51 protein-coding genes and 3 pseudogenes (2 of these 54 cut by a window edge) are annotated in these 57,671 nt (G+C 60.3%); 21 read left to right on the forward strand and 33 right to left on the reverse strand.

Annotated elements, in window-relative coordinates; all coding sequences use genetic code 11:
• Window positions 1–676, reverse strand: partial view of a fumarylacetoacetate hydrolase family protein gene (locus DIE15_RS02815; RefSeq protein ID WP_124832308.1) — the 5' portion only. 128 nt of this gene lie to the left of the window's left edge; the window shows 676 of its 804 coding nt (coding positions 1–676); it begins with the start codon at window positions 674–676; its stop codon lies beyond the left edge, outside the window.
• A 142-nt stretch (window positions 677–818) separates the two neighbouring features.
• Between DIE15_RS02815 and DIE15_RS02820 the strand changes: the two genes are divergently transcribed.
• The 6 genes from DIE15_RS02820 to DIE15_RS02845 all read left to right on the forward strand — a co-directional run bounded on the left by DIE15_RS02820 (window position 819) and on the right by DIE15_RS02845 (window position 6,331).
• Window positions 819–1,520, forward strand: a complete 702-nt coding sequence (locus DIE15_RS02820) for a cupin domain-containing protein (RefSeq protein ID WP_260428166.1) — start codon at window positions 819–821, stop codon at window positions 1,518–1,520.
• Window positions 1,521–1,572: 52 nt separating this feature from the next.
• Window positions 1,573–2,871 (forward strand): phosphopyruvate hydratase, encoded by a 1,299-nt coding sequence (gene eno / locus DIE15_RS02825; protein WP_124832309.1) that lies wholly within the window; start codon window positions 1,573–1,575, stop codon window positions 2,869–2,871.
• 9 nt (window positions 2,872–2,880) lie between these two features.
• A complete protein-coding gene (locus DIE15_RS02830) occupies window positions 2,881–3,948 on the forward strand; it encodes a VOC family protein (RefSeq protein ID WP_260428167.1) in 1,068 nt (355 codons plus the stop codon).
• Window positions 3,949–3,965: 17 nt separating this feature from the next.
• On the forward strand, window positions 3,966–4,499 hold the full coding sequence (locus DIE15_RS02835; protein ID WP_124832310.1) for a carboxymuconolactone decarboxylase family protein: 534 nt from the start codon (window positions 3,966–3,968) through the stop codon (window positions 4,497–4,499).
• Window positions 4,500–4,645: 146 nt separating this feature from the next.
• The gene (locus tag DIE15_RS02840; RefSeq protein WP_260428168.1) at window positions 4,646–5,770 is read left to right on the forward strand and encodes an alcohol dehydrogenase catalytic domain-containing protein; all 1,125 of its coding nucleotides are present in this window, start codon (window positions 4,646–4,648) and stop codon (window positions 5,768–5,770) included.
• A gap of 288 nt (window positions 5,771–6,058) precedes the next feature.
• Complete coding sequence (locus tag DIE15_RS02845) at window positions 6,059–6,331, forward strand: DUF4148 domain-containing protein (protein ID WP_057929645.1); 273 nt, start codon at window positions 6,059–6,061, stop codon at window positions 6,329–6,331.
• A 105-nt stretch (window positions 6,332–6,436) separates the two neighbouring features.
• Here DIE15_RS02845 and DIE15_RS02850 read toward each other — a convergent pair whose 3' ends face one another.
• Window positions 6,437–7,375, reverse strand: a complete 939-nt coding sequence (locus DIE15_RS02850) for a LysR family transcriptional regulator (RefSeq protein ID WP_124832311.1) — start codon at window positions 7,373–7,375, stop codon at window positions 6,437–6,439.
• A gap of 111 nt (window positions 7,376–7,486) precedes the next feature.
• Here DIE15_RS02850 and DIE15_RS38105 point away from each other — a divergent pair, with 111 nt between their 5' ends.
• The 3 genes from DIE15_RS38105 (at window position 7,487) to DIE15_RS02860 (ending at window position 9,602) form a co-directional block, all read left to right on the forward strand.
• Window positions 7,487–7,765 (forward strand): hypothetical protein, encoded by a 279-nt coding sequence (locus DIE15_RS38105; protein WP_409364286.1) that lies wholly within the window; start codon window positions 7,487–7,489, stop codon window positions 7,763–7,765.
• Complete coding sequence (locus DIE15_RS38110) at window positions 7,758–7,961, forward strand: hypothetical protein (RefSeq protein ID WP_409364287.1); 204 nt, start codon at window positions 7,758–7,760, stop codon at window positions 7,959–7,961. The genes DIE15_RS38105 and DIE15_RS38110 overlap by 8 nt, the downstream gene beginning before the upstream one ends.
• 699 nt (window positions 7,962–8,660) lie before the next feature.
• Complete coding sequence (locus DIE15_RS02860) at window positions 8,661–9,602, forward strand: LysR family transcriptional regulator (RefSeq protein ID WP_124832312.1); 942 nt, start codon at window positions 8,661–8,663, stop codon at window positions 9,600–9,602.
• A 218-nt stretch (window positions 9,603–9,820) separates the two neighbouring features.
• On the opposite strand, the gene istB is transcribed toward DIE15_RS02860, so the two are convergent.
• The 10 genes from istB to DIE15_RS02915 all read right to left on the reverse strand — a co-directional run bounded on the left by istB (window position 9,821) and on the right by DIE15_RS02915 (window position 22,038).
• A complete protein-coding gene (gene istB, locus DIE15_RS02865) occupies window positions 9,821–10,612 on the reverse strand; it encodes an IS21-like element helper ATPase IstB (protein WP_124832313.1) in 792 nt (263 codons plus the stop codon).
• Between the two features lie 9 nt (window positions 10,613–10,621).
• A complete protein-coding gene (istA, locus tag DIE15_RS02870; protein WP_221624154.1) occupies window positions 10,622–12,145 on the reverse strand; it encodes an IS21 family transposase in 1,524 nt (507 codons plus the stop codon).
• Between the two features lie 1,053 nt (window positions 12,146–13,198).
• A complete protein-coding gene (locus DIE15_RS02880) occupies window positions 13,199–13,738 on the reverse strand; it encodes an SRPBCC domain-containing protein (protein ID WP_221624155.1) in 540 nt (179 codons plus the stop codon).
• A 391-nt stretch (window positions 13,739–14,129) separates the two neighbouring features.
• On the reverse strand, window positions 14,130–14,996 hold the full coding sequence (locus tag DIE15_RS02885) for an alpha/beta fold hydrolase (RefSeq protein ID WP_221624157.1): 867 nt from the start codon (window positions 14,994–14,996) through the stop codon (window positions 14,130–14,132).
• Window positions 14,997–15,128: 132 nt separating this feature from the next.
• Entirely contained in the window at window positions 15,129–16,349 is a 1,221-nt protein-coding gene (gene mhpT, locus DIE15_RS02890) for a 3-(3-hydroxy-phenyl)propionate transporter MhpT (protein WP_124832315.1), read from the reverse strand.
• A 108-nt stretch (window positions 16,350–16,457) separates the two neighbouring features.
• Window positions 16,458–17,471 carry a 4-hydroxy-2-oxovalerate aldolase gene (gene dmpG / locus DIE15_RS02895; RefSeq protein WP_124832316.1) on the reverse strand — a complete coding sequence of 338 codons (1,014 nt, stop codon included), beginning with the start codon at window positions 17,469–17,471 and terminating at the stop codon, window positions 16,458–16,460.
• Between the two features lie 12 nt (window positions 17,472–17,483).
• Window positions 17,484–18,431 carry an acetaldehyde dehydrogenase (acetylating) gene (locus DIE15_RS02900; RefSeq protein WP_124832317.1) on the reverse strand — a complete coding sequence of 316 codons (948 nt, stop codon included), beginning with the start codon at window positions 18,429–18,431 and terminating at the stop codon, window positions 17,484–17,486.
• A gap of 8 nt (window positions 18,432–18,439) precedes the next feature.
• A complete protein-coding gene (locus DIE15_RS02905; RefSeq protein ID WP_124501126.1) occupies window positions 18,440–19,219 on the reverse strand; it encodes a fumarylacetoacetate hydrolase family protein in 780 nt (259 codons plus the stop codon).
• A 4-nt stretch (window positions 19,220–19,223) separates the two neighbouring features.
• Window positions 19,224–20,195 (reverse strand): 3-carboxyethylcatechol 2,3-dioxygenase, encoded by a 972-nt coding sequence (locus DIE15_RS02910; protein WP_124832318.1) that lies wholly within the window; start codon window positions 20,193–20,195, stop codon window positions 19,224–19,226.
• A 1-nt stretch (window position 20,196) separates the two neighbouring features.
• Window positions 20,197–22,038 (reverse strand): bifunctional 3-(3-hydroxy-phenyl)propionate/3-hydroxycinnamic acid hydroxylase, encoded by a 1,842-nt coding sequence (locus DIE15_RS02915; protein WP_124501124.1) that lies wholly within the window; start codon window positions 22,036–22,038, stop codon window positions 20,197–20,199.
• Window positions 22,039–22,284: 246 nt separating this feature from the next.
• Between DIE15_RS02915 and DIE15_RS02920 the strand changes: the two genes are divergently transcribed.
• From DIE15_RS02920 to DIE15_RS02950, 7 genes are all read left to right on the forward strand, one after another.
• Entirely contained in the window at window positions 22,285–23,079 is a 795-nt protein-coding gene (locus tag DIE15_RS02920) for a DNA-binding transcriptional regulator (RefSeq protein WP_124501123.1), read from the forward strand.
• 545 nt (window positions 23,080–23,624) lie between these two features.
• The gene (locus DIE15_RS02925; protein ID WP_260426747.1) at window positions 23,625–24,638 is read left to right on the forward strand and encodes an ABC transporter substrate-binding protein; all 1,014 of its coding nucleotides are present in this window, start codon (window positions 23,625–23,627) and stop codon (window positions 24,636–24,638) included.
• Window positions 24,639–25,352: 714 nt separating this feature from the next.
• On the forward strand, window positions 25,353–25,772 hold the full coding sequence (locus DIE15_RS02930) for a cupin domain-containing protein (protein ID WP_124501121.1): 420 nt from the start codon (window positions 25,353–25,355) through the stop codon (window positions 25,770–25,772).
• A gap of 206 nt (window positions 25,773–25,978) precedes the next feature.
• Window positions 25,979–27,034 (forward strand): Ldh family oxidoreductase, encoded by a 1,056-nt coding sequence (locus tag DIE15_RS02935; protein WP_124501120.1) that lies wholly within the window; start codon window positions 25,979–25,981, stop codon window positions 27,032–27,034.
• 16 nt (window positions 27,035–27,050) lie between these two features.
• Entirely contained in the window at window positions 27,051–27,353 is a 303-nt protein-coding gene (locus tag DIE15_RS02940; protein ID WP_124832320.1) for a putative quinol monooxygenase, read from the forward strand.
• A gap of 57 nt (window positions 27,354–27,410) precedes the next feature.
• The gene (locus DIE15_RS02945; protein WP_124832321.1) at window positions 27,411–28,802 is read left to right on the forward strand and encodes an aldehyde dehydrogenase family protein; all 1,392 of its coding nucleotides are present in this window, start codon (window positions 27,411–27,413) and stop codon (window positions 28,800–28,802) included.
• 300 nt (window positions 28,803–29,102) lie between these two features.
• The gene (locus DIE15_RS02950; RefSeq protein ID WP_221624156.1) at window positions 29,103–29,345 is read left to right on the forward strand and encodes a transposase; all 243 of its coding nucleotides are present in this window, start codon (window positions 29,103–29,105) and stop codon (window positions 29,343–29,345) included.
• A 49-nt stretch (window positions 29,346–29,394) separates the two neighbouring features.
• Here DIE15_RS02950 and DIE15_RS02955 read toward each other — a convergent pair.
• Window positions 29,395–29,637: pseudogene (locus tag DIE15_RS02955) on the reverse strand (transposase domain-containing protein); the annotation flags it as partial.
• 309 nt (window positions 29,638–29,946) lie between these two features.
• Between DIE15_RS02955 and DIE15_RS02960 the strand changes: the two are divergent.
• Complete coding sequence (locus DIE15_RS02960) at window positions 29,947–30,147, forward strand: hypothetical protein (protein ID WP_116117435.1); 201 nt, start codon at window positions 29,947–29,949, stop codon at window positions 30,145–30,147.
• Window positions 30,134–32,212, forward strand: a complete 2,079-nt coding sequence (locus tag DIE15_RS02965) for a recombinase family protein (protein WP_124832322.1) — start codon at window positions 30,134–30,136, stop codon at window positions 32,210–32,212. Before DIE15_RS02960 ends, DIE15_RS02965 begins: the two co-directional genes overlap by 14 nt.
• 3 nt (window positions 32,213–32,215) lie before the next feature.
• Here the strand turns inward: DIE15_RS02965 and tnpC are convergent.
• The 5 genes and pseudogenes from tnpC to DIE15_RS02990 all read right to left on the reverse strand — a co-directional run.
• Window positions 32,216–33,541 (reverse strand): annotated as a pseudogene (gene tnpC / locus DIE15_RS02970) (IS66 family transposase); the annotation flags it as partial.
• A gap of 51 nt (window positions 33,542–33,592) precedes the next feature.
• Window positions 33,593–33,934, reverse strand: a complete 342-nt coding sequence (gene tnpB / locus DIE15_RS02975; protein ID WP_036047966.1) for an IS66 family insertion sequence element accessory protein TnpB — start codon at window positions 33,932–33,934, stop codon at window positions 33,593–33,595.
• Window positions 33,931–34,332: an IS66-like element accessory protein TnpA gene (tnpA, locus tag DIE15_RS02980; RefSeq protein ID WP_185734344.1), complete on the reverse strand. Its 402-nt coding sequence runs from the start codon at window positions 34,330–34,332 to the stop codon at window positions 33,931–33,933. Before tnpA ends, tnpB begins: the two co-directional genes overlap by 4 nt.
• Before the next feature lie 430 nt (window positions 34,333–34,762).
• A complete protein-coding gene (locus tag DIE15_RS02985; RefSeq protein WP_124614763.1) occupies window positions 34,763–36,064 on the reverse strand; it encodes an MFS transporter in 1,302 nt (433 codons plus the stop codon).
• A 132-nt stretch (window positions 36,065–36,196) separates the two neighbouring features.
• Window positions 36,197–37,198 (reverse strand): GntR family transcriptional regulator, encoded by a 1,002-nt coding sequence (locus tag DIE15_RS02990; RefSeq protein WP_260428169.1) that lies wholly within the window; start codon window positions 37,196–37,198, stop codon window positions 36,197–36,199.
• Between the two features lie 246 nt (window positions 37,199–37,444).
• On the opposite strand from DIE15_RS02990, the gene DIE15_RS02995 reads away from it, so the two are divergent.
• A complete protein-coding gene (locus DIE15_RS02995; protein WP_185734346.1) occupies window positions 37,445–38,518 on the forward strand; it encodes a lactonase family protein in 1,074 nt (357 codons plus the stop codon).
• Window positions 38,519–38,751: 233 nt separating this feature from the next.
• The gene (locus DIE15_RS03000; RefSeq protein ID WP_124832325.1) at window positions 38,752–40,098 is read left to right on the forward strand and encodes a 2-hydroxycarboxylate transporter family protein; all 1,347 of its coding nucleotides are present in this window, start codon (window positions 38,752–38,754) and stop codon (window positions 40,096–40,098) included.
• A gap of 253 nt (window positions 40,099–40,351) precedes the next feature.
• On the opposite strand, the gene DIE15_RS03005 is transcribed toward DIE15_RS03000, so the two are convergent.
• The 10 genes from DIE15_RS03005 to DIE15_RS03050 form a co-directional block, all read right to left on the reverse strand.
• Window positions 40,352–41,053, reverse strand: coding sequence for an SDR family oxidoreductase (locus DIE15_RS03005; RefSeq protein WP_124501113.1), 702 nt, complete (start codon window positions 41,051–41,053; stop codon window positions 40,352–40,354).
• A 47-nt stretch (window positions 41,054–41,100) separates the two neighbouring features.
• Complete coding sequence (locus tag DIE15_RS03010) at window positions 41,101–41,550, reverse strand: PaaI family thioesterase (RefSeq protein ID WP_311771956.1); 450 nt, start codon at window positions 41,548–41,550, stop codon at window positions 41,101–41,103.
• Between the two features lie 3 nt (window positions 41,551–41,553).
• Window positions 41,554–42,735, reverse strand: a complete 1,182-nt coding sequence (locus DIE15_RS03015) for an acetyl-CoA C-acyltransferase (protein ID WP_124832326.1) — start codon at window positions 42,733–42,735, stop codon at window positions 41,554–41,556.
• A gap of 75 nt (window positions 42,736–42,810) precedes the next feature.
• Window positions 42,811–44,079 carry an MFS transporter gene (locus DIE15_RS03020; RefSeq protein ID WP_124614769.1) on the reverse strand — a complete coding sequence of 423 codons (1,269 nt, stop codon included), beginning with the start codon at window positions 44,077–44,079 and terminating at the stop codon, window positions 42,811–42,813.
• Between the two features lie 37 nt (window positions 44,080–44,116).
• Complete coding sequence (locus DIE15_RS03025) at window positions 44,117–44,878, reverse strand: Asp/Glu racemase (RefSeq protein WP_124501110.1); 762 nt, start codon at window positions 44,876–44,878, stop codon at window positions 44,117–44,119.
• Entirely contained in the window at window positions 44,875–45,354 is a 480-nt protein-coding gene (locus tag DIE15_RS03030) for a thioesterase family protein (RefSeq protein WP_124832327.1), read from the reverse strand. The genes DIE15_RS03025 and DIE15_RS03030 overlap by 4 nt, the downstream gene beginning before the upstream one ends.
• The gene (locus DIE15_RS03035; protein ID WP_124832328.1) at window positions 45,351–46,508 is read right to left on the reverse strand and encodes an FAD-dependent monooxygenase; all 1,158 of its coding nucleotides are present in this window, start codon (window positions 46,506–46,508) and stop codon (window positions 45,351–45,353) included. Before DIE15_RS03035 ends, DIE15_RS03030 begins: the two co-directional genes overlap by 4 nt.
• Window positions 46,505–47,374, reverse strand: coding sequence for a VOC family protein (locus tag DIE15_RS03040; protein WP_124832329.1), 870 nt, complete (start codon window positions 47,372–47,374; stop codon window positions 46,505–46,507). Before DIE15_RS03040 ends, DIE15_RS03035 begins: the two co-directional genes overlap by 4 nt.
• A 3-nt stretch (window positions 47,375–47,377) precedes the next feature.
• Entirely contained in the window at window positions 47,378–49,072 is a 1,695-nt protein-coding gene (locus DIE15_RS03045; protein ID WP_260428170.1) for an AMP-binding protein, read from the reverse strand.
• Between the two features lie 36 nt (window positions 49,073–49,108).
• Window positions 49,109–50,299: an alpha/beta hydrolase gene (locus tag DIE15_RS03050; protein WP_124832371.1), complete on the reverse strand. Its 1,191-nt coding sequence runs from the start codon at window positions 50,297–50,299 to the stop codon at window positions 49,109–49,111.
• Window positions 50,300–50,501: 202 nt separating this feature from the next.
• Between DIE15_RS03050 and DIE15_RS03055 the strand changes: the two genes are divergently transcribed.
• Entirely contained in the window at window positions 50,502–51,323 is an 822-nt protein-coding gene (locus DIE15_RS03055; RefSeq protein WP_124501105.1) for a TetR/AcrR family transcriptional regulator, read from the forward strand.
• Between the two features lie 127 nt (window positions 51,324–51,450).
• Here DIE15_RS03055 and DIE15_RS03060 read toward each other — a convergent pair whose 3' ends face one another.
• From DIE15_RS03060 to DIE15_RS03080, 5 genes and pseudogenes are all read right to left on the reverse strand, one after another.
• Complete coding sequence (locus DIE15_RS03060; protein WP_124501104.1) at window positions 51,451–52,680, reverse strand: porin; 1,230 nt, start codon at window positions 52,678–52,680, stop codon at window positions 51,451–51,453.
• Window positions 52,681–53,146: 466 nt separating this feature from the next.
• Window positions 53,147–53,984: pseudogene (locus tag DIE15_RS03065) on the reverse strand (response regulator).
• A 143-nt stretch (window positions 53,985–54,127) separates the two neighbouring features.
• Window positions 54,128–56,098, reverse strand: coding sequence for an acyl-CoA synthetase (locus DIE15_RS03070; protein ID WP_124832331.1), 1,971 nt, complete (start codon window positions 56,096–56,098; stop codon window positions 54,128–54,130).
• On the reverse strand, window positions 56,095–57,051 hold the full coding sequence (locus tag DIE15_RS03075) for a fumarylacetoacetate hydrolase family protein (RefSeq protein WP_124832372.1): 957 nt from the start codon (window positions 57,049–57,051) through the stop codon (window positions 56,095–56,097). Before DIE15_RS03075 ends, DIE15_RS03070 begins: the two co-directional genes overlap by 4 nt.
• A 35-nt stretch (window positions 57,052–57,086) precedes the next feature.
• Window positions 57,087–57,671, reverse strand: the 3' portion of a protein-coding gene (locus DIE15_RS03080) for a VOC family protein (RefSeq protein ID WP_124832332.1). The gene runs 486 nt beyond the window's last position; the window shows 585 of its 1,071 coding nt (coding positions 487–1,071); its start codon lies off the right edge, out of view; the stop codon is at window positions 57,087–57,089.

Here is a 57,671-nt window from a genome sequence, read left to right on the forward strand (position 1 = left end):
TGATCAGGTCACCCGGAAGCAACGTCATGTACCGGCTCAAATAGGCGATGAGATAAGGCACGGGAAACAACAGATCCGCCGTGTTCCCGTTTTGCCTGACTTCGCCGTTCACGCGTGTAATGACCTGCAGATTCGACGGATCGATATCCGTGACGATGACCGGTCCGATCGGCGCAAAAGTATCGTAGCCCTTGCCCGCGAGCAGACAGCCGAACGCGCTTTCGCGGCGCTGCAAGACCCTGTCGCTGACGTCGTTGCCACACGTGTAGCCAAGCACATGGTCGAGCGCGTCCGCCTTGGACACATGCCGCGCGCGCGAACCGATCACGACGACCAGTTCACCTTCGAAATGGACGTTCTCCCCATCCGCGGGATAGACGATCGATTCCCCGGGGCCGATCACGGATGTGCTGGGCTTCATGAAAAGCACCGGCAGATCGGGGACCGGTTTGCCGACCTCGTTCGAATGCGCCCTGTAGTTGTAGCCGAGACCGAACACACGGGGTTCGGGCACGGGCGTCAGGATTCGAACGGCGTCGAGCCGATCGGTTTCGCCGCTGCGGCGCAGGCCGGCGAACGGCGTGTTCGCGAGGCGTGCGATGGTTCTGCCGTCTTCCACCACCCCGTAGTAGATGCTTCCATCGAGCAAATATCTGACGATACGTTCGGATGACACGGTTGGCACTCCTTTTTTGGCGTCATAATTGCTAACGTTAGCAATGCCATGCTAAGCCGTCAAGCACGTGCTTGAGCGATCGAAGACAACGGTCAATATCCGAATTTACGCGTAATCCACGCTTGACAAGCACAATCGGGTTTTGCCAAAATTTTTGCTAACGTTAGCACCAAAAGAATGTCGCCTGACTCGGCCCAACGAAGCGTGCGAAGAGGCTCGCGAAAAGGCGTCTCAGGCACACACCCTCACCTTTCAACGGAGAACGACCGTGGAACCCGAAACTTTCTCTGACGGTGTACCACAGGCTATCCGCCGGGTCGTCACGGGCACCGACGATCACGGCGCCTCGATCGTCGCGCTCGACGTGATGCCTCCGCGCACCGATGCGTTTCAGCACATCCCCGGCATGATCTCGCGCCTGGTATGGGCAACGGCCCCGGCGCCCGCCGTGCCGTTCGACGGCACGGATCCGACCCCGTCCGTCGCGAGCATCGTGCCCGAGCCGTCCGGCACGCGCTTCCTCGTCGTGACCTTTCCGCCCGATAGCGTCTATTTCTCGCCGGAGTTCGATGTCGGCGCGGCAGTCGCGGAAAACCTCGCCATCAGTCCCGGGCTGGCCGAACTGTTCGAAGCCGACGGCATGCATGCGACGCCGACTGTCGACTACGGCATCGTGCTCGACGGTGAAATCTGGCTCGAACTCGACAACGGCTGCGCCGAGCTGCTGCGCAGGCACGACGTCGTCGTGCAAAACGGCACCCGCCATGCGTGGCGAAACAAGAGCGATCGGCCCGCCACGCTCGCTTTCATTCTGATCGGCGCGCACCAGCGCGACCGACGTTGAGCGCCGCGCCCTGCAGGCATGGCAAGACTTGAACGAAGCAACCGGAACTCTCATGACCGATACGACAATCGAACATCTGCGTGCTCGCCGCGTGTGGGACTCGCGCGGCCGGCCTACCGTGGAAGCCGAGGTGACGCTCAAAGGCGGCGCGACCGGGCGCGCCATCGCACCTGCCGGCGCGTCCACCGGCACGGGTGAGGCACTCGACCTGCGCGACGGCGGCAGCGCATTCGGCGGCCTGGACGTCACACAGCCGATCGCCCAGATCAATGGCGACATCGCGTCGACGCTGCGTGGCATGGATGCCCGCGAGCAATCGCGAATCGACCAGCGGCTGATCGATCTCGACGGCACGCCGAACCGCAGCAGACTGGGCGGCAACGCGATCGTCGCGACATCGATGGCGATCCTGCATGCCGCCGCGGCGGCAAGTGGCCTGCCGCTCTGGCGTTATCTGGCCGGAGATCGGCAAACCGTTCGCACGCCACTGCCCGAGATACAGATTTTCGGTGGCGGCGCGCATGCGTCGCGCCGCGTGGACGTGCAGGACTTCATGGTCATGTGCCCTGCCGCAAGCAGCTTCGGCGAAGCGCTCGAATGGACCGCCGAGGTCTATCTTGCCGCCGGCTCACTGATGAAGCAGGCTGGCAAACTGCAGGGGGTGGCCGACGAAGGCGGTTACTGGCCGGCCTTCGACAGCAATGAAGAGGCGCTCGACATGCTTGTGGCGGCCATCGACAAAACGGGTCTGCGCGCCGGGGACCAGGTCGGCATCTCGCTCGATATCGCGGCTTCCGATTTCGGCAGCAATGGCCGATATACGCTTGCGCTCGATGGTCGCGAGCTCGATACCGACGGCATGATCAACATGCTCGGTCGATGGCTCGATACCTATCCGATCCTCTCGATCGAGGATCCGCTTGCCGAAGACGATGCCACGGGCTTTTGCGAGTTCACCCAACGCTACGGTACCCGCTGCCAGGTCATTGGCGACGACTTTCTCGTGACGAATGCGGCGCGCGTCGCGCTGGCCGCATCGCAACGCGCGGTCAACGCCGTCCTGATCAAGCCGAACCAGGCCGGCACCGTCACCGAGACCCATGCCGCGCTCATCGCAGGCCAATCGGCCGGCTTCGGGACCATCGTTTCGGCACGCTCGGGAGAAACCGAAGACGTCACCATTGCGCACCTGAGCGTTGGCTGGGACGCCGGACAACTCAAGGTCGGCTCGTTCTCCCGCTCGGAGCGGATGGCGAAGTGGAACGAGGTGCTGCGCATCGAAGAAGCGCTGGGACGCGACGCACAATTCAGCGGCTGGTCCGCGCTCCCGATCCGCGATCGCCCGAACTGAAACACTGAATTGAATCGCATTAGAACCAGACAGACAGCTTGCCTGCACATTCATCATCAGGAGGTCATCATGTTGCCTGAAGTCAATCATCGGCCGCCGTTCAACATCACGCGCGCCAGTCATATCGTACTCAATGTCGCCGACCTGGCGAAAAGCCGCGCATTCTATGTCGACATCGTCGGTCTCGTCGTAACCGAGGAAGGCGACGGCATCTGCTATCTGCGCGGACTGTCCGAGGCGTGTCACCACAGCCTGGTGCTCGTGCAATCGAATGAGGCATCCACATGCAAACGGATCGGGTTTCGCGTGTTCCTGGAGGAGGACCTCGACGACGCCTACGCTTTCTTCAAGGCCGAGGGCCTGCCGTCCGAATGGGTGGACGCTCCGTTCCAGGGAAGGACGTTGCACGTGTCGGATCCGTTCGGAACGAAGATCGAGCTGTGCGCCCAGATGCAGACGCGGCCGCGCCTGTATCTCGAGCGCGACAAGTTCAAGGGCGCTCATGCACAGCGGCTGGATCATTTCCAGATCTTCTCGCCCGATACCTACGCGTCGTGTGCGTTCTACAGCAGGCTGGGATTCCGCAATTCGGAATACCTCGCGCACGGCGAACGCCTCCTTGGCGCCTTCATGTACCGCAAAGGCACCTGCCTCGATCTCGCCATCGTCGAAAACGACGGCCCCTGCATGCATCATTTCGCATACATCGTTCCCGAGTCGCACGACATCTTCACCGCGTGCGACCTTGCGGGGATCTACGGCTATGCGCATGAAGTAGAGCGCGGCCCCGGCCGCCATGGCCCGGGCGGCATGCTTTTCGTCTACCTGCGTGACCCCGACGGCCATCGCGTCGAATTGTGCGACGGCCACTATCAGACGATCGATATCGAGATCGAACCCGTCCGGTGGGACGCGGGCTCGCTCAATACGAGCGTGCGCTGGGGCATGCCGGCGTCGCACCGCTGGTACTTTGAGGCATCGAAATTCGAGGGCGCGGCACTCGTCGAGACACGCAACAAGCCTAACCCCGAGACACTCGAGCGTTATGTGCAAAAAGCGCTTGCGGCCCAACATTGAACAAGGATCACGTACCCATGGCACGCGTCAAATACCTCCAGCGCTCCGATCTCGCGGGCATCGACGACACGCTCTTCGACAGGCTCGAACGTGAACGCAAAGTCCCCACCGCGAACATTTTCCGGGCGCTTGCGAACGCTCCGGCGATTCTGCAGGAATTTCTCTCGTATGCAAACGCGATCCGCGCATCGTCGATCAGCCCCAAGTTGCGCGAACTCGCGATCCTGACCGTCGGACACTGCGCGGGATCGGAGTACGAGATTGCCCATCATCAATCGCATGGGCTGAAAGCCGGTATCAGCGAGGCGCAGCTCGAGGCCATTCCCGATTTCGAAGCGTCACCGCTTTTCGATGACGAGGAACGCGCGGTGATGGCCGTGGCAAAGGAATGCACGTTGAAGGTCAACGTGAGCGACGCCGTCTGGCGAAATGTCGCTGCGTTCCTGAACGAGCGCCAGCTGGTCGAACTGGCGCTGAACATTGCCTGGTACAACTCGGGCGTGCGCATCATGGGCGCCCTTGCGATCGAACTGGAGGAGAGCTACCGCTGATTTTGCCCGACTGCTTGACAGGTCGATAACACGTTGAACGTATATGCGCGCGGGGCGATCTCAACACGCTCAGACTGCATCCGCACGATGCCGCGCGCGTCCGCCGGCGCCATATTGCACACGAAAGCCACGCGGAAAAAATTCACATGGAAGAGGACACTATGGAAAGAACGATGGTTGCCGCACGGCTGCATGCTCTCGGCACGCCGATGACACTCGACACCATTCCCGTTCCCAAGCCGAGACCGACCGACGTGCTCGTCCGGGTCAAGGCTTGCGGCATCGTGCCGAACATGGCCAACGTGATCAACAACTGGCCCATCTGGTTCCCACATCAGCCACTGCCGAAGTTTCCCGCGATTTTCGGCCTCGATCCTGCCGGCATCGTCGAGGAAGTCGGCGAGGCTGTCATCAACGTCAAGCCGGGCGATCGGGTCTACGTGAGCCCGCTGCGCTCGTGCGGTTCCTGCAAGGCATGCCGCGCCGGCCGACGCAGCGAGTGTCGCTATTACACGCTCAACGGCTACTTCAGTACGAGCCGGGACGGACAGCGCATCTTCGACCTTTACCCCTATGGCGGTTTCAGCGAGTACATGACCGCGCCCGAGTATGCGATCGTCAACATTCCCGATAACCTGAGTTTCGAGCAGGCCGGGCGGTTCGGCTATCTGGGCACGTCGTATGGTGCATTGAAAAATGCCGGTGCCGGCCCCGGGCAGGTTGCGTTGATCGATGGCGTGACGGGCACACTCGGTGTCGCCGCGACGGTGCTCGGGCTTGCGATGGGACTGACACGCATTCTTGGGACCGGGCGCGATCAGCGCCTGCTTGAACGCGTCAAGGCGCTCGCGCCCGAGCGCATTGAAGTCATGCGTCTCGGGGAAGGGTCAGTCGGCGATTGGGCGAAGTCGCTGACTGGCGGAGAAGGGGCCGATTTCGTGATCAGCGCGCTTGGCGCGAAGGCCCCTGCGGCCACGATGATCGATTCGATGAAGGGCGTGCGACGGGGCGGGAAGATCGTCAACGTCGGCGGCGTCGCGGAGGACCTGCCGATCGACGTGAAATGGCTGATGGACGAGCAGGTCCATCTGATTGGCTCGAACTGGTTCACGACCGCGCAAGGTCAGGAAATGGCCGATATGGTCCAGACCGGGGCCATCGATCTGTCATACCTCGAGCATCGCCGTTTCCCGCTTTCACGTGTCAATGAAGCGATCTCCGGATTGAAGGATCGTGAAGGAGGGTTCAGCAATTACGTCGTGATTCCTTGATTCCAACTGGATCGGCGTGCGTCCGTAGCAGTGGCGCATGTCCTTCCTGATTTTCGTTGTGTCGCCTTGGGCCAGCCGTCGCGCTGGCCCGTTCATTTGGGCTTGTCGAGCACGATGAAGCACCGGCGGCCTGCTTTTGCTCCCGCTGGGAATTGCAGTCGCGAAAGACAACGGTGAATTCCACCTCCTAAGTATTTACCCCGATCGACGGTCTCTCTACACTGCTCTCATGCGTTGCGGCAATCTCGCCGCGGCTGGCATGGATGACAAGCCTTGAGGACCAACAATATGAAATCGACGATCGGAATCGTGGTGATGATCGGCGCGCTCGGCGCACCGGCCATTTCGTTTGCCCAAACGGATGGGCCCGTCACGCGCGCGCAAGTCAAGGCTGAACTCGCCCGCCTCGAACAGGCGGGATACAATCCGACGGGCAGCGGCACCGACTATCCAGTCGGCATGCGGGCCGCCGAGGCGCAGCTCGCACGCCACGGCACAGACCATTCGGCGCCGGGCTATGGTGGCCAACGCGAAGGCACGTCGGAATCGGGAACGCGATGATGTCAATCAAGGCCGGGCGGGATGCGCAGGTCGATAGTCGCGGTCACGTATGCACGAGTTGCAAACGACAATGAGCGATCGCATCGCGCCGCCGGTACATGCGAATCACGCGTCGTACAGATTCGCCAGCGCGCGCTTGTCTGCATCAAACCGCGTCGGCAGATCTTCGCGAAGGAACTCGATCCACGCGCGAATCTTCGCATCGAGAAACTGCCGCGATGGATAGAGTGCATAGACGTTGACCGGCTGGACTTCATAATCCCGCATCACCCTCACTAGCGCACCCGAGGCCAAACCAGGCAGGGCGACGGCCCACGGCAGGATCGCGATGCCTAGACCGCTCCGTACCGCAGGCTCCAGTGCCTCGACAACGTTGACAGCAAAGCGCGCAGCACCGATGTCGACGGCATACGGCGTTCCCGTGCCGGCAAACACCCATTTGTCCACCGGGAAAACGGGTGTCGTCAATTGCAGGCATTGATGCGCATTCAACTCGCACGGCTGCCCGGGTTCGCCGTGAGCCGCCAGATAATCCGGCGATGCGCAAATGATCCCGGAGATGCTGCCGAGCAGCACGCTGACCAGACCGGAATCAGGCAGCTCCGGAGCAAGGACGATCGAAGCATCGTAGCCCTCCTCCAGCACGTTGGGCACCGCGCTCGACAGCGTCAGCTCGACGCTCAGCAGCGGGAACTGTTGCTGGTACTTCAAGACCGCCGGGACGACGAGGTGATGTCCGAAGCTCGAAAGCGCATGCACCCGCAAGCGTCCGGACGGACGCTGCATCGCCGAGCCCGCCTCCGTTTCCGCTTCGTCGATGCTCGCAAGAATCGCCCGGCAGCGACGCAAGTACCGCTCGCCCGCCTCCGTGAGCACCACGTTTCTCGTCGTTCTATTCAGGAGGCGCGTGCCGAGGTGACTCTCGAGATGTGACACGGCACGGGAGATGACCGGAGTCGCCAAGTTCAGCTTGCGTGCGGTAGACGCAAAACCACCTTCGATTGCGACTCGCGCGAAGATGCGCATGCATTGGAGCGTATCCATAGGCTTCCGCCTTGCAGGTCCGAATAATGTATTAACGTGTGGCTAGTCACCGGTCACACTCGAAAAATTCGCCCATTACGACCGAATGCTAACGTTAGCATATCGATCGACATGGGATCCGTCAATACTTGCCAAACCATGTCGAAGCTCGGGATGGCGACCGCGCGCGGCCAGCACACCGCGCGGCTCGCGTGCCGACGACAACCGCTGCGCCCTTGCCTTGATTACCGGCGCTTCATCGAGGGCCGCAAGCGCAAGCCGCAGGCCTTCAAGGGACTCGCGTTTCGCGACGAACTGTTTCCGCGTGAGGCCTATCGCCGGACGTGGGAACAGCTTGAGGCACGGTTAACGCCGCGCGATGCGTGCCGGACGATGGTCGGTCTTGCTTGAGCTTGCCGCGCTCAATGGCGTCGAAGCCGTGCTGGCCGCACGCCTCAACGCATTGCTAGTGGACGGCGGGTTGCCGGATCTCAAGGCGTTGCGCGAGGAATTTACGCCGCGCCAGGTCGACTGCCCGGTGGTCAATGTCGAGATTCCGCCTGCAAGCTGCTATGACGCGCTGCTGGGCAAGCAGGTGGCAGCATGAATACGCCCGCTTACGATGCCGGCCGTCTGGCCCTGATGTCCTCGCGCGCGTCTTTCATCAGGGTCCGGGCTATTGGCCCAACATGACCGGTTGTAGTACCGCAGTCCTTCACCGTCTCACACGACGTCGGCAAGGCAGCAAGTAGCAATAAAAACCACGTCGGGCGCTTGCGTTTAACGGGGAAGCCCTTGTAGTCGTCAACTCAGGCAGCCAACTACAACCACCGCTCGTACTGGCCCGCCAGGTAAGACTCCCACGATCGCAGAGTGCGCACTACCCACGATCCTACCCACATTTGCTCCAGCGGCACTCTATTATCGGCGGCAATGCGTTGTCGGCAAAGGGGCTCCGAGCAAATTTCCGACAAGATGCCCCCAAAGTTATTCCCGTTGGCCCGGCTACGTTCAGAACTCTCCCTACACGCCGCCACGATTTACTGAACAATGTAGACACGTAGGAGCGCGCGGCCGCAAATGGCCCAACGCCTCTCTCTCCGGCGAGAGTGTTAATTATGTAAAGTGAAACATATGCCCGCGCCCGTGCCTTCCGCTTTCGACCATGCAATGGCATTGCCGAAACAATTGTCATGGCTGGCCCAATCACTGGCGCCTGCGCTAGCGTCCCTCAAACTTACATGCGGACAAAGATCGAGACGCGTACCGGAAAGCCACGTTAGTATTCGACTTTTTCCCGATAACTATGCGTGATATCAGGAATCTCGATCTCAATTTACTCAAGGCGCTGGACGCCTTGTTGGACGAGCGCAACGTGACGCGTGCTGCTGCCAGAATGGGGGTCACGCAGCCGGCAATGAGCGGGATGTTGACGCGCTTACGTGACACCTTTGGAGATCCACTGTTCGTCCGGGCTCAGCGCGGCATCACGCCCACGCAAAGGGCATTGGGACTATCAAAGGCTCTTAAGCAAGTCATGAACGAGGTCGGAGCTTTGCTGAGCCCTCCAGACTTCGACCCACAGACTGCGGAATTTACGCTGACGATCGCGGCAACTGATTACGCGCAAAGCGCGATCGCGGTCCCCTTCCTTTCAGCACTAAAAGAGCGTTCTCGACGTATCCGCGTTGCGCTAGTGCCGGTTGAAGGTGGTGACCTACAGACGCGACTCGAACGTGGCGAGGTAGACCTTGCTTTGATCACGCCGGAAATGACGCCACCCGATCTCCACGCGCGCCGGCTTTTTGAGGAACGATACGTCTGCGTGATGCGTACCGACCACCCGGCAACTCGATCCAGGCTGACACTCAACCGCTTCTGTGCGCTCGACCACGCGATTGTGTCCTACTACGGCGGGAGTTTCAGCGGCGTCACCGATGACGCGCTTGCCAAGTGCGGCAGGCAGCGCCGCGTCAGCCTATCGGTAAAAAATTTCCTGGTTCTGCCGAACATCCTTCGCGCCAGCAATCTAGTCGCAGTCGCGCCCGAGCGCCTCGTCGCTAGCGAAGCTGGGCTGACGCTGCTAGAGCCGCCGTTGGAAATTCCGGGATTTACCAAACTCGCTGTTTGGCATGAACGTAGCCACCGCGACCCCGCACAAAAGTGGCTGCGCGAGCTGATGTTTGAGACGTGTCATGACGACACGACAAAGCCGCCGCGCAAACGAGCCACCAACAGGAACACTTGATGTACCTAGTCGGACCAGCATCTGCGTATCTGTTGATCACGAGCCGGCCTGCGCGTCGGTTCTGCCCGATTTGATGAGCGATCTTGATCTCACATCTACGGAGTGCTGCTATCGCGCGTAGCGGCGATCGTTGTGTCACGGATCGGCGTAATGGAGCCGGGGAAGATCGGCGTAAAGGCGCCAGTTGGAAGGGTCCGGAAACGCAGTTTCGAACGGCGTCAAGAATGCTGGTTTTTGGCCCGTTTTTCAACGCCTAAAACGGGCGATTCCGGCATGTTTTTGGGCACGCGGAAACTGTCGCCGTCGAGGATGATGCGGTAGGCGCCGTGACGGAGCCGGTCGAGGGTCGCGGCGCCGAGCATGCGGTTGGCGGGGAAGGCATCGCCCCACTCGGTGAAGTCGAGGTTGCTGGTCAGGATCATGGCGCCTCGGCGCTCGTAGCGCTCGGCGACGAGATCGTGGAAGGCCTCGTCGTGCGGAGCGGCAATGGGCTTGAGCGCGAAGTCGTCGACGATGATGAGCGGCACGCGAACCAGTTGCTGCAGACGCCGCTCGTAGTTGCCCACGGCCCGCGCGGCGTGCAGGGTGTTGAGCAGCTTGGTCTGGGTGAGGAACAGGACGTCGTGGCCCTGCCGGGCAGCGCAGTGGCCGAGCGCCTGGGCCAGATGCGACTTGCCGACGCCGGTGGGCCCGGCGATCAGCACGTTGGCGTTCTCCTGCAGATAGCGCCCGGTCGCGAGATCCTGGATGAGGGCGCGGTTGAGTTTGGGCAAGCGGTCGAAGTCGAACGATTCGAGCGTCTTGCCGGGCCGGAAGCTGGCGCGCGCGAGGCGTGTCGTGAGTTTGCGGTTATCGCGCCGGGCGATCTCGTCCTGGATCAGCAGGGCCAGGAACTCGGTGTAGGCGAGCTTGCCGTCGATGGCTTGGCGGTTGCGTTGCTCGAGCGAGTCGAGGATGCCGGACAGGCGCAGTTGTTTGAGCATCGGGCTCAGTTCGGGAATCGGATTCATGGTGGGGTCTCAGTGGCTCATCATGGAAGGCAGGTCGCGGCAGAAGCGGCCGCCGGTGGCATAGGTGTCGGCGAGGTCGATCAGTGCGGGCTGGGCGGCCTCGGCGAGTTGATCGAGGCCCTTGTCGAGAATCGTCTTGATGGTCCGGTAGCGTGGGCTGCTGAAGGCCATCGCGCGCTGGCAGGCGGCCTCCAGCCGGGCGACGCCGACCTTCGATTCGAGCCGCAGGATGCCTTGCGCGCCGCGCAGGTTGACCAGCACCTGATCGTTGAACAGGGCGAGGATCACGGCATGGCAGGCGGGGCCGATGCGCCGGGCCTCGGCCAGACACCACTGCGGATCGTGCATCTGCCAGGCCTGGGCTTCGGGCGGCAGGTGATCGCGCACGGTCGAGCGCGCGCCGGCGCGATGCAGCCGCGGATGCGTGGCGACCAGCTCATGCTCGCGGAACACCTGCACGCAGGTGTCGGTCGCCTTGAGCCAGAGGGTCTGGCCGACCAGCCTGCACGGCACCGAGTACATGGCGCGGCGGAACTGCACATGGCAGTCGCGATGCACGACGAGCTTGACCCATTCGGCCAGAACGGGCGGCACGTCGGGCAAGGCCGCCAGCAAGGGCCGCTCGAGTGCGAAGCGTGCCAGCGGCTGCTCGCGCGTGGTGCCGTGGATGCGGTTGCCGGCCTCGCTCATGATCCATTCGTGCAACTGGCGGTTGGCGTCGGCGAGATCGCGGAACGTGCGCAGCGGCAGGAAGGACTTCTTGATGTACTTGACGCCCGACTCGACGATGCCCTTCTTCTGCGGATCGTGCGGCGGGCAAGGGTCGATCCGGAAGCCGTAGCCTTCGGCCAGTTCGGCGTACGAGCGCTGGACCTCGGGGTCGTACAGGCAGGCCCGGGTGATCGCGCACTTGGCGTTGTCGATCACGATGCGGGCCGGCCGCCCGCCCCACCAGTTGAAGGCGCGGCGATGGCAGGCGAGCCAGGTCGACACGGTCTGGTCGAGAATCAGTTCGGCATACTGATGACGTGACCAGCATAGCGTGGCGACGAAGAACCAGGTCTTGATCGGGTTGCCGGCGGGATCGAGCAGTGTCGGCCCGGCGCCGAAGTCGACCTGGGCGGCATCGGCCGGTGCGAAGTCCAGCACGGTGGTGGCCCGCACGCCGCGTTCGAGAGTCAGCGCCTGGAGGAAGCGCCGGACGGCCGAGTAGCTGCCGGTATAGCCGTGATTGCGCTTGAGCGCGCTATGGATCGTAGTGCCCTGGATGTCGGCGTGGAACCACTGCGTGATCAGCTCGCGAAACGGCTCCAGCGTCGAGACGCAGGTGCTCGGCAGGTGTGGATGGCGGCCGAACATGCTGGCCAGCACGGTGTCGTCAGGGAGGGGGCGGGCGGCGTCGAGCCAGTCATGCTGGAGGGCAGTCTGGCGAACCGTCGCCAGCTTCTTGCGGCCCATCAGCCCGGTGCGGGCGATGTCGCGGTCGGAATCGCCCTGGCGCATGCGCACGAGGGCTTGTCGGTACTCAAACACTTCGAACCTCCGGTTACTCACGGCCCCTCCAGGCAAAAGCCCGAAGGGTAACCAGTTGATGGAAGTTCGAAACGCGTTCCCGTTACGGCGTGGGTGGCGCCATTACGCCGATCATCGGGTGGCGCCTTTACGGCGATCCTGACGTGGCGCCATTATGGCGATCATCTGCTGGCTCCTTTACGCCGATCCTGAGCTGGCTCCATAGCGGCGATCATTGACACGTTGGAACCGCGCTCAACTCCTTAGCTCAAATTGCCGGAAATCTAAAGGGCGCAGCGCCCAAGCTGCGCTCCTCTCCGACTAAGAATAACGTTCACCGCGAGTCAAGACCACTAAGATATTCCGGCAGTCAAAAGACATTGCGAAGTCCCACCGCAACGCCAGTCTGGTTGTCACGCCCCAGGAAGTCCGCCGTCGCCCCCGTCGGGCGCGTGCAGTCAACCGCGCCGTACACCGCTGTCCGCTTAGAAGGCGAGTATTCCGCAAGCAGAGCAGCAGAGTACGAGTTCCGTGTCCGGACGTTGCACCGTAAAGAGTGGACATGCGGCGAACAGCCGAGGCGGGTCTCTTTCGATGAATGAGCATGTGCGCGTCAGGTCCAACTTGCGTGCGAGTTCGCCGCGCAACAAAATTCCGCTTGTCGGGGATGCGAGACATTACCGTTCCATCGCAGGAGGAATCGGGATCAAACCGATTCTTTCCATGATCCGATGGTGCCAGTCGTATTAGAGGATCTGGTCACTGCTGTATTGCACACGGGGTGGGACACTCACTGCGTTCTATGAGAGATTGACAGAATCTGGTGACTCGGTTTGGCTTCACTTTGACGACGAGTCCGGTGGCGCGCTTCCGACTTGGTGCGTGAGCTGGCCGATCGCGATGCTGGAGCGACGCAGATCACCAAGACTACGTGTTGTCAGAAGAGGAACACCGCGCCCAGTCATCGCTAACGATCTGTGTTTCTCGTGCTCGGACCCGCACCCGCACGCTAGGGCTATAGCACGGTAGCTCAGCGCACGGCAGCGCCCTTGCACGTTGCCGCGCGTGGAGCGCTTACGGCTTCCTTCCTTTCGCCTTGCGCGCCGCTGCAACGATGCCGTCGAGCCAGTCCTGATGACCGTTGATCATCGGGTTCGGCTTCGTGTCGCGCAACTGCAGTGCCGGCTTGCCCTTCTGCGTCTCCTGAGTCAGGATTCGTACGCGCTCGCCGTCAAGGTCTTCCACCAGCCATGCGTGGTGCACGTCTAGACGGACGTCGGAGCCTACGTCGCCGGCCCAACCATGCCATGCTATCCGGCCGGGCTGCCCAGCGGTGGGCGGTACATATTCGTTGCATTGAGCTTCAACAGGGAAGCCAAACGTTTCGAAGTAGAAGCGGTCACCGTCGGCTAGTTCCGGGCCCTTGCCGTCGTAGATGCGCACGTTAGCCGAATTCGTGTAATAGGTGGGCCACAGAGAAGGCGTGCTGAGCAAAGGCCAAACGTCAGCGGCGCAGAGGCCGGCAACAATGGTCTCGTTGGAGGCAAAGTTCTCGGTATGGCCTGGCACGTAGTCTTCAGGCCAGATAATGGCGTTCATTTTCAATGATGACATTCCTGATTCGGTGTAGTGGTGAAATCATGACGTCGGCCAAGAAATAAATCCAATGCTGTATTTTTATGAATCATATCACGCAGGCTGATACCAGTAAGTGCGCACCGGAAGGGAGCAGGATGGTCGCAGACATCGCAAACCGGCCAATTGAAAGTCACCAGATTCGTCTCTGATATCACCGCTCGCCTTCGCTTCGAATCAACCGATCGCTTTTGGGTTCGTCTGCAGGTTGCGTGGCCTTGCGCGCCTGCAGCGACGAGATCTCGCCTGCGGCGCCAACCATAGATGCAATAAAGTACAGCGAAGCACGGCCCCTTTGTTTCTCCTGCCGCATCGTGAGCCATGCGGCAGGAGAAAACGTACACAAAAGTGGCATGCCGGATAATGACCATTACGGGGCAAGAAACTCGATGACCATCCGGTTGAATTTTTCTGCGTGCTCCCATTGCGCCCAGTGCCCGCAGCGGCTGAAGATGTGAAACTCAGCGTTCTGCATTCCCCACACGAGCCTCAGGCCAACATCGAGTGGCACAAAGCGATCATCGCGTCCCCAAATCACCAGGGCCGGCGCCGATATCTCACCGAGGCGCGGACCGTAGTCGGTGAACTGCTTCGGATTCGCTGCGAGACTCTTCACGAAGTTCTCCAGATGGTCGCGACGCGCAAGAATGTTCTCGAGACGCGCCTGCATCAACTCGTCGGTCAGGCTCGTCGCGTCGTACACGAAGATGTTCAGCATCTGCTTCAGGTTGTCTAGCGTCGGCTCGCGGTACACCTTTTGCAGCAGTTTGATACCTTCGGTCGGCATAGGCACGAATTGACTGGGTCCTCCTGTTCCGCCGCCCATCAGTACAAGCTTGTCGACCTGCTGTGGAAACAGCAGTGCGAATGCGACAGCGCTATGCCCACCCATCGAGTTGCCGACGATGTTCACGCGCTCGATGTCGAGCGCGTCGAGCAGCGCCTTCAGCGAACGCGCGTTGAGCTCCGAGCGCGAACCCGTGTTGACGATCGCGTCGCTCTTGCTCCAGCCCGGGCAGTCGAGCAACACGACGCGATAGCCTGCGTCGACGAACGCGCCGACGTTGCGATGGAAGTTCGCCCAGCCGCTCGCACCGGGCCCCGAGCCATGCAGCATCATGACCGTCTCGCGGCCCTGCCCCGCGTCGTTGTAGTGCAGCTTCAGGTCGTGCTCGCCCACCTTCACCTGCACGAAACGACTCGTGCTCTCTTCCGTCAATGTGTGTGCCTGCTGCATCATGTCGTCCCTCGTTCGTTCATGCGTCGATCATGCGGATGCGCGCCTACACATCCGCATCTGAAATCGCGAAGCGGCGCGACCGGCCCGTTTCGCCTGCCGAAACTGCTATTCCATCGCTTCCTCCGCTGCTTACTCCGCTACCAGCGCCGGCGTGCCGGCCCGATCCCTTGCGACGACCGTCAGCGCGGCCAACGCCGCGACGGCGACGAGCGGAATACTCGACGCCATCAGCATCGTCGTGCTCTCGCCGTGCGCCAGCAGTTGTCCGGCGACGAACGGCCCGAGAATCGAGCCGAACCGCCCGACCGCGACAGCCGCGCCGACGCCCGTGCCGCGCATGCGCGTCGGATAGATCGCGCTTGCGAGCGCATACAGCACCGACTGCCCGCCGACCAGGAACATCCCGCACAGCAGCCCGCCGGCGGCGAGCCACGCGGCATCCTTTGCGCCGGTCAACACCGCGAGCGCGCACGCGATGCCGACGTACATACCGACCACCGTGCGACGCCGGCCGATCCGATCCATCAGGCTCGCGATGCCGATCGCACCGATCCCGCCACCGACGTTGAACATCACCTGCACGAAGCTTGACTGCGCATGCGTGAGGCCACGCGTCATCACCATCGACGGCAGCCAGTTGAGCAGGAAGTACAGCACGACGAGCGTCCCGAGATAGCTCACCCACAGCGCGGCCGTCGTCGCAGCGCGGCGTTCGCCCCACAACGCGCGCGCGATTGGCGTGTCCGCCGCGTTCGCGCGCGTCGCGACGAATTGCACGGACTCGTTCAGCCACAGCGCGAGCATCGGCAGCACCAGCAGCGGCCCGATTCCACCAACGTAGAACACGTGCCGCCACCCGGCAGGATCGGTGCTGACGACGCCGATCGCGGCGCCGATCGCTGCACCGAACGGCATTCCACAGTACATCGCGCCGACCGCGGTGCTGCGCTGCTGCGGCAGTGCCGCTTCGGAGCACAGCGCGATCAGGTTCGGCATTGCCGCGCCGAGCCCGAGGCCTGTCAGGAAGCGCGCGGCGAGCAGGCTTTCGAAGTTCCACACGCGCGTGGTCGCCAGCGAAAAGATGCCGAACAGCGCGACCGATAGCATCAGCACGCGCCTGCGGCCGAGCCGGTCCGCAAGCCGCCCGCCGAGCGCCGCGCCGGGCAGCAAACCGAGCGCGCCGATGCCGAACGCCCAACCCATCTGTGCGGCGCCCAGTGCGAATTCATGCGCCATCCTTGGCGCGGCGATGCCGGCCGATTGCAGGTCCAGTCCTTCCAGGAATGCAACGAGCAGGCATAAGCCGATCGTGCGTGCGCCGCCAGCGCGGCTGTGTTCCGGCGTGTTCATGAAAAGTCTCCAATAGGAAGTTGCATCGCTCTTTGCGGCGATGTCGATGAAGATGCGGCGCTCGAACTTGCCCTGCGAAGAGCCGCGCCGCGTTAGCCCTTCGCGGCGTCAGCAGTGCGCGCGCTTAAGGTCGAGCGCGACGTCGACGATCATGTCCTCCTGCCCGCCGACCATCCGGCGGCGGCCGAGCTCGACGAGGATGTCGACCGTCTTCAGCCCGTACTTGTTCGCGGCCGCTTCCGAATGGCGCAGGAAGCTCGAATACACGCCCGCATAGCCGAGCGCGAGCGTCTCGCGGTCCACGCGCACCGGACGATCCTGCAGCGGGCGCACGATGTCGTCGGCCCCGTCCATCAGCGTGTAGAGATCCGTGCCGTGGTTCCAGCCGAGACGCCCGGCCGCCGCGATGAACACTTCGAGCGGCGCGTTGCCGGCGCCGGCGCCCATGCCGGCGAGGCTCGCGTCGATCCGGTCGCAGCCTTCCTCGACAGCAACGATCGAGTTCGCGACGCCGAGGCTCAGGTTGTGATGCGCGTGAATACCCGTCTGCGTCTCGGGCTTCAGCATGGCCTTGAGCGCACGGAAGCGATCGCGCACGTCGTTCATGTTGAGCGCGCCGCCCGAATCGACGACGTAGATGCAGGTCGCACCATAGCTTTCCATCTTCTGCGCCTCGACGGCAAGGTTCTCCGGCGTAGTCATGTGGCTCATCATCAGGAAACCGACCGTGTCCATGCCGAGCGCGCGCGCGTGCTCGATGTGCTGCTTCGAGATGTCCGCTTCCGTGCAGTGCGTCGCGACGCGCACGACGCGTGCGCCCGCGTCGTACGCGGCCGTCAGGTCGTGGATCGTGCCGATGCCCGGCAGCAGCAGCGTCGCGATCTTCGCGTGCTCGACGACGTCCGCCACCGCCTCGATCCATTCGAGATCGCTGTGCGCACCGAAGCCGTAGTTGAAGCTCGATCCCTGCAGGCCGTCGCCGTGCGCGACCTCGATCGAATCGACCCTGGCCCTGTCCAGCGCCCGCGCGATGTCTTGTACGTTGCGGATCGAGTATTGATGGCGAATCGCGTGGCTGCCGTCGCGCAGCGTCACGTCGGAGATGTAGAGTTTCTTGCTCATCGGGAAACTTCCTTAAGCGTTCACGCGTTGCATCGATTGCGCGATACGCTCGGCAGTCGCGAGCGCCGCGGACGTCATGATGTCGAGGTTGCCGGCGTACGCGGGTAGATAGTGCGCGGCACCTTCGACCTCGAGAAAGATCGACGTCTTCAGCCCGCTCACGCGGCCGAGGCCCGGGATGTTCAACGGCGCGGACGCGGGAATCTCGTCGAACTGCACGGCCTGCTTCAGCCGGTAGCCGGGCACATACGCCTGCACCGCGCGCGCCATCGCTTCGACCGACGCGGCGATCTTCTCGTGATCGGCTGGCTCCGACAGCACATACACGGTGTCGCGCATCATCACCGGCGGCACGGCCGGGTTCAGGATGATCATCGCCTTGCCATGCGCGGCGCCGCCGACCACCCCGATCGCCTTCGACGTCGTCTCGGTGAATTCGTCGATGTTGGCGCGCGTGCCGGGCCCGGCTGACTTGCTGCTGATCGACGCGACGATCTCCGCATAATGTGCCTTCGCGACGCGCGACACGGCCGCGACCATCGGAATCGTTGCCTGGCCGCCGCAGGTGACCATGTTCACGTTCGGCGCGTCGAGATGCGCGTCGAGGTTCACGACCGGCACGCAGTACGGACCGATCGCCGCGGGCGTCAGGTCGATGCAGCGGATGCCTGGCTTCAGCGTGCGCAGGAACGCATCGTTCTTCACGTGTGCGCCGGCCGACGTCGCGTCGAACACGAAGTCGATGTCGTCGAATTCGGGCAGCCGCGCGAGGCCTTCGACACCTTCGGGTGTCGTCGCGACGCCTAGGCGCGCCGCGCGCGCGAGGCCGTCCGAGGCCGGATCGATGCCGACCATCGCGGCAACTTCGAGATGCTTCGCATGCCGCATGATCTTCATCATAAGGTCAGTGCCGATGTTGCCCGAACCGATGATCGCGGCCTTGAGTTTCTGAACGCTCATGGAAATACTCATTCGTTGAAAGTGGCGCGCACGCTGCCGAGACCGGCGATCTGCGCGGTGAACGTGCCAGGGCGCGTGACCGCGACCATCGGGCCAAGGGCGCCTGTCAAGATCACGTCGCCCGCCCGCAGCGGCGTGCCGTGCCGCACCATCCGGTCGGCAAGCCACGCGGCCGCGTTCAGTGGATTGCCAAGGCACGCGGTGCCGCTGCCGCGCGACAGCACTTCGCCGTTCGACGCGAGCGTCATCTCGCAGCCGGCAAGATCGACGTCCTTCAGCAGCACGGGCCGGCTGCCGAGCACGAACAGCGCGCTCGACGCGTTGTCAGCGACGGTGTCCACGAAGCGGATGTTCCAGCCCGCGATGCGGCTGTCGACGACTTCGATCGCCGCAAGCGCGTACGCGGTCGCGCGCTGCAGTTCGGCGAACGTGTGCTTCTCGTGCACGAGGTCGTGCTCGAGCACGAGTGCGATTTCCGCTTCGACCTTCGGCTGGATCCGCTGCGACAGGCTCATCGGTTCGGCGTCGCCGTATGCCATCGACGCGAACAGCGTGCCGAAGTCCGGCTGGTCGACGCCGAGCTGCTGCTGCACCGCGAGCGAGGTCAGGCCGATCTTGCGGCCGACCACGCGTTCGCGCCGCAGCGCCGCATTGGCCTGCTGGATCGCGTAGGCGTCTTCGGCGTTCTGCTCGCCGATTTCCATGCGCAGCGGTTTGATTGGCGCGCGTTCGCGTTCGGCGGCGCGCAGGCGAGCGGCCAGCGCGTCGATATGTTGCGGGGTCAGCATGTCGTCACTCCTTGTCTGTCGATCGCGGCGCGGACTCACCCGCAGACCAGCCGTGCATGGCGGCGAAGCCCGCGATCCATTCGGGAATCGGGCGGTAGAAATCCCGCACCGCGTGATACGGGCCCGCGGCCGCCAGCGCCGCGAACGCGGCGACCCACGCGCGGATCTCGTGCGCAGACTTGCCGCCGTCGCGCGTGATCGCATCGTTAGTCATCCCGTCGACGGCTTTCAGGTCGCCGCTTGCGAGCACGTCGAGAAACGCCTGGTCCCATCCGGGATTGAGCGCGTGCAGCGGGCTGTCGCCGGCCGCGAACGTGCGCGCCGCCGCGATCGTGCGCGCCTGGCGCGCGGCGCGCGCATCGGCGTCCGGATTGCGTCCGGCGATCAGCCGCTCGGCCAGTTCCGGGCTCGCGGTCGCGAGTTCCGGCACCGGCGGCTCGTGCGAGATGCCGCCGGAGCCGACCACCAAGACTCGGCGGCCCGAGCGCGCGACGAAGCGGCCGATCGCGTCGCCGAGCAGCCGCGCGCGGCGCAGCGTCGCCATCGGCGCAGCGACAGAGTTCAGGAACACGGGAATCACCGGGTAGCGGTCGAGGTCGCCCGTCAGCACTTCGAGCGCCTGCGCGAAGCCGTGATCGATTTGCATCCGGTACGACATCGACACGTCGACATCGCTGTCGAGCACGGCCTCGACCAGTTCGCGGGCGAACGTGGCTGGCACGTTCAGCGGGCCCGCGAGGCTCCGGTAGTCACCGATCGATTCCGCCGCGATGCCGATGCAGAACGGCGGCATCAGGTCGTAGAAAAAGCCGTTGTAATGGTCGGGCGCGAACAGCACGATGCATTCGGGATCGAACACTTCGACGCGCGCACGGGCCGCGGCCTGCACGCGCTCGACTTCGGCCACCACGTCCGGCGCCGGATCGAAATAGCCTTGCAGCGGCGTATGGGACAGGCATTCGAGTTGGATCGGCATGTCACGCTCCAGCCGGTTGCGCGGCAGCCTCGTGCGCGAACGCATCGGCCTGTGGGGGGCGTGCGGCGGACACTGTATCCGTGAGCTGCAGCAGCGCGGCGAGCGCGACGATCGCGTCCGACGCTTCCTGCGGCGCGCACACGCCCGCGACGAAACGATCCGGCCGCAGCAGCACAACCGACTGAGGAATCCGGCTGAACCAGTCTTTCAGCCGGCCCGTCGTATCGCCGATCGCGATCACGCCGTCAGGCACGTCGGCCACATAGTCGAGTTGCACGTCGGGCTTCGCCAGGACGAAGCACGCGCCGAGTCGCTCCCACACCGTGCGGGCCGCGTCGGTCAGCCCGAAGGTCGGGTCGCTGCCCCAACCGATCACCGCGAAGCGGTTGCCGATCGCGTCGTCGAGCCGCACCGTGCGGCCGTCGGCCGTGCGCACGCGCGGCTGGATGAACATCCGGCCGACCGGTGACTGGCCGAACGCATCGCGGCCATACACGAGCTGCCCCAGCCACGAACTACGCTTCTGGCTCATCAGGCCGAGCAGGCGCCCCGGCGCGGTGCCGCCCGCGCAGTCGAGCAGCCGGGCCAGCACGCCGCCGTCGCGTGTGCACTGCGGCAGCATCACAACGCCGGCTTCGTAGCGCGGCATAGGCTTGAAGCGCATCTCGACGAAATAGCGTTTCGCGGCCGGAATCAAACCGAGCGCGCGCACGAACCCGTCGCGCACGACACGGCCGACGCGCGTCGTCGGCGCGAAAATGTCGCCGGCGACTTCCGACAGATGAATCATCGAGCGCGCATGGTCGCGCCGCTCGAGCGTATAGCTCGCGAGCAGCTCGGGCCGCGCGAGCCCCTTCGCGACCATTGCGAGCTTCCAGCCGAGATTGCTCGCATCGCGAATCCCGCTGTTGTAGCCCTGCCCCTGCCAAACCGGCATGATGTGCGCGGCGTCGCCCGCGAGCAGCACGCGGCCGACATCGAAGCGGCGCGCGAGCCGCGCGTTGTGCGTATAGACGCGCTTGCGTATGTAGTCGACCTTGTCCGGATCGGCGACCACCTTGCGGATCAGCGCGGCAAGGTTTTCAGGCCGCGACAGCTGCTCCTCGGTTTCGCCGGGCATCACCATGAATTCGAAGCGGCGGATCCCATGTGGCAGCGCGGCCGACACGTAAGGTCGCCGCCAGTCGCAATGCAGGTACACGTGCGGCGAGCCGAGCGGATCGTTGCGCACGTCGACGACGATCCACTGGTTTGGCTTCGTGCGCCCTTCGAACGATACGTTGAGTGCGCGGCGCACGAAGCTGTTGCCGCCGTCCGCGCCGACCATGTACCCAGCACGCACGATCTTCTTCTCGCCTTGGGCGTCAACTATCTCAATCGTCACGCCGTCGCAGTCCTGGGCAAACGAGTCGACGGTGTGCCCAAATAGCACGCCTACGTGCGCGAATCGCGTCAGTCCATCGAACAGCACACGGTCTGCCAGCGGCTGGATGAATGCGTTGCGGCGCGACCAGCCAAATTCGTCGGTCCGAGGCTCGATGGACGCGAAGCAGCGGCCGCTACCAGCGACAAAGCGCATCCAGTGGTCGGGGGTCGTGTGTGGTAGCAGCGCGTCAGCGAGACCTACGGTCTGGAATACCCGAAGCGCTTCGTCATCGAGGCCGATCGCGCGGGGATAGTCGATAATCTGCTCGAGTTTCTCGATGATGATCGTTCCGACGCCTTGCTGTCCCAGCAGGTTGGCGATCATCAGGCCGACCGGGCCGGCGCCAACGATGGCGACGTCCGTTGCGATGACATGCGGGCTGCCCGACGCGGGCACAGCCTCATATTGGGCGGGCATCTATGTCTCCTGCAATGCTGTTTTAAGTGCTGCGCGGCCGGCTGCCGCGCGTCTCCACCATCGGACCGGCGCCAACGCGGCAAGCTCTGCTACGATGGACGAGTCTTCGCCGACGCCATCCACCGGGCCCTCTCTGCCGCCCATGCCTCCGGTTTCAAACAAAGTCTAAGGAGCGCGATATCGCGCCTCAACAATTTGAGTGGAATGTGCACTGGATGCACGCCATTGATTTAAAAGGACTTTATCGTGTCGAGATACACCAGCGTACGCGGCCTCGCGCGTGGCCTGCAGGTGCTGCGCGCGCTAAACGGGATGGAGAATGGCCGCGCGACTAGCCAGCAAATCAGCGATGCCACCGGGTTGCACAGAACTACGGTGCGGCGGCTCTTGGAAACTTTGGTCGAAGAAGGATGCGTGCGCCGTAGCCCGTCCGACGACAGCTTCAGGCTAGTGCTCGGCGTACGCTCGCTGAGCGAAGGTTTTACGGACGACGAATGGATTTCAACGGTAGCGCCGCCAGTGATGGCGCAACTAACACAACGTGTCGTCTGGCCGTCTGATTTGACGACACCCGATGGCGACGCGATGATCATTCGCGAAACCACGCACCGATTCAGTCCGCTGTCATTTCACCGATCGATGGTCGGGCGCCGGCTCCCGATGCTGTTGACCGCGGCTGGCCGCGCATATTTTGCTGCCTGTCCCGATGCCGAGCGAGCGGGCATCCTCGCACTGTTGCGAACCAATGCTGGCGATGAAGAGCAGCGCCGCCTCGCATTCGATGACGCGTATGTCGCGAATCTGATCCGCCAGACTCGCGCGGACGGATTTGGCATCAATGCGGGCGACTGGGGTGCCCAAAAAAAGATCGGCGCTATCGCTGTGGCCATCTCCGCGCGCGGGCACGTGCTCGGCAGCCTGAACGTGATCTATTTATCGAAGGCGATAACACCAGCCGAAGCAATTCGGCGTTTCGTACCCGAACTCAAGGTGGCTGCTCGAGAAATCGTCACTGCCCTTGAGGGCGCCGACGCAGGCTAAGATTGGGATTGCCGCCCCTTTGTTGCCATTGTCGGCTATAGCAGCCAGCGGACATAGGCGGGCCTTGGCGCCCACACCTTATTGAGTTCCATTTGGATCGATCGTTCGCAAACTCGTCTGGCATGCTGCGGCATGGCTATGACGAAGTGCTATGAACTCAAGTCGATCAGGCTCAGGGTATTCCCCGGGCGCCGATCGGTTTACTTATTGCGTTTCGTAGCCATAGAATGCACCATCGTGTCACATTAAGTTCGGTCCTCCGCCTTAAGTCACGCTACTGCCGTCCGTCAAATAGACAAAGCCAGCAAACAACAACGGACGCTTCAGCGTGCGCGTGTACTCGGCGAAGGACTGAGATCGATTTGGGATATACGAAGGCACATTCCAGTGATCCAACCAAACTATAGTAGTACCAACGCCAGTACATAATCCAACGCCAGTCCGTTCAAGGTTACGAAAATTTCCTTCCATTTAATTCGGACTACGATTATCTATAGATTCCAAAAAACACTGGCTCAAAGTGCGAGCCAGCAAGGAGACAAGTCGTGCAAAGAACCGTTCGGAAAATTGCAGGGGCTGCATCGATCTTGCTTTCTCTATGCGCAGTGAATGCCATCGCCGCAGAGAAGATCACAATTATCGTTGGCGGTATCAATAAGCTTATCTATCTACCCGCTAAACTGACTGAATCTCTGGGCTACTTTCGCGATGAAGGCCTGGATGTCGACCTGCAATCGCAGCAAGCTGGCGTAGACGCAGAAAACGAGCTCGTCGCCGGCGCAGCGCAGGCGGTCGTCGGCTTCTACGATCACTCGATTGATCTCCAAGCCAAGGGGAAAGAGATCGAGAGCATTGTGCTCTTCGGCCTCGTACCAGGCAGCATGGAGATGGTTCGCAGCGACATGGCGACACAGATTCGGAACATGGGGGACCTCAGGGGCAAGACACTCGGCGTTACCGGACTCGGTTCATCGTCAGCCTTCATCGGGCACTTCCTCGCGGCAAGGTATGGTTTGAAGATGTCGGATTATTCAACGCTGCCGGTAGGTGCGGGCAATGCCTTGCTTGCGGCGGTAAAGCAACGTCGAGTCGAGGTTGTATGGAGCACGGAACCCACGACTTCATTGCTGCGCGCGACCGGGGACGCACAGGTGCTTGTCGATTTGAGCAGCGTCGACGGCACGAAGGCGGCTCTTGGTGGCTTGTACCCGGCATCGAGCCTCTACGTCCAACGTACATGGGCCGATAGCCATCGGGATGACGCACAGAAGCTTGCGCGGGCGTTTGTCCGGACGCTTCGCTTCATCCAGACCCACTCGGCGGAAGAGATTGCGAACAAGATGCCCGCTGACTACTACGGCGGCAGCAAGAGCCTTTACGTGAAGGCCCTTCAAGCATCGATGCCGATGTATTCGCCGGACGGAAAAATGCCTGCCGGCGGACCCGAAACCGTCCTGAAGGTATTGAGCGAGTTCAATCCGAACATCAAGGGGCGACACATCGATCTCTCCAGAACGTTCACCAACGACTTCGTCAATCGGGCGCAAGCACCTCGCTGATTCCCCACTTCTCTAGGCCCGTAAGGTAGCAATTGATTCAGCCCAGGAGGATGCAAAGTACTTCCAGTATTCGCTCGGCCTGGGCTAGTTCCTTTCGAAGCGTACCGACGTATATGCCGTCGCCATATATCAACCACGCATCCGGAGTCGGCTCGACTGGCAATGCAGTTGTGTCCGAGATCAACACCCAATCGGCCTCGGGCAACAGCAACCAACTGCTCGCTCGCATCGGCATTCGCCCCAGGTTCTGATCGGCTCGATGATTAATCCACCTCGCTGGCGCGGAAACGCCAGCGAGTGGCGCACTCGACGATACATGCTCTACCGACGCACCGCACTCGCCGGAAGCCGTGACAGGAGGAGCGGGAGTTCCAGCGCCAGCCTACAAAAATGGGCGAATCATATGATCGCACCTGTCCCACCGTCCTGCAGCAGATCGCACCACATTGAACGCGAAGGCATCCGATAGCAAATGCGACCATGTCCTTCAAACCTGTAAGGAACAGCGTTCGAGACGGTGTAAACACTGAGCAGTCGCACATCCGATTGCGTTTTATGATCATAAAACGCTATACTCAAATCTCACGACGGGCTTCGTGCTAGCCCCCTATCGGAAAGCGGCGTCATGTGGGGCGCGCACTGGATGCCCGTCTCCCCATATCAACCTTGGCGTCGGCATACGCGGCGCCCCCATTTTTTGATCGGAGAGGCAGCATGACCATGAAGACCCCCTCGGGCGCGGCCCTTCTCAAGCCGGAAACCCTGCTGACGCATGAGCGCGGCGGCGGCGCCCGCACAACGCCCCTCGTGTCGCGCGACCTGGGCACGACAAGCTTCATCACGGGATACACCTCGTTTGATCCGGGCGTGGAGATCCCCTTCCATAGCCACAACTGCCAGGAAAGCGTGGTCCTCATGGAGGGTGATGCAATTCTCGACATCGATGGTCTGGAGTACCAGTTGAAACCTCACGACGTCACGTTCATTCCGCCCAACGTCAATCACCGCTTCCGCAACCTCTCGAAAACGAATCCGATGAAGATTCTCTGGATTTACGCCACACCGGAAGCGACCCGCACGCTGACGGCCACGGGCCAGACGAATCCGGTCTCTGCGGAGCATGGTAAGCACTGATCGAGTGCCTCGAGATAACCGAGTCCAGGCTCGATAGTCACCCGTTGCGTCGTGCGTCGTGAATTCTCGAACCTGTTCATTTCTGCACCGCTATACGACGCGTCGCGGCTTGCTGGGCACCAATTGGCGCTCCCAGGCACGCGACAGCGACTCCCCCTCGGGTCCAGCATTGCCACCTAGATTGTCGGCATCATCAGGAGATTCAAATGCCATTCACCGTTCAAGCAGAAGAGCTCACCGCATTTGGTACGGCAATTCTGGAAACCTTGGGCGTTCCTCGACAAGACGCGCACCTGCTGGCCGACAGTCTAGTCACGGCGGAGCTTTGGGGTCACTCTTCTCACGGGATGTTGCGCCTTCCCTGGTACGTTGGGCGCCTTCGCACCGGCGTAATGACCGCCGTGACCGCACCTGAGAAAGTGCTTGATGGCGGTGCTGTCTCGATTCTCGATGGGCGTCACGGCATCGGTCAGGTGCTGACGGCGTCGGCCATACAACTCGGTATCGAGCGTGCGAGCCAATACGGTATTAGTGCAGTCGGCATACGCAATTCGAACCATTTCGGCACGGCCGCGTATTTCACGCGCGAATCCGCCAAGGCGGGGTGTGTTGCATTCCTCGCAACCAATGCCAGTCCTGCGATGGCGCCATGGGGAGGCCGCGAAAAAAGCGTCGGCACCAATCCGTGGTCGATCGCTGCACCGGGAGGCCGCCGTGGCGTCGCGGTGATGGATATCGCCAATACCGCGGTCGCTCGGGGCAAAATCTACCTCGCCGCGGAGCGAGGAGTGCCAATCCCCGACAACTGGGCTGCCGACGAGCAGGGTGTTCCGACGACCGACGCCAGCAAGGCGATTCACGGCCTCATATTGCCGATGGCCGGGCATAAAGGGTACGTCATTTCGTTCATGATGGACGTGCTTGCTGGCGTTCTTACCGGTAGCCACTTCGGGTCAAACGTCGTTGGTCCATACGACGCCACGAAGCCAAGCGGCTGCGGCCATTTGCTGATCACGATCGACATCAAGTCGATGATGCCGGTCGCAGAATTTGAACGTCGCATGGAGACCCTGATCGATGAGATCAAGGACGTGCCGAAAGCCCATGGCGTAGAAGAAATCTTCTTCCCGGGCGAGCTTGAGGACCGCAACACCGAGAAACTGCGTGAGACCGGAATCACGCTTGCGGACAATACTTGGCAAAGCATGAGCAAACTCGCCGAAGAAACTGGCACCCCACTGCCCATTTCCGCGCACGCTTAACACCCAGGAGCATTGAATGATCGCGCTTATCGTTTCCCTGAAGGTCCATCCGGAACGCCTCGAAGACTTTCTCGACGCCATCAAGGAGAACGCGACTCGCACGTTCTCCGACGAGGCCGGCTGCAAGTATTTCGACGTGACGCAGGACATCAAGGATCCTCTCCATTTCATGTTCTACGAACTTTACGAAGACGACGCGGCAATTGACGCACACCGAGCCGCACCGCATTTCGCCAAGTGGCGCGAAGCAGCCGACCGATGCGTGGTGAAGGGCAGCCAGATCAACACGCTGTGCACCCAACTCTTCCACCACGCTTAATCTGCTGCCGCGTGCAAGCAATGCGTGCGGTCATAGAAGAATTTGAAGGATCAAGTCATGACACTCGAAATCACTACCGTTAATCCAGTCAACGGCGAGGCGCTCGAAACCTATCAAAGCTGGAGCGCCGAACGCATTGACGATGCTGTGGCAGCTGGCCGTGCCGCGGCCCAGTCTTGGGGCAAAGCACCGCTCGCTCAACGCGTCGCTGCCGTCCGGCGGCTCGCCGAGGAACTCCGACGCCAAAGCGCTTCACTTAGCCAACTCGTAACCATCGAGATGGGCAAAATCGCGGCGGAAGCTGCGGGCGAAGTAGAGAAATCCGCCGTTACTGCGCTCTACTACGCTGACAATGCGGAACGCATTCTCTGCGACGAACAAGTCAACATCGAGGGAGTCGACGCGTGGGTGAGCTACGAACCCATCGGCCTCATACTGGCAGTCATGCCGTGGAATTTCCCCGTATGGCAAGTCATGCGCTTCGCGATCCCGTCGCTGACCGCTGGAAACGGTGTGGTCCTCAAGCACTCGCCGAACGTAACAGGTTGTGCGTTGGCCCTCGAACAGCTTTTCGTCGACGCTGGATTTCCGAAGAATCTCGTCACCACCTTGGTCGTCGCCGAACCAAACGTTCCCCAGGTCATTGACACCCTTATTCGTGACGACCGCATCGCTGCTGTGACCCTGACCGGCTCGAACCGCGCTGGAGCCGCCGTCGGCGCCGCGGCGGGGCGCGAATCCAAGCGGTCGGTACTTGAGCTCGGCGGCTCTGACGCATTCGTCATACTCGATGATGCAGACGTCCCGCGGGCGGTCGAGGCGGCTGTCAAGGCTCGTTTCAACAACGCCGGCCAGAGCTGCGTGTGCGCAAAACGCTTCATCGTTTCGGAGGCGATTGCCGAGACCTTCACCGAGCAGTTCGTGAAAAAGGTTGACGCCATCGTAGTCGGCGACCCAACCGACTCGGGCACCCACATGGGGCCCCTCGCTCGAGCAGATCTGCGAGATGCGCTCGATAGCCAAGTCAAGCGTTCGCTCGAAGCGGGCGCGAAGTTGCTTACCGGCGGCAAGGCAATCGACGGCCCGGGATTTTTTTACGCGCCCACGGTCATTGGTAACACTGCACCAGGCGTCGCGGCGTTCGATGAAGAAACCTTCGGCCCGCTCGCCGTTATTGCTGTCGCTAAGGACGATGGCGATGCAATCCGTTTGGCCGACGCGACCAATTTCGGTCTGTCGATCAGCATCTGGTCGGCGTCGACAGATCGGGCGCTCGCTATTGCCAAGGGTGTTACGACCGGCGCAGCGTTCATCAATGCGATGACAGCATCCGACGCCCGCGTACCGTTCGGTGGAACGAAGAAGTCTGGGTATGGCCGAGAACTTGCAACGGCGGGTATTCGCGAGTTTACGAATACCCGAACCTTCTGGACGGTCCGGCCCAAGTAAGCCGCGCGTCGTCTCAAAGAATCCCTGCCGACGAGGCAGGGATCCTTCCATTTCCCTCAATACGACCCTCGATCCGTCCCGTTCCATCACCTGACGCTGCGCATTCGCGTATGCGGTCTTCAAATCCCCGTGTCGCTCTGCGATTGCCTTCACGGCCCCTCTCAAAGAAAAGTTCATACGTTCGACTTTCGAAGTCCGACGGGCTTGACCGTACGTACGAAGTAAGCGGCCGGGCAACCCATCTTGAAGTTCGGTAGAGCTCTTGGGAGTATCGTGTCCACCTCACGAATAAGCGGACACGTGAACACTATCGTCGAAGAAGGAATGCGCTCTGAACGCCGCCGGCGGCGACGCTACAACGAGGAATTCAAGGCCAGAGTCGTAGCTGCCTGCCACGGTACCGGAGTATCGGTCGCAGCAGTTGCGCTGGAGCACAGGCTCAACGCGAATCTGCTGCGACGCTGGATCAATCAAGCAGAAGGCAGGCTTCCGAAAGGCCTGCCCGGCCGTCCGGCAGATTTGCAACCGACAGCTGCACTGTAAGCACTCGCCCAGCACCGTAGCGTAGGTCGTTGACGACGGGAGCGTGATGCTATCGGATGGGTTCGACGTGGGCAGTAGACGGCAGCGCCGACGCCGCGTTCCACGGCAACAACTCGTCGATGCGGTTGATCGGATGGTCAGCGATACGCTCGAGCACGTAGGCGAGATACGCCTCCGGATCGAGGCCGTTCAGGCGCGCCGTGCCGATCAGGCTATACATCGCGGCGGCCCGTTCACCACCGGAGTCGGCGCCGACGAACAAGTAGTCGCGCCTCCCGATCGCAAGTTCGCGTTCATTCTGCCCATATCGGTCAGGAAGTCGAAGTCCATTATCGTTGGCATCCTCTGTATGGTCGACGCGTCAAGGTTCGAGACGTCGAGCAACGCAGCGGTGGCGTGGTGCATGTCGAAGCCGACGCCGACGCCGGCGTAGTCAGGGTGGTAGCGGCGTGGATGCTGGATCGCGCCATGTGTTCAGCCATGGGGCTCGGCGAGCCAAGGGTCACCGTGGCAGTGTTATCCGAGCTGCATCGGCTGCTTGCTGATCGGCGCTTGCGAGCAAACTCGCCGGACGGTTCCAACGTCGTCCGGGAGAAACGCAATGGACAAGCTGCCAAAGGGCGTTCCAGCACGAACGCAATCGCCAGTGGTAACGCCGCGCCAGATGAGCATGAGGTTCGACAACGCCGAGCTTCAGGGAATGACCGCGGCGCAGCGCGCAAGGGCAATCACGAATCTTGCAAGCCTGCTGATACAAGCGGCCGGCGTCACCGGGAAGGAGTGTGACGATGACGAACGCTGATCGTCTTCCGGCGCCTCTTCTCAAGCGCAAGGCGGTAGTTTATGTTCGGCAGTCGACGCAGGCTCAGGTCCAGATGAACCTCGAGAGCAAGCGTCGCCAGTACGAGCTCGTTGACGAGGCAAAGCGTCGCGGGTTTCGCGATATCGAGGTGATCGACGATGATATGGGCCGATCGGCGAGCGGAACGGTGGCGCGGCCCGGCTTCGAGCGCCTGGTGGCATTGCTCTGTGCCGGTGAAGTCGGAGCCGTCCTTTGCCTGGACGCATCACGTCTTGCCCGTAACGGGCGTGACTGGCACCATCTGCTCGAACTGTGCGGTCTCGTCGAGGCGAGGGTCATCGACCTTGATGGCGTATACGATCCCTGCCGGCCGAACGACCGGCTATTGCTCGGCATGAAGGGGAGCATCAGTGAGTTCGAGCTCAACGTGCTTCGAACGCGTATGCTGGATGCCGCACGTGCCAAGGCTCAGCGCGGTGAATTACGCATCAGCGTGCCAATTGGCTACCTCTGGCATCGTGATGTCGGCCTGGGTCTCGATCCGAACCAGCGATTGCAAGAAGTGATACGCCTGATCTTTACCCGCTTTCGCGAACGCGGTAGCGCACGACAAGCCTTCCTGTCGTTACGGGCCGAACAGGTCCACTTCCCGCGTCCGACCGATCGCACGACCCTGACGCACTTCGACTGGACGCTGATACGTTATCGCAACGTGATCTCAGTGCTCAGGAATCCGTTCTATGCGGGAGCCTATGCTTATGGTAAGAGCGGGAAGCAGACGACCATCGTTGAAGGCCGGGCACACAAGAGCTACAAGCACCGCAAGCCATTCGAGGAGTGGGAGGTTCTGCTCAAGGAGCATCACGAAGGCTACATTGACTGGGCAGAATTCGAGCGCAACCAGAAGCTGCTCGCCGCCAACGCCTATGGCAAGGCAGGCGACGTAAAATCGGGGCGTGGTGGGCAGGCCTTGCTATCCAGTCTGCTTGGATGCGCGCGTTGCGGACGGCGTCTGTCGGTGGCCTATACTGGACGCACCCCGCGACCTGTCTACCGATGCTATCGATTTGACCTGCCACCGAAGTGCATGAGCTTTGGCGGCTCTCGCATAGACGCCGCGATCGCGAAGGAACTGTTGCGTGTCGTGGAGCCAATGGCAATCGAGGCGGCCTTGCAGGCCGAGCAAATGCACATGGACACCCTGAGTGAGCAGCGGCGGATCATCGAACTCGACCTGCAGCAGGCTCAGTACGAAGCCACGCTGGCAGAGCGGCGCTACGCTGCCTGCGACCCTGACAACCGTCTGATTGCCGCGCAGTTAGAGAAGAACTGGGAAGCAGCATTGCGTCGTGTACAGGCCTGCCAGGCACGTCTGGAGACGGCATGTACACCAACGCCAACTCGCCCTGCTACTGACTTCACCAAGCTTGCCGAGGACCTCGACGCCGCCTGGAATGCCCCGGGTGTCACGATGCGCATGCGCCAGCAACTGGTCCGGGCGCTGATCGTCGATATCGTTGCGGATGTGGATGAGACGACACGTGAAGTTATTCTAACGATTCACTGGCAAGGCGGTCAGCACTCACAGTTGCGCATCCGCAAGCCCAAGACTGGCGAACACGGATGCAGCACATCGGACGAAGCGCTCGCAATTATCCGCAGCATGGTATGCCGGTGGTCGGATCAGGACATCGCAGCGTCGCTAAACCGGATGGGAATTCGGACGGGTCAAGGCAAGACCTGGACTGCGCATCGGGTTAGATCCGTACGGCATGTGCGCGACATCCACGCCTACAAGTCGGCGACTAAGGATGGCGATTGGGTGACGATGTCCGAAGCGGCGAAACTGCTCGGCGTCACTCACTACATGATCCGGCGCCTGATCATGGATCGGGTTCTCCCTGCCGAGCAGGTAATGCCCGATGCCCCGTGGCAGATTCGCACGAGCGATCTGCACAGTGACGCTGTTGTGGCGGCTTTGACGCGCAAACATCGCCCGTGTCGTACTGAGGTTGAAGGACAACTCCCAATGTTTACCGAGGTTTCGGAAGGAGGTGCACAATGAACACCCCATCGCGACGCCACGCAGCGCCCGCTCGGCGATCAGGTTGTCGATCTCCACCCGCCCGTCGCTGCAGTAATAGACCAGTGCCGGCCAGCGATTCATCGCATACCGAATTGCCTTGCTCGTGTCGGATTTCGCAGAGAGCGTGGCGAGCGTCGCTTCGAACCAGCGCTTCATGTCGTCGAGCAACGGCACCGCCTGTGCCTGGCGCACTCTGCGTCGTTCATCGGGCGGTTTGCCGCGGATCTGCTCTTCGATCTTGTAGAGCGCGCCGATCCTGTGCAGCGCCTCTTCGGTGACGGCGCTGGGACGCACCGCATGCAGGTCGTGGATTTTCCGGCGAGCGTGGGCCATGCATGCAGCTTCCTGGACGCGACCGTCGAGATACAACTCGGCGTAACCAGCGAACGCGTCGGCCTGCAGCACGCCAGCGAAGTGCGCGAGATGCTGCTGGGGATGTTCACCACGTCGATCCGGCGTATAGGTGAACCAGACCGCCGCCGGCTCCTCGGAAGCGCTTGACCGGTCATCGCGCACGTAGACCCACAGGCGTCCTGTCTTTGTGCGACCGTTGCCGGGTGCCAGCACAGGCAGCGGCGTGTCGTCCCCGTGAACCTTGCCGCCGGCTAACGTGTATCGGCGTACGGTGTCGACCAGCGGTGCAAGCAGCGCCGTGATGCTTCCCATCCAATACCCCATCGCACCCGGATCGATCTCGACGCCGTCGCGCGCGTACATGACTGCCTGGCGATGCAGCGGGATGTGGTACGCGAACTTCGACACGGCGATGTGCGCGAGCAGCGCCGGACCCGGGATGCCACGATCGATCGGTCGACTCGGTGCCGCGGCCTGTACGATGCGATCGCAGCATGCGCAGGCCAGCTTCGGACGGCGGTGGCGGATCACGCGGAAGTGCGCCCGGACGTATTCGAGCTGTTCCGCGACGTCTTCGCCCAGCAGTTTGAGTTGGCCGCCGCAATCGGGGCAGTCATCGTCCGCGGGCAGATGGATGCGCTCTTCGCGCTCAAGGTGATCGGGCAACGGCTTGCGGCCCACACCTTCGCGACTCGGCCGTTTCAACGCAGGAGCGGTGGCCATATCGGCCGAGCCTTCATCGGCCTGTAGGTCTTCCAGCCGCAATTCAAGCTGTTCGATCTGGCGATCCAGCTTCTCCGATTTTCGGCCGAACTGCATCCGGCGCAGCTTGGCAATCGTCAGCTTCAGATGTTCGATCTCGATCGCGCGCGACGAGAGCTGCTCGCGCAAGCTGGCGACCATCGCCTTCAGCGCTTCAATGTCGTCGGGGAGATCGGTGGGAGCAGCGGACATGCAGTGAGCTTACACGACGCCACCCACAAGCTCTCCACGCGTAATGAACGTTTACAATGCGCTTCGCGGGCGTACCGCATCGATCGGCTGCCGCCAATCGAAACCTTCGAGCAAGAGCGCGAGCTGAGCGGTCGTCAGCGCAACAACACCGGCATCGGCGCGTGGCCACGCGAAACGTCCTTTCTCGAGGCGCTTCGAGAGCAGGCACAGGCCACCGTCGCACCACCACAAGCACTTCAGCAAGTCGCCGCGCTTACCCCGGAACACGAACACGTGCCCGCTGTAGGGATCCTTCTCCAGCACGGTTTGTACCTTCGCGGCCAACGAGTTGAAGCCGGAACGCATGTCCGTGACGCCCGCCGCGATCCAGATTCGCGTGTTCGGCGGGATCACTTCAGACAGTCTCGCAAATACTGTTCGGCGAACTCCTGCGACACGCCGCGGATACGAATACGTCGTTTGCCGACCTCGATCTCGATTTCACAGCCTGGCGGCATCGCCGGGCTCGCCGACACGTCCGGCGTTTCCGGCAGAGCGTGATGTGGGATGTCTTTCGCAGGCAGATCGACCACATCAACCGGTAGCAGCGCGATGTTTGGTACCGACGGTGCAGGTTGCGTATCCAGTAAGCTTCTTCGCCACTGCGCGACCATATTGGCGTTCAAGCCGTGCGCACGCGCTACCTCGGCAATCGAGCGATTCGGATCGTTCGCTTCGGCAGCAACCGCTTCCCGAAACTCCTTCGTGTAGTTCCTCGATCCCGGTCGTCTTCCATGCACCACTGGCTTCATCAATCTGATTCCCATTACATCTGATGGGAATCAGATTGCCGGTGCCGTGCCCTCATGAACAGACGGTACGTGTCGCGCGCTTACGCTGCACTGGCATTTGTGCCGATTCCACTGGAAGCTCGGAACACGCATTCGGCAGAGATTCGGATCGAAGTACGCCGGGGAGATCAGACGGTCGCGGTAAGCTGGCCGATATCGGAGGCAGCCCAGTGTGCAGCCTGGCTGCGCGAGTGGCTGCGGTGATCCGGATCGACGAGATCTGGTTGGCTGTCGATCCGCTGGCTAGACGCTTACGGACATCAGGGGCATCGGGAGACTCCGCAAACGGAAATTGCACGTCGCTTCAGCTCTGTAGGGCCGGTCACCAGAGAGCGCGCAGATCTTCCGGCGCTGAAATGAGCGGACGTCACAACTCGCCCGCCCCTGCAGATCACGAGTGTGCGGAAGCTGGAGCCTGCGTGTGGGAACTCTGGCCAACTACCGGCGAACGAGTCATAGTCATCACAACTACCGCACCAACGAGGAGGAGAAGCCCGGCAATCCCAAACGCCCAATCGTAGCTGCCCGTGGCCTGAATCACGTAGCCCGTCGCGATCGGAGCAATCATTCCGAAGATATTTCCCCCAACCACCACAAACGCCATTGCTTTGGCGACGTGCTTGGCACTCGGCAGCAGATCGTTCAGCAGCGCAAAGTTCAGCGAGGTCGTCGATGCAATCCCTGCCAGCGCGATCGAAAAAATTAGCAGGAGCGTGGCGAGACTCGAGATGAACGGGACAGCCAGGATTGCAGAGCCGGTGAGCATCGCCATTGCAACCGCGTTGCGGCGCCGACCGGATCCAACACCGCTCTTTTTCAGGTGTCGATCGCTGAGTCGGCCGACACCGATGCACAACAGCACTGCCGCGGCATAAGGAACCGCTGCGAGAGCGCCCGTGTGGGCCAGCGTCAGATGTCGCGTTGACTGCAGATAGCTCGGCAGCCACGTCAGGAAAAGATATTGCGTATAGACATTACAGCCTTGCGTGATCGCCAAACCCCAAAGTGTGCGCGACCGGAGCAGCGTGCGCAGGCCGCCGGCGGTACTCGCGTCCTCTTCGTCGACAACGACCGGGGTCGAGCTGCGCTCGCGAAGAATCTTCGCTCTCTCGTCTGACTGCAACCACCGCACCTTTTCCGGCGGATTGAAGAAGACGAGCCACGCCGCGAGCCACACGAAGCCGATGCCCCCAGCGATAACGAACGAGAGCCGCCACCCGAAGGCCGCAACCAATGCGCCGAGGAGCACCGAACAAATGGCCGGGCCAGCATACGAGCCGCTATTGAACATCGACGTGACCATCCCGCGTTCGCCTGCCGGGATCCATTGGCGAATGACCTTGCCCCCGACTGGGTTGCTGGTCGACTCACCCGCCCCCATCACCAGGCGCGCGGTAATCAGGCTCGCAAAACTCGTCGCGGCGCCGGTCAGAGCTGTCGCTGCGGACCAGACGAAGATCCCGATCCCAGCCATTCGCTTGGTACCAAATCGGTCAACCAGGAAACCCATCGGCAGAAGAAATAGTGCATAACTCCAGATAAACGAAGAGAACAGGTAACCCATGCCCACCGCGGAGAGGTGGAACTCGTGTTCGATCGGCTTTGCCGCGATCGAAAGAGCAATCCGATCCATGTAATTGATCATGGAGAGGGAAAACAGGAAGACGGCGATCCATCCTCGGCGATACGACATGATTTGTCTCCAGCTGCTCTGGCGGTATCGAGCCTGTCGCCGAAACCGCTTTAAGTGTTTTGTGATCACAAAATGCACTTTTGCTTTTAAAAAAACGCCGTTGATCTCGCGGCGTCTCTCACCTGTTCAGATTCACGATTCTTCGGGGAACACCTCCTGAGCGCGCACCTTCGCCCGGCGCGCGCCATCGATATGCTCCCGAAGCAGCGTGGCGGCCTTAAGCAGATCGTTTTGGGCGATTGCATCCAGGATGGCAAGGTGTTCCTTCGCTTGTCCCTGGCGCGGCTTGCGAGCTCTTGCCTGCCGATACTCGACAAGGCGACGCAAGCGGTCCATGCGACGGACGGATTGGGCAATAAAGCGGTTGCCAGACCATTTTGCGATCGTTTCGTGAAACTCGCTGTTGGCCTCGAAAAGCTCGACCGAGTTCATCGTGAGGTAGCCGGAGCCGGCAATGAACTCCTGCCGCCGGCGCAACTCCTCCAGTTCCACGCGATCTGCTTTGAACATCGGGGACATAACACCGGTCGGCTCGATAGAGGCGCGGAACAAGTAGCTCTCTTCATACGCGTCCACCGAATCAATCATCGGCATGAATTGCCAACCATGCCCGACCTGCCGCTCCAGCCAGCCCTCTTCTTGCATCCTCGACAACACACGCCGCAATTCGCTACGCGAAACTTCGTACTGGCGCATCAGGTCGGCCTCCGTGACCACATCAGGAAGCCGGCGCGAAAGACGATCGTCGGCGATCTTCAGGTACAGCGGATCGTCGGGTTCGTTGAAAAAGTGCTCGGCGACCGCCGTCACATCGCGGGCTGGCTGCGCCATGAAAAACCCGCGATTCGCGTCGTAATAAACGACACCGAGCGTCGCCAGATGGTGGAGTGCTGCATTCACCGGCGTGCGGGACGTGCCGATTTTTTCGGCAAGCAGGGATTCCGCCAATCGATCCCCAATTGCCAGATCTTCGCGTCTGGCAAGGGCAATGATTTCGCGGGCGACACGCGTCTGCAAGGGAGTAAGGATCGGGCTTTCGAGAGAGCTGTCCATATGTTGTACGGGCGACAAATGGCCGTTCACCACGGCTGCGTGAGCCGAGGCCAAACTGGTGTGAACAACCGATTTTGCCATTGCCGCTCTCCTCGTGAGTCTCCCTGGCGCTCCGCTCAGGGTAACCACCTGCCTCAAATGCATTTGCTTATTGCGTTTCATGATCATAGAATGCACAAACACGAAACGCAAGCAATGCCTGCTTGCCTTGGAGAAAACCCCGATGTTCGGCTTTTTCGGTTACCAGATGCCCCCGCGGCCGGCTCGACCGGCCACTCCCGGGATACTGCTTCCGCAGGTGGCCGTCAGCGATCAGGCTGGCTAATCATGGAACGCACTTTCGCTTTTGTAGGCTGTCGAACGACCCGCGCACGCAACGCCGAAGGAACTGGCATCTCTGTTTTCGAGATCGACCCGTCGGGTGGCTGGCAGCATTGTCAGACACTTGAGCCATTGGTCAATCCGAGCTTTCTTGCGTTAAGCGAGGCACAAGACCGGCTTTATGCGGTGCATGGCGACGAAAGCGAAGTGAGCGCCTATCGGTTCGATTCTGTCTCAGGGCTACTCAGCGCCTTGAATGTGCGTTCTGGCGTTGGACGCAACCCTGTGCATGTCGAATTTTCGCGCGACGGTTCGTCGCTCGTCATCGCAGGCTATGCGACCGGATCCTTGACGCCGGTGCCGATCGCCAGCGATGGCTCGCTCAATTCTCCTTCGCTTCCCGTTGTGCTCGAGGGGCGTCCAGGCCCCCATCGCGTTGAACAGGTATCGTCCCACCCGCATCACGTACCCCGCTACAGCACGCGCTTCGTCGATAGTGATTGGTACATCGTACCGGACAAGGGACTGGACACTGTCTTCGCCGTAAGATGGTTGTCCGATGGCTCGTCTGTTGTGAAATGCGCCCGGGCACGAGAAGGCGCTGGTCCACGTCACGCGGCGTTCCACCCCTTGCGGCCATACGTTTATGTCGTCAACGAGCTCGATTCGACTTTGACGAGCTGGTTGTTCAACCATTCAACGGGTGATCTGACGGCAGTAAACACCGTCTCGGTAATACCGGGTGACTACCACGGTTGGAGTCGTGCAGCAGGAATCGCCATCGCGGCCGACGGCCGGTCGCTGTATGTCACGAACCGAGGCCACGATACGATCGCAACCTTTTGTCTCGATCCAACCACATGCCTCCCCACCGACATTGCGTGGACGCCGACCGGAGGATCGTTTCCGCGGTTCCTCTGCCTGGGCCCAGACGGCAAGACGCTGTATGTAGCAAATGAAAACTCACATTCGATCGTTCAGTTCTTGATCGAATCTGGTAGCGGGCGGCCTGTTGCAACGGGCCGCCGCGTTGAAACTGGAAGCCCAGTTTGCATTGTCTTCGCTCGCTTCGGTACGTAGATGTCGGTGAAGAACCGCACCGCGGGGTTCGAACCAGGACATTGTTTAAGCCTGGCTGGCGAGAGGCGTCGCTCATGAATTCAGGCTGCTGACAATCGCAAACGGTGGGAGTCATCTGAGTTGCGCATCGAAAAGAATGGCAATTTAAGAGAATTTCACCAATATATTATGCATACCTTATTTAATATCACGACGGTTGCTCGTTAAACTTGAGATTACATAGGAGACGTTACATGCAACAAACGAGAGAACTCTCTTCAGATAATGCAGGCATCCGTAGAAGCAGTTTCTGGCCTTATGGTTGGTGGGCAATCGTTGAACTGCGCATAGGCATTGTTCCGCTGCCGATCTACCTTCTCCTGATCGCGCTCGTGGCAGGCTTCGTTACGACGGGCAAGGTTCCCGGTGAGATCTCGATGGCGATCGCGGTCCTGGTGCTTTGCGGCTTCACTTGTGCGGAGATCGGTAAACGCATGCCAATCTTCAACAAGATCGGCTCCGCTGCGATCGTCGCCACGTTTCTTCCCTCGTTTCTCGCGTTTCATCAGTTGCTTCCTACCAAGTTGATCGGCATGGTGACAAACTTCACGCATGTGAGCAACTTCATGTATCTGTTCATCGCGTCGATTATCGTTGGCAGCATCTTCAGTATGGATCGCGAGGTGCTGATCCGAGGATTTGCCAAAATATTCTTTCCACTCGCTGCCGGGTCCATCGTTGGTGGAATCGTCGGAACCATCGTGGGAACCGTGCTCGGCCTCGGCACCAAGCACACCCTTCTCTACATTGTCATCCCGATCATGGCCGGAGGCGTAGGTGAAGGGGCGATTCCCCTTTCCGTCGGTTATTCGGAAATTATGAAGATCCCGCAAGGTCCGGTATTTGCGGAAGTCCTACCGGCGGTCATGATCGGAAGCTTGTGTGCCATCCTATTCTCGGGTGTTCTCAATTGGGTCGGTGAAAAGCGACCGCACCTGACCGGACGCGGTACGCTGCAGCCGGCTGCCGAACTTCCGACGACGCCGGTCGACGAATCGGCGCCGTCCACTCCCGACGTAAATACTGTCGCTGCAGCTGCGATCACCGCCATCTCCCTGTACCTGGTGGGCCTCCTGGGACATCGGTTGCTCGGATTGCCTGCACCCGTGGCGATGCTCTTCATTGCCGTCTTCATCAAGGTCTGTCGGCTTGTTTCTCCGAATCTTGAAGGCGGCGCGCGGGTTGTCTACCAATTCTTCTCGACCGCGGTCACTTACCCGCTGCTGTTTGCAATCGGAACTGCAATGACACCGTGGGACAAGCTCGTCGCTGCCATTAATGTCGCAAACGTCGTAACCATCGCGAGTACTGTAGCGGCCCTGATGGGCACCGGCTACCTTGTCGGCAAGTGGTTGAAAATGTATCCGATCGACACCGCAATCGTGAATGCCTGTCACAGCGGCCAGGGTGGTACCGGAGACGTCGCCATACTCACGGCCTGCAACCGTATGAACCTGATGCCATTCGCGCAGATTGCGACACGGATTGGAGGAGCAATCACAGTTACGGTGACCCTTCTCCTTCTGGCACATGCGTTCTAACGTGTGTCCGAAGCAGACGGGAAAATTGTCGTGACGAGCCACATGCGTGAGCTCCTCCGCACACGTCAACCCGGCTACGCAGCACCGGACCGACACAAGCGGCGCCCCCAGCGGCTACAAGCGTACGTACGTCCACGAGCTGCGCTTTCAAGCTGGTCCCAACACGATTTGGATCTTGAATCCGAAACGGAGAAACCGGCGACCGGCAACTTTTCTGTTTCCGGTGTCGGCTGGAGGTTGTAACGGTATTGCTTTAGATCGAAGCAACACCGACGGTCATGCCGCCACAAACATACAAGGTCTGTCCCGTAACAAAGCCACTGGACGGTTCTAGAAAGAAAGCGATTGCTCGTGCAACGTCCTCCGGCACCCCCAGCCGCTTGACCGGAACGCTCGCAATAATGGCCCGTGTCCGCGGGGATTCAGGAGGATTAGCTGCATCGAATAGCTCCGTCCGAATCGGGCCAGGACCAACTGCGTTAGCCGTAATTCCCCAGGTACCGAGTTCGAGTGCCCATACGCGCGTCATCCCCAACAGAGCCGCCTTACTCGCTGCATATGCCGTGCGCAATTCCTTTCCTAACGCAGCTCGAGACGAGACATTCACGATACGACCGAACGCAGCCTCCTTCATTCCCGGAAGAAGTGCCTGCATACACTGATGCGCGCACCGGACATTCAGATCCAAGACCTTTCCGAGATCCTCCAGCGTCTGGGTACTTGCGTCGGCCGGCGCTACCATTCCGACGTTATTCACTAGCCTCGTTATTGGCCCCCCTGCCAAGGCGTCCGCAAGGGCATTGGCACAATCCGCTGGATCCGAAAGATCCGCAATTATTCCATCTCCTACTTTGTCGATTACAACCACGTCATAACCGTCTTCCCTGCACCGGCTGGCCACGGCGGCACCAATACCACTCGCTCCCCCAGTTACAAGAACCCGCTCTTTCATCATAGCCCCTATGTACGTCGCACCTGTCGGAAATCAAAAAACTGACTGACTCAACGCTTCGTCGCGTACTTGAAGGTCCCGAGAGACTTCGCCACCAACAACCCACTGCCGTCGACAATCTCGCCTTCACAGTAAGCCATCTTCGCTGACCTATGTAACAAGCGGCCGCGCGCGTAGAGCTGTCCTCGACCGGCCTGGATGAAGCTAATCTTCAATTCGATTGTCAGAACACCTGTATCCGAGTCTGCCACACTGCGTGCGGCCAACGCGAGTGAGATGTCAGAAAGCGTCATACTGATGCCACCATGGGCAATACCCCATGCGTTCATATGCGCCGATCTCAGCGGCAACACCACTTCGCATGTCCCGGCCGAACACGTGACGCGTTCAATTCCGAGTGAGTCAACGAAGGGACTATCGAAACACGGGGCCTCGCTCACGGCCACGGAGGAATCCCCCTCGAGTCCGCTTGATGCTCCGTTTCTTGAAGGCATCGCCATCCCTCAGTAAACCTCGAAAAGAGCAGCAGCTCCCATACCACCAGCGACACACATCGTCACAACGGCATAGCGGATTCCTCGCCGTCTTCCCTCGATCAACACGTGTCCCACCATTCGGGTGCCGGTCATGCCAAACGGATGTCCAATCGAAATCGCACCGCCGTTGACATTTAGTCTCTCAGAATGTACTCCGAGCCGACGCTGGCAATAAATCGCTTGTGACGCAAAAGCCTCATTGATTTCCCAAAGCCCAATGTCGTCCACGGTCAATCCATGCCGGGCCAAGAGTCGCGGTACGGCTAACACCGGACCAATACCCATTTCGTCTGGCTCGCATCCAGCGAGTGCGAGCCCACGGAAGGCGCCAAGTGGCGACAGTCCATAACGTTCCGCTTCGCGTGCCTCCATCAAGACACAGGCAGCAGCACCGTCAGAGAGCTGTGAAGCGTTTCCTGCTGTCACGAAACGATCAGGCCCGTTAACCGGCTCCAGCTTCATTAGTGCCTCTGCCGTGGTGCCCGGCCGGTTGCATGTATCCCTTCTAACCGTTACGGCACGCCTTTCGAATGTTCCGGAGTTCTTGTCAGCAACAGACATGATGGTCGAGACGGGCACAATTTCTTCGTCGAACCGACCCGTTGCCTGCGCAAGCTCAGTGCGGCTCTGGCTCCGGGCAGAAAATTCGTCCTGGCCCACGCGGCTAATTTCATAGCGCTTGGCGACAATGTCAGCTGTCTCGATCATCGACATATAGAGATCGGGCTTTCGCTCCATGATCCACGGATCGACACCAGACGCACTATCTTCCCGCGTACGAATCGACGAGATACTTTCGACGCCGCCAGCGATCATTGCCGGCGCGCCATCAACGACGATTCGCCCGGCAGCGAATGCTATTGCCTGCAGACCGGAGGCGCAAAACCGGTTGACGGTGGTCCCCGCGATTGAGATCGGGAGCTCGGAGCGAACCACAGTCTGGCGAGCAATGTTCCGTCCGGTCGCGCCTTCGGGATAGCCGCAGCCCAAGATCACATCCTCGATCAAGCCCGGATCAATGTTAGCGCGCTCGACGGCCGCGCGTACGGCATAAGACGCCAGTGTGGGTCCCGGTGTCGCGTTGTACTCGCCCCGATGAGCCTTCGTTATCGGGGTACGGGCGGTCGAGACAATTACAGCCTCTCGCATGATGTATCGGATATGAAGTGAAGATTAGTCGGGCAACGAACCGCATCCATCGCGTCGCCACCAATGATTCAAAGATTACTTGCCGGTGACGGCAAATCTAGAAAGAGAGTCATTCGAATGCTCCCCCGGCTTCGTATAGCGCCCCAGGCCAAGAAGGAAAACGCAAGACGCTAAAAGAAGGAACGGAGCCATCTGCATTGGCAGATCGTATGACTTGTTGACGTCGAAATAATAGCCCGTTGCCATCGGCCCGATCACTGCCCCTAGTGAGTAACCCGAAAAGACGATTCCGTAAAACAAACCGAATTTTTCCATTCCGATGTAAGCACGTGTGAGATACGAGAGCAAATCACCCTCAGCACCGATCGCGAGTCCAACGAGGATCGAAGCGGCCATCGCACCATAGTAGCTATCGATCTGGCGAAGCAAAACGAAGCCGATGGCTCCCGACGCAAAGTATACGCACGCAACAAACGGGGCATGAATTCGATCGACCAGTAGACCGGATGTGAGACGACCAATCAGAATACCGAACCCGACAAACGATGCGCAGCGCGCCGCATCGATAGCGGATATCCCTCGATCCATCAGCAGTGCAGGAAGGTGTGGAACCAGTGACAGTACGGCGGTAGAAGCACATAGAGCACCCGCAAAGATCATGAGTACCTTCACGCGTCGCCCTCGCGTGGATCCGACCCCGGCATCGACGGCGCCGGAGGTCCCGCGAACATGAACCACGCGCCGAGAACCACGCTTCTCGCGCATCAGAAGGAATGCAACGAATGCGCCTGCACAAGAGACAATTGCTAGTACCTGGTAGGCCTCGCGCCACCCGACGTGTGCGATCAACCGTGCCGATAGTGCCGGCATCGCGACCGTTCCGATTCCGAAGCCGACCATCGCAATGCCAATTGCCAAACCCAGGCGGCGGTCGAACCATTGTGGAAGGATAGCGAGGTAGCCGAGCACGGAAGTAGCCGCACCCGACATACCGACAATCAGAGACAGTGCCACCCAGCTCACCGTATTGCCTTTCTGGGATGCCATGCAGGCCATCGCAATCGCAAATACAATCGCAGAGACAAAAACGACTCTTTTAACTCCGAAGCGGTCCATCAGGACGCCGATGAGGGGACTGACAAACGCCAAACCAAGCATCGAGGCTGAATACGACTGGGCCGCCTGCGCCCGCCCCCAATGAAACTCCTTGACAATCGCCGGGCTGAAAACGCCGCTGGTTGCGATGAAAATGGCCGCAAATCCGAACGCCATTCCCAATGCCGCACCAAGTACGTTTCGAATGTAAATGCCCTTCGACGTTCCGTCATCAGTTGCGATTTCCATGCCATGTCTCCTTGTGACTTGTTATCGATGTTTTCCGTCAGTGCCCCAACCCGCCAAGATCACCGAGGTAAGCACCGGCACCCCTGACCGTAACCGGAAGCTCTAGCAACCGCAGCATCTGCCGGGCCGTGCACACTGCTGTAGAGGTGACCGGAATGCCCAACATCTCTTGTGCTATCTGAATTGCCGGCAGCGACGGCATCTGAACACAGGCCGAAAGCACTACGGTATCGGCGCCACGGACATCCAATCGTTTAACGTCTTCGATCAGACGCATCGGATCACGTGCGCCAACCTCAAGGTTGTCTTCGATAGAAAAATTGATAGCATCGTTGACTTCGATGCCTTCTGCCTCGATATAGCTGACGACCCGCTTCGTCAAGGCATCGGAATACGGAGCCATAAGCGAGATGCGACGAGCGCCAAAGCTCTTCAACTCATCCACAAGTGCGCCTGCGGACGTCATCACCCCTGGGGATGTCTGATGACTATCGAGCGCGTCCAACAGCGATTGCGTAGCCGCGCGGTGATACCCCTCCCCCATACACATGATTGCGACAAGGCACGCGGTACTCAGCACGTCTACCCGCGCATCCGCGAGTTCGATAGCGCAGCGCCCCATATCGCGGTTCATGCGCTCAAGTTCCTCGGGAACAACGCGATGCATACGAACCCGGCTCGAGTGAAAAGTGAACTGATGCTCCGGGTACGCCTGCATATATGCCCCGAACAATGCAGGGATCTCCTTCTCCATCGTGATATTCGAGCTGGGCACGATTTGCCCAATGCGATAATTCATGTCGACTCCGTTTGTTGTAGCGTCTTACGCGCAAAGCCTTCAAGGATCCTTCTCAACGCATCGGGAATTTCAGTCCCGATGCGCGCGTCGGTGCGCACGCATATGGGTGAGAATTTCGAAAGAAAGACGGGTTGCCGATCGAGCGACTTTCCTTCGAGCAGGATGTCGAACGATCGACTTCGAATATCGCCTATGCTGCATTCGATATCGACGCTGTCGTCGGGCCAAAGCGTTCCGCAAAAGTCGAATGTCATGCCGCGACACGGCAGCCCGACATCGAAGATTTCGCCAAGCGGCCGATGTCCACCGCCACTCGACTCTGAGACAAAATCCTTGAATAGCGCCACCGCACTAAGTACGTACTCGCTGAGCCGACCGGTATATACGACACCAGCAGGATCGCAGTCTGCCCAGCGAACCGTACGCCGGACGGTAAAGGGCTCCTCATGAAGCACGTACTCGTAACTATGGATCATGAGAGCCCCTCGATGCTGGGAATCGCCCCGGCCACTTCCAATTCCCGGACCAACGCGGGATACTGCTCGCGCAATCGCCCTGCATCGATACGTCCCGTTCTCGTCATGAACTGGTACACGAACTGATGCGGGCTGAGATCGTTCATCCACTCTCGGATGTTTTCGTACCACATATAGGAAGCTTCCGATGCCTTGATCAAGCGGTCCTTGGATTCCCTACGCCGCGCGACATAACCGGCGAGCGCAGCAACGACATCACTGTCGTTTGCGACAATCGCCTGTGCCAAGGCGATCGAATCCTCCATCGCGATACGTGTCCCCGACCCGATCGAGAAATGGGCACTCGCGAGAGCATCGCCGACAAGCACACGGTTTCCACTGAACCAGTTTGCGTTGCGGATGACCGGAAACTGCCGCCAAATGGAATTGTTTGAAATCAATCGGTAACCGTCGAGCTCGGTCGCGAAAACTTCTTCGAAAAGCGCCTCTCTCTGTTCAAGAGTCATCTCTTCCAGGCCAAGTTTGATCCACGTCTCGTGGTCACACTCCGCCACAAACGTACTCATGCTCTCCGAATACGGATAGTAGTGAGCAACGAAGCATCCGCCACAAAACTCCCGAAATACGAGGGAAGGATTTTCGAACGCCTTTCCGACACCGAACCATGCAAAATGGTTTGTCAGTTCTTGCTTAGTAGTGCCAAATCCGATCTCGTCGCTCGATCGCACTTTTGAATTGACACCATCGGCACCGACAATGATGTCGCCGTCGAGACCATCGATGTCGTTGATTCGCGACGCATAGGTCACCGGAATGTTAAGACGTGTCGCGTGCTCCTGAAGGATCTGCAGGAGCTTCAGTCTTGGGATAGCGCCACCGCCTTGCCCAGGCCGCTTCACGGTTACTGGACTTTCTTGGGTGATGATGGTTTGCTGCGAGGTGAACTTCATGGCCGATATCAAATCGGTGCAAAGCTCAGGCGCCGCTTGATGCAGTCGCGTGAGCCCCGTGTCTGCGAGCACGACACCGAAACCAAAAGTTGCGTCAGCTTCATTCTGCTCGATCACTTCCGTCTGGATATGCGGGGCGTGGCGCGCGAGGAGGATGGCAAGAAACAGACCGGAGGGACCGCCTCCGACGATATTGACCTTCATGCTTGCCTCACGGGCGCGATTACCAGCTTTTCCATATCGAACTGCTCGATGGTCCCAACCAGTCCTCCCGTTAACGCGCCGTACCAGACAGCCGGCTTGAACCCCAACTCCTTTCGCTCAAAGGTAAGGCCCGGCGCCCCGTCGATTCTCACGTAACCATCGCTTACTCGCACGGCTTCGTAACCGCCCCGTTCTTCAGCCGCGTCGACGAGAGCACGAAACTCCGGCACATCGAGGACGAACACGGACGCAACCGACAAACTCCCGAAATCACTGAATCCGGCCCCTTTTCGTTTCCAGACCGGTTCGATGCCCGCAAAGGGACTGCCGGCGTAGCTTGCACGTTCGAGTTCGATGGCCGCTTCGATTGTGCGAGTCGCATCACCCTTATCCTTGTCGTCGAACGGACGCGTCTGGTACGTGATCTCGATGGGATAACCGTTGGGATCATTGAAATAGATTGATTCAATTACTTCGTGGCGAACCTGGTATCGCAACGGAATCCCAACTTCCTCGACGCGAGTTCGCCATTGAGCCAGTTCCGTCTCGTCACGGACAAGCCACGCGGTATGAGTTGCTCGGTCCTGGTAATGATCGGTGGGAATAAGTTTCTCCGGACGTTCGGTACCGATGTAGTAGAAAAACGCGATCGTACTGCCATTTCCGCTGTCGAAGAAAAAATGAAGGAAGTCCGCGTGGTCGGCCGGCCCCCAGCCTCGCGCGGAAATTGCATGGACCAGCGGCAAACCGAGAAGGTCACGATAGAAACGGACCGTCTCTTCAAGCTTCCATGTCGGACGCGCGGTGTGATGAACACCACGCAACACCGGATTCGCGACGAGTACCTCACGTTCTGAACGGTTCATAATTTAGCCTTGGGTAGCAGTTGTTGATGCACGCTCTTCGTTGAGGCGCTCGGTAATGCACTTTCGGAGCAGAGCCTTGCTCAGCTTCCCGGATGCGGTGACGGGAAATTCGTGGATGATTTCCACGCGCTCCGGCCATTTGAATTTGGCTAGACCCGCGGCATCGAGGTATTCGGTCAACTCGGATAGCGTGATGGGCTCAACTCCTGGCTTAGGTACGATGAACGCGCACACCTTTTCGCCATAAACCGGATCTGGCATTCCGACAACTGCGGAGGCATGCACACGCGGGCACGCATTGATGAGATTCTCGAGTTCCTCGGCGTTGATTTTCTCGCCGCCTCTGTCGACGACGTCTTTCGTCCGTCCGCGGAAGAAGAAATAGCGCTTGCCGTCGATCACTTCGGCCATCATCAAATCACCTGATCGGTAATAGCCGTCAGTGGTAAAGCGATGAACGTCTTCCCTTTCAGACTTGAAATATCCGCGGATTGTATATGGTCCGCGGAACAACGCTTCCCCAACCTCTCCGTCATCAACGTCAATTTCTGTTCCCGGTTCAACAATCCGGACCTCGTCATATTCCGACACCGGTCGACCGACCGACTCGTCGAGGATGCGCTGCGGGTCACTAGGATGAGCGAACATGATCACTCCTTCGGTCATCCCAAAGATGTGGTAGCAAGGGGAGCCGAGCGCATCTCGCAAACGCGCTGCATTCTTTGGGCCGATTAGCTTGCGACGCTGCTTCTCCTCTACAGATGCCCTCCGCATTTGGTCCGCGACCCGAGAAAAGATCGGACCGGCAAGGCCAAACCAGGTAGGGCTGTAGCGCTCGATTACGTCGCAGAGCGTTTCATGCCTGATGTCTGGACACACCGTCACGGCCGCACCGTTCAACATCATTGGCCCAAAGAAACAGACCATGTTCATGTTGTGCATGAACGGCGTGGGCATGAAAAGGACATCGTCACGGTGGTAGCCGTTTCGGCTTGCGACCGCCCGCATATTCAGCAAGTACTCGTTCTGAAAACGCGGAATTATCTTCGGGACACCAGTAGTGCCTCCCGACAACTGATACACCGCGACTTGAAACGGATCGTCCTCGACATCGGCCAGCACGGACCGTGCGTCGTTCGTGCCGATGCTGTCAATCAGCGACCACAACGTATTCGCACTGCCACGTGGGGTCCCACGGGCCTGAATGAGGAGTTTCAGAGAAGGGACGTAATCGCACATTTCCTCGCCGAAAGCGACGTCGTCGAATCTTGCATCGTCACCTTGTACGACGTGTACGACTGCTTCGCAGAGATTGCCGAGATAGGAAATCTCGTGCTTACGAAACGCCTGAAGCGCACAAAGAGGGATTAGCGTTGCCTTGAGGCAACCGACAAACGCGATGAGGAGTTCGTTGCAGTTTCCGCACTGCAAGATGACAGGATCAAGCGGCCGGGCGCCTTCGCGCAACAGCGCCGCGCCAAACCGGTCGGTAAGTTCATCAAACTCCTCGTAGGTGAACTCGCCCTCTGGGCCGACCAGAATTTTTCGCCCGGCATGCTCGCGAAAGGACTCACAAAGCGCGGCACGCAGCGATTGCTTTTGAAGGACGCCGGCATCGACGTAGCGGGCCAATCGTTCGATGTCGGGATAACGGACGCCCGGCAAAGCTCGCTTGGGCCTGAACTCTCTTTCGTTCAACTGTGTCTCCATCTTGTAACTGTGGTGGTGCAATGCTCAAACGGTGAAGCGTGCACCCAGCCACTCAGCGATATGCTCACCCGCGACCCGTCGGCCGGAAGGCTCGTCCTTGCTCAAAGCCATGCCATGGTGGTTTCCACGAACCTTGATTCGCGTCTTATTTTTCGACGCTATGTCGTTGTAGATGCATTCGAAATCCTCTGGGAAAGCACACTGATCACCCGAGTACTCCAGCAAAAGCGTCGGCACATCGATCGCGGACGCACACTTCGCGAATGATGCGTTACTCGTCAGGCCGGACCATGTGGACAACCACGATTCCGGAGTAACTACACGTCCAAATGCGACGCTGCCCCAGTTCGATGTGAATGGATCGTTGCCCCACAGAGAGCCTGCCTTTCTGTCCGATGGGTCTATCGACGTATCCCAGGCACGAAGATCAGCGTCGGTGCGCCATACCTGGAATATCGGGGCATAACCCGCAACTCGGTGATCGATAGCGGTCCCGCCCCCTTCCTTGACACGCTTGCGCGCATCTTGCTTCCGCGCGAGCAAAGCCCGCGCATGCACGTCCAGGCGCTGCACTCTCGCAAGTTGCGCCGTCCTGTATCGCGTCGAAAATTCGCGAGAATAGCGCGCTGTTCTGGTTGCCGCGTCATAGCCGTTATCTGCACTGAACGGATCAAGTGCCGGATCGACGGACATAGGATCGTTTTCGTCGATCACACTCGGATCGACGCTATTCAGGAGAATCACCCCCTGTCCAGGATGCGGAGAAACCAGAATCATCCCGTCCGCTGTCGGCATCACGACGTCACCAAGGCCAGTCACCCGCCCCCCTGGAGTGCGCTTGATGCGCTGTTCGGGAGCCAGACGCGACTGCTGATGATAGAACGCGTAGAGGGCACCGCCACCAGAATTTCCAAGCAGAACGATGTTTTCGAATTCCAGCGAGCGCAAGTGGGTCATGCCAGCTGCAACGTCCAACAGCGCAATCTCGTGCTCCAGCCGCAAATCGTTGCCGATGGATCGGGGGCCCTGTACCCAGCAGGCGCACCCCGCATCGAGCACCGACGGAACGAGATAGTGCGTCACGGACATTTCTCTCGGATGCATGATCGAGACAACGGTCCGCTCCTCGCCTGTCCGCGTAAAAAGGAATCCTAGCGTCTTCTGACCGTCTGCAGTCTGCAGTGCATACGGGACCACTTTATATGGGCGCGTCATAAGGGCCGGGTCCCAGTTAGCACCCCGCAGCCCTGCGGTCACGATCGCCTTTTCAATATCAGCCACTTCGTCTCCTGATCGGTTCAAGCACTTGATCAAAGAGTAGAAATATATTGAGATGGTGTCAATTATATTTTGGAGGTAGACTGTCGGTACTTTCCCGCAACAACTTTTGGTCCCCACACGAACCATCGCGCTGACCATGACGGATGCACCCCGAAACAAAACCGAATCCGCCGGCGAAACCGTCCCTCGACGGCGAGGCCGGCCGCCTAAGACGGCATCAGCGATCGGTACCGAGCCACTGCTGTCCCGGAAAGTGATCATCGAGCGCGCCAGCGAGATGGCTCGGTCGATGCCTCTTGACCAGGTTTCGATGGTGCAGCTCTCAAAGGAATTTGGCGTCGCGCCGGGCCTGATCCACTATTACCTTGGCAGCCGCGACGACCTGATCTCCGGGGTACTAAACGGTTACTATCGTCAACGGCTTGAAGCGTTGCCGGCGTTAACCGGAGACTGGCGCCCGGACGTCGAGAAAATCGCCCGGATCTCGTATGCGTTCGCGCGTGAAATGCCGGGTGTCAGCCTCTATATCGCATCGCACAATCGTTTCAGGCTTTTCCAGGCTGTCGGACCAGGCGAGACGGACTACGGCCTGGCGCTGTTCAATCACACGACCTCGGCATTTCTGCAGGGTGGTTTCACTGCGGAAAAGACCGCGCTCGCGTACCATTTGCTTGCTCAATACCTCTTGTCTTCAAGCGTGGCAGCTGCGGGGCGACAGAGCCCCGCCGAGCACTCGGACTACATACGCGACAAGTTTGAAGCCGCCTCGGACGATCGATATCCAGCAGCCAAGCTGGTTGGGTCGGCTTTCTCGAAGCTCAGCGCCGACTGCGCATTTGATGAGGGCCTGCGGCTGCTGCTGGATGGATTCGAACAGTGGCCCCGATCACATGGAGAAGCGCTGGAGTCTTCCCTTCCGCGCACGTCACGGCGAAAGCGCGTGGCAAATAACAACTGATCGTCCCATCGATTCCAGCCGGTTGCTCCGCACCGATTCGAGGCTTGTTGCTATTTGGAAGTGTGGCGCCGTACGATTGCCATCTCTATAGAGCGGCGCCACACGTTACCTCAGCTTGGCGGCGACATCAAAACTTGTGCCGGATGCCGAGCCGAACGCCGATCTGTTTATCCGTCGCCGACGGACTGAAGCCAGCAATTGATGCGACGGCGGGTTGTCCGAGCGAATCATGACCCATCGCACGTTGAAGTACCGCCAATGCATACAAATCCGTGCGTTTCGAAAGGCTGTAATCTACGCCAAGATCCAGCTGCAAGTATTTTGCCCCCTGGTCGCCCTTCACCGCGTTCCGATGCGTGTAGTCAACGCCTGCGCCGAGTTGGAGCATCGGTGATGCACGATATCGAACGTTGAGATCGACACTCGTAAATACAGCGTCCCCGGTATAACCCAACGGATTGGGCCCCGACGACGATCCCAGCGAGCCAAATCGAACGTTCGTACCAACCAGAGAAAGCGTCGTGTCTGTGAGCGTATAAGAGGCTCCCGCCCCGAAGATCTGCAGCGTCTTGGCAGATGCATAGCCAGCATAGACAGGATTGGACTCGGGTGCTGTTGAGCTACCTCCGGAACCGATGTTGTTCGCCGCGGCGGTACCTTTATTCGGAGTGTTGCCGTAAAACGATACATTCGGATCGCGCGCGTTGAGGTACCCGAGTCCCATGACGAAACGCTCTCCGGTGTACCCGGCGCCGAGCCCCCATATCTGGTTCTGTGCCTGACTCCCTGGCACACCGCCAAAACTATAGAGGGCGCTGGCCCTGAAGCCGCCGTAGGACGCCGAGGCGAACTTCACAGAATTGTTGATGCGGTTCGTATTCGTCAGGTTGTCGAGATCGTCCGGATGAGAACCCATGTATCCAGCGAATGCACCCGACGCAGCGAACTGTTGCACATAGTCCACCAACGGATCGTACTGACGGCCCGCAGTGACCGTGCCCCAAGGGCTGGCCAGTCCTACCCAAGCCTGGCGTCCAAACTCCGCTCCGCCCTGAGCCAATGCACCGGTGTTCGCCATGAACCCGTTCTCCACATTGAAAATCGCCTTCCAGCCACCACCCAGGTCCTCGACGCCCTTGAGGCCCCAGCGGCTACCGCTGAGACCGGTAGTATGGGCGTCACTCAACGCAAACTGTGAGGCACCGTGCGGCTTCCCGTCGATCTTTGAGGTCTGCGCGTTATTCGCGTAGGTCACGCCGACGTCGACGATTCCATAGAGCGTAACGGTACTCTGGGCGTACGCAGGCACAGCAAGAATCGCAGCGGCCGAGCATACCGCGGAACATGTCCATTTCATTGGGGCGTCTCCATTAGGTAGTTGTACTGATAAATTATTCATGCGGACCCAGCGCACACCACCGCTACGTCCGACAAAATTGATACACCGTCAATTTATGGGGAAAATTTAGCAGATTTGTGAGGGGTGTCAATAAATGTACGGCAGCTTTCTCATCAGCGTTTACCCCGCGCCGGCGAAACAGTAACGCGAGTCCGGCCCCGGATCGACTTGCGAAGACAATGAATTCGTTACGAGGCGACCATCGGACAGATCTGGCCGGATCGCTCTCGTTATGTGCTCAGCACGGCGGTGATCGCATCGCGGCAGTACCGGTAACGTTTGCGGCCGGCCTCACAGACCCGACTGGCGGTCCGCGCAGATCGCAGTCGCGCTCGCCCCCTGCTCTTGTCGATGGCAAGCAGCGCGTAAAGCAACAGGCGTGTGCGGTCGGACAAGACGCATGCTCGCCGGTGTTCCGGGGCTACTACTTTGAGTCCCTGCCCACCCGCATTTCGTCGCTTGTTCCGCCACAATCCTGCCCAAGGTGTCTCTTCCGCCAACGCGATGGGCTAACGCCAAGTTGTTCCCGAAATGCGGTGGCAAAATTGGCCGCGCTCGAGAAGCCAATCTCGTCGGCTACATCCGAGATACTCATCGATGTCGTCGAAAGAAGGTGCATAGCGGTGCGCAATCGCGTCTCGCGCAAATACTCGAATACCGTCTTGCCCCAAGCAATCGCGAAAAATCGGGGACAAGCGCTTTTCGTGGGTGCCGACGAGGTGTGCCAGTTCGTCAAGAGCTGGTGACTTACGCAAATCATGCAGTAGGATTCCGATTGCAGCGCGTACCAAATTGGAGTCCGGATTATCCGGTAGTTCGGGCACGTTTCGAGGTTGCCGATCGCGACTGGAGCGCTTAATATGATTTCGAATTCGAACGATGACCTCTGCCGGCTCGAACGGCTTTACGATGTAGTCGATTGCTCCCGTTTCAAGCCCGGCAAGACGGTCCTCGAGCGCACCCGCGACGGTCAGAATTACAACTGGAATAGTCTGCGTCGACGGCGTCGAGGCCAACAATCGGCAGACGGCGACGCCGTCCATCCGGGGCATGCGGACATCCATCAGTATCAGGTCCGGCGAGACTGCCTGCGCACGGTGATAGGCCTGTGAACCATCAAAGGCGACACTGATCCGGCAACGGGTAACTCGCAAGAGTTCGATCAGGAGCCGCAAGTCGCTCGGACGAGCGTCGACGATAAGGATGTGTGCTCCGCTGAGGTCCATCACCGAGCGAAGTGAGATTGACCATTGTGATGACATGGTTTGCCAACGGGCGTGGAAAAACAGTTATAGCGGTCGCCGGCGCCCTGAAACGGGAAGTGCTATCGGCTTCCGTCAGGCCCGCCTAATCGCCTCACCGACCTCCAACTAGAAACGGCCGGTGCAGCGAAAGGCGGCCGGCATCATTCGGTCCTACTCGTCAGATCCACGCCTGACCCAGCCGCAGTTATCGAAAAACGAAACGGGAAGCGTCCGAGAATCGATTTCGTTTGTCCAGCGTTCGATTCTTCAAATAGAGAGAGACATAGCGAGCCATCTTCGCTAATACTCAGCTCTACGGGATTGATCCCATTTGCGGCTAGCGCATCCCGGACGGCGTCGAGAGTCTCGCGTCGCTTCAACTCCGGCTTGAAAGTCTTACCTACAGCCGTTAGCGGTATTGCATCGACGATATGGATGCGTTTGGGCAACGCTGCCCGTTCGCTGATGGATTCCCGCATGAAAGCAACCAGTTCGTCCTCGGTTGCGCGCATACCCGCCTTCAATTGCACGTAGGCGACCGGCAATTCCCCCGCGTGAGTGTCTGGCCTCCCGACCGCCGCCGCGATCTGCACGGCGGGGTGGCGATGCAGCGGCTCCTCGATCGTGGCTGGATCGATGTTGTGGCCACCGCGAATGATTAGTTCCTTTCGCCGTCCAGTCATCCAGAAATAGCCGTCTGCATCGCGCCGCGCCAGATCGCCTGTATTGAGCCAGCGCGCACCGTCGCCGAGGTCGAGCCATAGGCCTTCGTTTTGTGCGGGTTGCGTATAACCGGCAAATACGTTCGGCCCCGAGATCAACAGCAGCCCGGTCTCGCCTTCCGCGCAGTCCCGTACGTAAGCGCCGCGGTCATCCACGATCACGGCTTTCATCGCTTGGCCCGGAATCCGCAGGCCGATCGACCCGAGCCGGCGTTCTCCGGCCGGCGGGTTGACGCTGCTGACGCACGCGCCCTCGGTCAGCCCGTAGCCTTCAAGGACGCGCACACCAGTACGCGCCTGGAACGTGCGAAACACCTCGACAGGCATCGGCGCCGCGCCGCATAACCCGTACTCCAGCGAACGAATGTTGCGGCCCTCGACCGGCACGTCGAGCAGCGTCGAATACAGCGTCGGCACGGCGCTGAAGAAGTTGATCCGGTGATGCTCGACGATTTCCCAGAAGCGGGAGATCACACCATCGCCGCGATAACCTTGCGGCGTGCCGAGCACGACATGAGCGCCACGCGAGAAAGGGACGAGCCCCGTGACCATCGCCGCGTTCACGTGAAACAGCGGTAGACCGCAAAACAGCGTCTTGCCGGGGCCGATACCGGTACCCAGGACCTGCCCCATGCTCCATGCATTGGCAACTTCGTTGCCGTGTCGCCGCATCGCGATCTTCGGCAAACCCGTCGTCCCGCCGGTGCAGAAGAACGATGACAAGTCGTTCGCATCAAATTCGCGACGGCTCCCCAGCGACGCGCCCGATTCTCGAGCAATCGACGTCGCGAAATCGTGAATCTCGATGTGTGCTGGCACGGCACCGCGCACATCGTTGCGCCCGTGAAGTCGCCGACATTCGCGGCGCTGCATGACTCGTGCGGCAATACCGCGCCAGCCTCGCACCTGCCCCGCGAGATCGACGAGCAACAGATGCCGCAACGACGGCACCTGCTCCAGCACTGGCTGGATCTTCGGCCAAAGGTCCGTGCCCGGGAACGGCGCCAGCGTAACCAGTACCCGGGCGCCGGCGGCGTTCAGCAGCGATGCGATCGCGGCCCCTTCCAGCAATGGGTTGATCGCACAGACGATGCCTGCGGCCTCGCCGCCCCAGATCACGAAATGCGTTTCCGGCAGATTCGGCAGCACGTAGGCCACGACCGACTGGCGGTCGATGTCGAGACGCGCGAACAGGTTCGCGGTTCGCGTGATGTCGCGCAGCAGTTCCGCATAGGTCCAGCGCAACGGCTTGCGATGGTCGGCCGTACGCAGAAAGAACGACAACGCCGGCGCAGACGGATCGATCGCCGCCCCCTGACGGATCATCTCGTAGGTGCTGGCAGGCAGATCGGCCGGTGGCCCCTGCGTTTCGATCGCAATGACGTCGGCTTCGGTAGCGATCGGGTTCATGCGACCTCGTCGACGACACGGTTGCGTTGTACACCGAGGTCGATCGAACCGTCGTGGCTCGCAATCCGTGCTTCCACCAGATCACCCGGCTTGAGGTACTGACGCCTGCCGGCCTGCACCTTCGTGAACATTCGCCATTTCATCGGCTCGGGCAGCAGTGCCGCGACCCGCTGCTTTGCCGGCGACGGGATGCTGAGTGCGCACCCCGACGGCGTTCCGGTCGCGAGCAGATCGCCGGCGTGCAAATCGTGAAGGCCGGACAGTTCAGCAAGCGTCTCGGCCGGACCATAGACGAGATTTGCGGTCGAATCGTTCTGGCGCACCTCTCCATTGACGCTCAGAGTCAGCTCCAGGTTGCGCAATTGCGCCATATCGCGCGCGTCGAGCAGGCACAGATACGGACCGACCGGGCCGAAGGTCCGATAACTTTTGCCTTTGTAGAACTGCATTTGCGGAATCTGGACGTCGCGTGCCGAATAGTCGTTGACGATAACGGCGCCGGCGACGTACTCATGCAGATTGCTGGCGGCAATCTTTTCGCGTGACGTGATGTCGCGCCTGAGGACGAGCCCCAGCTCGATCTCGTAGTCGAGAAAACGCACGTGCACCGGCCGCACCACGTCCGCGTTCGCCGGCACGATACAGCCGGGCGCTTTCGTGAAGATCATATTGAACGCCTTCACGTCCGGATCCATCCCGGACTCGATCATGTGTTGCCGGTAGTTCGCACCCTGGCAGACGAACTGCTGGTTGCGCGTGACGGGCGACAGCCACTCGACGTCAGCCTCGGCGATCGTTTCACCACTCAGGCGAGCCAGATCGTCGATGCGGCATGCGCGCACGAACGCGGCCGTCGTGTCGAACGCGCCTGGTATTGGAGTGATCCAGCCACTCCTCACCACGCCCCAACGTGCACGACCTTCGTGCAGGTAATGTAAAACATGCAGTGCCATGAAAACGCCTCGCTCAATATGTCTGAAATCGAATGTCACGCGAAGAGCTTTGCGAGAGTGCGCAATTTCGCGAATGTCAAATCGGGGCTTCGGCGCAGATTGCGCACGAGCGCCGCGATGCTTGACGGCGTCAGCTTCGGCTTCGTGAAGCTGCGTGGCATCGCAGGCCCCCACTGCGCCATTGCCTCTCGGCTGACTGCATGGATACCCATCGGCATTTCGGCCGTAAACAGGTCGCCGTCACAATAGTGTTCGTGCTTGTCGCCCCAGGGGTCCTGCCAGTAATCGAATATCTGGCTGCCAAGAATGTGCCGGCCGATTCCCCATGCATGTTCCCAGCCGCTCTCCCGCAGCACGCGTTGACCACCGCCGATCGCGTCTGCGTCCACCAACTCGAACGCACTGTGGCTGTACAACGGCGCGAACCCCTGAGCGAGCGCAAGCGTATGGTGATCGGCAGGTCGTGCGCCGAGGTCGAGCCGCATGAAGGTGACAGCCGGCGACCCGTCCGGCAGCACCTGCACGTCGCTCGGAATGAAGCCGAAGTGGTGCGTATACCACGCACATGTGGCCTGGAAATCCGCTAGCTCGAGCACCACGTGCCCAAGGCGAATTACTTC

The organism is Burkholderia sp. Bp9031, from assembly GCF_003857965.1.
In the GTDB taxonomy this organism is placed as follows: Bacteria; Pseudomonadota; Gammaproteobacteria; order Burkholderiales; family Burkholderiaceae; genus Burkholderia; species Burkholderia ambifaria_A.

Excerpts from the sequence above, each read along its gene's own strand:
- DIE15_RS02995 (WP_185734346.1), top strand. The coding sequence starts at position 37,445 with ATGGAACGCACTTTCGCTTTTGTAGGCTGTCGAACGACCCGCGCACGC.
- dmpG (WP_124832316.1), bottom strand. The coding sequence starts at position 17,471 with ATGAGCAAGAAACTCTACATCTCCGACGTGACGCTGCGCGACGGCAGC.
- DIE15_RS02840 (WP_260428168.1), top strand. The coding sequence starts at position 4,646 with ATGGAAGAGGACACTATGGAAAGAACGATGGTTGCCGCACGGCTGCAT.
- DIE15_RS02880 (WP_221624155.1), bottom strand. The coding sequence starts at position 13,738 with ATGTCATCATTGAAAATGAACGCCATTATCTGGCCTGAAGACTACGTG.
- DIE15_RS02900 (WP_124832317.1), bottom strand. The coding sequence starts at position 18,431 with ATGAGCGTTCAGAAACTCAAGGCCGCGATCATCGGTTCGGGCAACATC.
- istB (WP_124832313.1), bottom strand. The coding sequence starts at position 10,612 with ATGAATCCGATTCCCGAACTGAGCCCGATGCTCAAACAACTGCGCCTG.
- DIE15_RS02845 (WP_057929645.1), top strand. The coding sequence starts at position 6,059 with ATGAAATCGACGATCGGAATCGTGGTGATGATCGGCGCGCTCGGCGCA.
- DIE15_RS02935 (WP_124501120.1), top strand. The coding sequence starts at position 25,979 with ATGCCATTCACCGTTCAAGCAGAAGAGCTCACCGCATTTGGTACGGCA.
- DIE15_RS03005 (WP_124501113.1), bottom strand. The coding sequence starts at position 41,053 with ATGATGAAAGAGCGGGTTCTTGTAACTGGGGGAGCGAGTGGTATTGGT.
- tnpA (WP_185734344.1), bottom strand. The coding sequence starts at position 34,332 with ATGAAGCCAGTGGTGCATGGAAGACGACCGGGATCGAGGAACTACACG.
- DIE15_RS03000 (WP_124832325.1), top strand. The coding sequence starts at position 38,752 with ATGCAACAAACGAGAGAACTCTCTTCAGATAATGCAGGCATCCGTAGA.
- DIE15_RS02985 (WP_124614763.1), bottom strand. The coding sequence starts at position 36,064 with ATGTCGTATCGCCGAGGATGGATCGCCGTCTTCCTGTTTTCCCTCTCC.
- DIE15_RS02835 (WP_124832310.1), top strand. The coding sequence starts at position 3,966 with ATGGCACGCGTCAAATACCTCCAGCGCTCCGATCTCGCGGGCATCGAC.
- DIE15_RS03035 (WP_124832328.1), bottom strand. The coding sequence starts at position 46,508 with ATGAAGGTCAATATCGTCGGAGGCGGTCCCTCCGGTCTGTTTCTTGCC.
- DIE15_RS02990 (WP_260428169.1), bottom strand. The coding sequence starts at position 37,198 with ATGGCAAAATCGGTTGTTCACACCAGTTTGGCCTCGGCTCACGCAGCC.
- DIE15_RS03010 (WP_311771956.1), bottom strand. The coding sequence starts at position 41,550 with ATGGCGATGCCTTCAAGAAACGGAGCATCAAGCGGACTCGAGGGGGAT.
- DIE15_RS02905 (WP_124501126.1), bottom strand. The coding sequence starts at position 19,219 with ATGCTGACCCCGCAACATATCGACGCGCTGGCCGCTCGCCTGCGCGCC.
- DIE15_RS02930 (WP_124501121.1), top strand. The coding sequence starts at position 25,353 with ATGACCATGAAGACCCCCTCGGGCGCGGCCCTTCTCAAGCCGGAAACC.
- DIE15_RS02945 (WP_124832321.1), top strand. The coding sequence starts at position 27,411 with ATGACACTCGAAATCACTACCGTTAATCCAGTCAACGGCGAGGCGCTC.
- DIE15_RS03060 (WP_124501104.1), bottom strand. The coding sequence starts at position 52,680 with ATGAAATGGACATGTTCCGCGGTATGCTCGGCCGCTGCGATTCTTGCT.
- DIE15_RS02885 (WP_221624157.1), bottom strand. The coding sequence starts at position 14,996 with ATGCAGCAGGCACACACATTGACGGAAGAGAGCACGAGTCGTTTCGTG.
- DIE15_RS03025 (WP_124501110.1), bottom strand. The coding sequence starts at position 44,878 with ATGAATTATCGCATTGGGCAAATCGTGCCCAGCTCGAATATCACGATG.
- DIE15_RS02860 (WP_124832312.1), top strand. The coding sequence starts at position 8,661 with ATGCGTGATATCAGGAATCTCGATCTCAATTTACTCAAGGCGCTGGAC.
- DIE15_RS02915 (WP_124501124.1), bottom strand. The coding sequence starts at position 22,038 with ATGCCCGCCCAATATGAGGCTGTGCCCGCGTCGGGCAGCCCGCATGTC.
- DIE15_RS38105 (WP_409364286.1), top strand. The coding sequence starts at position 7,487 with ATGGGATCCGTCAATACTTGCCAAACCATGTCGAAGCTCGGGATGGCG.
- DIE15_RS03070 (WP_124832331.1), bottom strand. The coding sequence starts at position 56,098 with ATGAACCCGATCGCTACCGAAGCCGACGTCATTGCGATCGAAACGCAG.
- DIE15_RS03040 (WP_124832329.1), bottom strand. The coding sequence starts at position 47,374 with ATGAACCGTTCAGAACGTGAGGTACTCGTCGCGAATCCGGTGTTGCGT.
- DIE15_RS02965 (WP_124832322.1), top strand. The coding sequence starts at position 30,134 with ATGACGAACGCTGATCGTCTTCCGGCGCCTCTTCTCAAGCGCAAGGCG.
- DIE15_RS03015 (WP_124832326.1), bottom strand. The coding sequence starts at position 42,735 with ATGCGAGAGGCTGTAATTGTCTCGACCGCCCGTACCCCGATAACGAAG.
- DIE15_RS03030 (WP_124832327.1), bottom strand. The coding sequence starts at position 45,354 with ATGATCCATAGTTACGAGTACGTGCTTCATGAGGAGCCCTTTACCGTC.
- DIE15_RS03055 (WP_124501105.1), top strand. The coding sequence starts at position 50,502 with ATGACGGATGCACCCCGAAACAAAACCGAATCCGCCGGCGAAACCGTC.
- DIE15_RS02850 (WP_124832311.1), bottom strand. The coding sequence starts at position 7,375 with ATGGATACGCTCCAATGCATGCGCATCTTCGCGCGAGTCGCAATCGAA.
- DIE15_RS03050 (WP_124832371.1), bottom strand. The coding sequence starts at position 50,299 with ATGACGCGCCCATATAAAGTGGTCCCGTATGCACTGCAGACTGCAGAC.
- DIE15_RS02940 (WP_124832320.1), top strand. The coding sequence starts at position 27,051 with ATGATCGCGCTTATCGTTTCCCTGAAGGTCCATCCGGAACGCCTCGAA.
- DIE15_RS03075 (WP_124832372.1), bottom strand. The coding sequence starts at position 57,051 with ATGGCACTGCATGTTTTACATTACCTGCACGAAGGTCGTGCACGTTGG.
- DIE15_RS03020 (WP_124614769.1), bottom strand. The coding sequence starts at position 44,079 with ATGGAAATCGCAACTGATGACGGAACGTCGAAGGGCATTTACATTCGA.
- eno (WP_124832309.1), top strand. The coding sequence starts at position 1,573 with ATGACCGATACGACAATCGAACATCTGCGTGCTCGCCGCGTGTGGGAC.
- DIE15_RS02960 (WP_116117435.1), top strand. The coding sequence starts at position 29,947 with ATGGACAAGCTGCCAAAGGGCGTTCCAGCACGAACGCAATCGCCAGTG.
- mhpT (WP_124832315.1), bottom strand. The coding sequence starts at position 16,349 with ATGAACACGCCGGAACACAGCCGCGCTGGCGGCGCACGCACGATCGGC.
- DIE15_RS02910 (WP_124832318.1), bottom strand. The coding sequence starts at position 20,195 with ATGCCGATCCAACTCGAATGCCTGTCCCATACGCCGCTGCAAGGCTAT.